At 71.5% G+C, this 55,147-nt stretch carries 57 protein-coding genes, 2 tRNA genes and 1 pseudogene (2 of these 60 cut by a window edge); 29 read left to right on the top strand and 31 right to left on the bottom strand.

Annotated features, from left to right (window positions below; all coding sequences use genetic code 11):
- Positions 1-1,308 carry the 3' portion of an L-arabinose isomerase gene (gene araA / locus BXA11_RS10680; RefSeq protein ID WP_076434370.1) on the top strand. The gene continues 174 nt to the left of window position 1, outside the view, so the window shows 1,308 of its 1,482 coding nt (coding positions 175-1,482); its start codon lies off the left edge, out of view; the stop codon is at positions 1,306-1,308.
- A gap of 107 nt (positions 1,309-1,415) precedes the next feature.
- Here araA and BXA11_RS10685 read toward each other — a convergent pair whose 3' ends face one another.
- Both BXA11_RS10685 and BXA11_RS10690 read right to left on the bottom strand, forming a co-directional pair.
- Positions 1,416-2,555, bottom strand: a complete 1,140-nt coding sequence (locus BXA11_RS10685) for an NAD(P)-binding protein (RefSeq protein WP_076434371.1) — start codon at positions 2,553-2,555, stop codon at positions 1,416-1,418.
- Positions 2,552-3,466 carry an RNA polymerase sigma-70 factor gene (locus tag BXA11_RS10690; RefSeq protein WP_076434372.1) on the bottom strand — a complete coding sequence of 305 codons (915 nt, stop codon included), beginning with the start codon at positions 3,464-3,466 and terminating at the stop codon, positions 2,552-2,554. The genes BXA11_RS10685 and BXA11_RS10690 overlap by 4 nt, the downstream gene beginning before the upstream one ends.
- 93 nt (positions 3,467-3,559) lie before the next feature.
- Between BXA11_RS10690 and BXA11_RS10695 the strand changes: the two genes are divergently transcribed.
- Positions 3,560-3,632 (top strand) — tRNA-Ala (locus BXA11_RS10695).
- A 92-nt stretch (positions 3,633-3,724) separates the two neighbouring features.
- Here BXA11_RS10695 and BXA11_RS10700 read toward each other — a convergent pair.
- Together BXA11_RS10700 and BXA11_RS10705 are read right to left on the bottom strand one after the other, a co-directional pair.
- A complete protein-coding gene (locus tag BXA11_RS10700; RefSeq protein WP_076434373.1) occupies positions 3,725-4,033 on the bottom strand; it encodes an AzlD domain-containing protein in 309 nt (102 codons plus the stop codon).
- The gene (locus tag BXA11_RS10705) at positions 4,024-4,731 is read right to left on the bottom strand and encodes an AzlC family ABC transporter permease (protein ID WP_076434374.1); all 708 of its coding nucleotides are present in this window, start codon (positions 4,729-4,731) and stop codon (positions 4,024-4,026) included. The genes BXA11_RS10700 and BXA11_RS10705 overlap by 10 nt, the downstream gene beginning before the upstream one ends.
- A 67-nt stretch (positions 4,732-4,798) precedes the next feature.
- Between BXA11_RS10705 and BXA11_RS10710 the strand changes: the two genes are divergently transcribed.
- Positions 4,799-5,362: a helix-turn-helix domain-containing protein gene (locus BXA11_RS10710; RefSeq protein ID WP_076434375.1), complete on the top strand. Its 564-nt coding sequence runs from the start codon at positions 4,799-4,801 to the stop codon at positions 5,360-5,362.
- Here BXA11_RS10710 and BXA11_RS10715 read toward each other — a convergent pair.
- Positions 5,359-6,513 (bottom strand): low temperature requirement protein A, encoded by a 1,155-nt coding sequence (locus BXA11_RS10715; RefSeq protein WP_076434545.1) that lies wholly within the window; start codon positions 6,511-6,513, stop codon positions 5,359-5,361. The genes BXA11_RS10710 and BXA11_RS10715 overlap by 4 nt on opposite strands.
- A gap of 319 nt (positions 6,514-6,832) precedes the next feature.
- On the opposite strand from BXA11_RS10715, the gene BXA11_RS10720 reads away from it, so the two are divergent.
- The gene (locus BXA11_RS10720) at positions 6,833-7,498 is read left to right on the top strand and encodes a class I SAM-dependent DNA methyltransferase (protein WP_076434376.1); all 666 of its coding nucleotides are present in this window, start codon (positions 6,833-6,835) and stop codon (positions 7,496-7,498) included.
- Positions 7,499-7,537: 39 nt separating this feature from the next.
- The gene (locus BXA11_RS10725; RefSeq protein ID WP_143734189.1) at positions 7,538-8,977 is read left to right on the top strand and encodes an ATP-binding SpoIIE family protein phosphatase; all 1,440 of its coding nucleotides are present in this window, start codon (positions 7,538-7,540) and stop codon (positions 8,975-8,977) included.
- On the opposite strand, the gene ftrA is transcribed toward BXA11_RS10725, so the two are convergent.
- Positions 8,890-9,942, bottom strand: coding sequence for a transcriptional regulator FtrA (gene ftrA, locus BXA11_RS10730; protein ID WP_083744129.1), 1,053 nt, complete (start codon positions 9,940-9,942; stop codon positions 8,890-8,892). The genes BXA11_RS10725 and ftrA overlap by 88 nt on opposite strands.
- A gap of 72 nt (positions 9,943-10,014) precedes the next feature.
- Between ftrA and BXA11_RS10735 the strand changes: the two genes are divergently transcribed.
- From BXA11_RS10735 to BXA11_RS10745, 3 genes are all read left to right on the top strand, one after another.
- Positions 10,015-10,470, top strand: a complete 456-nt coding sequence (locus BXA11_RS10735; protein WP_076434546.1) for a rhodanese-like domain-containing protein — start codon at positions 10,015-10,017, stop codon at positions 10,468-10,470.
- 71 nt (positions 10,471-10,541) lie between these two features.
- Positions 10,542-10,614, top strand: a tRNA-Ala gene (locus BXA11_RS10740).
- Positions 10,615-10,673: 59 nt separating this feature from the next.
- Positions 10,674-11,162: a nucleotidyltransferase domain-containing protein gene (locus BXA11_RS10745; protein WP_076434378.1), complete on the top strand. Its 489-nt coding sequence runs from the start codon at positions 10,674-10,676 to the stop codon at positions 11,160-11,162.
- On the opposite strand, the gene BXA11_RS10750 is transcribed toward BXA11_RS10745, so the two are convergent.
- On the bottom strand, positions 11,163-11,429 hold the full coding sequence (locus BXA11_RS10750; RefSeq protein WP_076434379.1) for an HAD family hydrolase: 267 nt from the start codon (positions 11,427-11,429) through the stop codon (positions 11,163-11,165).
- Between the two features lie 71 nt (positions 11,430-11,500).
- Positions 11,501-11,983 carry a winged helix-turn-helix transcriptional regulator gene (locus BXA11_RS10755; protein WP_076434380.1) on the bottom strand — a complete coding sequence of 161 codons (483 nt, stop codon included), beginning with the start codon at positions 11,981-11,983 and terminating at the stop codon, positions 11,501-11,503.
- Positions 11,984-12,101: 118 nt separating this feature from the next.
- On the opposite strand from BXA11_RS10755, the gene BXA11_RS10760 reads away from it, so the two are divergent.
- Together BXA11_RS10760 and BXA11_RS10765 are read left to right on the top strand one after the other, a co-directional pair.
- A complete protein-coding gene (locus BXA11_RS10760) occupies positions 12,102-12,806 on the top strand; it encodes an SDR family oxidoreductase (RefSeq protein ID WP_076434381.1) in 705 nt (234 codons plus the stop codon).
- A 45-nt stretch (positions 12,807-12,851) separates the two neighbouring features.
- The gene (locus tag BXA11_RS10765; protein ID WP_076434382.1) at positions 12,852-13,067 is read left to right on the top strand and encodes a DUF6203 family protein; all 216 of its coding nucleotides are present in this window, start codon (positions 12,852-12,854) and stop codon (positions 13,065-13,067) included.
- Positions 13,068-13,129: 62 nt separating this feature from the next.
- Here BXA11_RS10765 and BXA11_RS10770 read toward each other — a convergent pair whose 3' ends face one another.
- Positions 13,130-14,092: a GlxA family transcriptional regulator gene (locus tag BXA11_RS10770; protein ID WP_076434383.1), complete on the bottom strand. Its 963-nt coding sequence runs from the start codon at positions 14,090-14,092 to the stop codon at positions 13,130-13,132.
- A 72-nt stretch (positions 14,093-14,164) separates the two neighbouring features.
- Here BXA11_RS10770 and BXA11_RS10775 point away from each other — a divergent pair, with 72 nt between their 5' ends.
- Genes BXA11_RS10775 through BXA11_RS10785 form a run of 3 tightly spaced genes read left to right on the top strand, consistent with a single transcriptional unit; the run spans position 14,165 to position 17,143 of the window.
- Positions 14,165-15,439, top strand: coding sequence for an MFS transporter (locus BXA11_RS10775; protein ID WP_076434384.1), 1,275 nt, complete (start codon positions 14,165-14,167; stop codon positions 15,437-15,439).
- Positions 15,436-16,098 carry a peptidyl-tRNA hydrolase gene (locus tag BXA11_RS10780; RefSeq protein WP_204053584.1) on the top strand — a complete coding sequence of 221 codons (663 nt, stop codon included), beginning with the start codon at positions 15,436-15,438 and terminating at the stop codon, positions 16,096-16,098. The genes BXA11_RS10775 and BXA11_RS10780 overlap by 4 nt, the downstream gene beginning before the upstream one ends.
- A gap of 46 nt (positions 16,099-16,144) precedes the next feature.
- Positions 16,145-17,143: a hypothetical protein gene (locus tag BXA11_RS10785; RefSeq protein WP_143734190.1), complete on the top strand. Its 999-nt coding sequence runs from the start codon at positions 16,145-16,147 to the stop codon at positions 17,141-17,143.
- On the opposite strand, the gene BXA11_RS10790 is transcribed toward BXA11_RS10785, so the two are convergent.
- Positions 17,140-18,036 carry a CPBP family intramembrane glutamic endopeptidase gene (locus tag BXA11_RS10790; RefSeq protein ID WP_076434387.1) on the bottom strand — a complete coding sequence of 299 codons (897 nt, stop codon included), beginning with the start codon at positions 18,034-18,036 and terminating at the stop codon, positions 17,140-17,142. The genes BXA11_RS10785 and BXA11_RS10790 overlap by 4 nt on opposite strands.
- A 181-nt stretch (positions 18,037-18,217) precedes the next feature.
- Between BXA11_RS10790 and BXA11_RS10795 the strand changes: the two genes are divergently transcribed.
- Together BXA11_RS10795 and BXA11_RS10800 are read left to right on the top strand one after the other, a co-directional pair.
- Positions 18,218-20,191 (top strand): sensor histidine kinase, encoded by a 1,974-nt coding sequence (locus BXA11_RS10795; protein WP_076434388.1) that lies wholly within the window; start codon positions 18,218-18,220, stop codon positions 20,189-20,191.
- 71 nt (positions 20,192-20,262) lie between these two features.
- The gene (locus BXA11_RS10800) at positions 20,263-20,892 is read left to right on the top strand and encodes a response regulator transcription factor (protein ID WP_076434547.1); all 630 of its coding nucleotides are present in this window, start codon (positions 20,263-20,265) and stop codon (positions 20,890-20,892) included.
- A 19-nt stretch (positions 20,893-20,911) separates the two neighbouring features.
- On the opposite strand, the gene BXA11_RS10805 is transcribed toward BXA11_RS10800, so the two are convergent.
- Entirely contained in the window at positions 20,912-22,777 is a 1,866-nt protein-coding gene (locus BXA11_RS10805) for a CASTOR/POLLUX-related putative ion channel (RefSeq protein WP_076434389.1), read from the bottom strand.
- A gap of 62 nt (positions 22,778-22,839) precedes the next feature.
- Between BXA11_RS10805 and BXA11_RS10810 the strand changes: the two genes are divergently transcribed.
- Both BXA11_RS10810 and BXA11_RS10815 read left to right on the top strand, forming a co-directional pair.
- Positions 22,840-23,427 carry a Maf family protein gene (locus BXA11_RS10810; protein ID WP_081903222.1) on the top strand — a complete coding sequence of 196 codons (588 nt, stop codon included), beginning with the start codon at positions 22,840-22,842 and terminating at the stop codon, positions 23,425-23,427.
- 10 nt (positions 23,428-23,437) lie between these two features.
- Entirely contained in the window at positions 23,438-24,262 is an 825-nt protein-coding gene (locus tag BXA11_RS10815) for an EI24 domain-containing protein (protein WP_076434390.1), read from the top strand.
- On the opposite strand, the gene BXA11_RS10820 is transcribed toward BXA11_RS10815, so the two are convergent.
- Entirely contained in the window at positions 24,235-25,827 is a 1,593-nt protein-coding gene (locus tag BXA11_RS10820; RefSeq protein WP_076434391.1) for an ABC-F family ATP-binding cassette domain-containing protein, read from the bottom strand. The genes BXA11_RS10815 and BXA11_RS10820 overlap by 28 nt on opposite strands.
- Positions 25,828-26,045: 218 nt before the next feature.
- Here BXA11_RS10820 and BXA11_RS10825 point away from each other — a divergent pair, with 218 nt between their 5' ends.
- A complete protein-coding gene (locus BXA11_RS10825; protein ID WP_076434392.1) occupies positions 26,046-27,128 on the top strand; it encodes a DUF4192 domain-containing protein in 1,083 nt (360 codons plus the stop codon).
- A 7-nt stretch (positions 27,129-27,135) separates the two neighbouring features.
- On the opposite strand, the gene BXA11_RS10830 is transcribed toward BXA11_RS10825, so the two are convergent.
- The gene (locus BXA11_RS10830) at positions 27,136-27,486 is read right to left on the bottom strand and encodes a hypothetical protein (protein ID WP_030505789.1); all 351 of its coding nucleotides are present in this window, start codon (positions 27,484-27,486) and stop codon (positions 27,136-27,138) included.
- Between the two features lie 158 nt (positions 27,487-27,644).
- Here BXA11_RS10830 and BXA11_RS10835 point away from each other — a divergent pair, with 158 nt between their 5' ends.
- Positions 27,645-28,229 carry a DUF1707 and DUF4870 domain-containing protein gene (locus BXA11_RS10835; RefSeq protein ID WP_081903221.1) on the top strand — a complete coding sequence of 195 codons (585 nt, stop codon included), beginning with the start codon at positions 27,645-27,647 and terminating at the stop codon, positions 28,227-28,229.
- Between the two features lie 19 nt (positions 28,230-28,248).
- Here BXA11_RS10835 and BXA11_RS10840 read toward each other — a convergent pair whose 3' ends face one another.
- From BXA11_RS10840 to BXA11_RS10860, 5 genes are all read right to left on the bottom strand, one after another.
- Entirely contained in the window at positions 28,249-29,775 is a 1,527-nt protein-coding gene (locus BXA11_RS10840) for an ATP-dependent DNA ligase (RefSeq protein ID WP_076434393.1), read from the bottom strand.
- Between the two features lie 63 nt (positions 29,776-29,838).
- Positions 29,839-31,365, bottom strand: a complete 1,527-nt coding sequence (locus BXA11_RS10845) for a glycosyltransferase family 39 protein (protein WP_083744132.1) — start codon at positions 31,363-31,365, stop codon at positions 29,839-29,841.
- Positions 31,366-31,557: 192 nt separating this feature from the next.
- The gene (locus BXA11_RS10850) at positions 31,558-31,932 is read right to left on the bottom strand and encodes an FKBP-type peptidyl-prolyl cis-trans isomerase (protein ID WP_030505785.1); all 375 of its coding nucleotides are present in this window, start codon (positions 31,930-31,932) and stop codon (positions 31,558-31,560) included.
- A gap of 144 nt (positions 31,933-32,076) precedes the next feature.
- Positions 32,077-32,799, bottom strand: a complete 723-nt coding sequence (locus BXA11_RS43885; protein WP_204053583.1) for a general stress protein — start codon at positions 32,797-32,799, stop codon at positions 32,077-32,079.
- Between the two features lie 83 nt (positions 32,800-32,882).
- Entirely contained in the window at positions 32,883-34,322 is a 1,440-nt protein-coding gene (locus BXA11_RS10860) for a GuaB1 family IMP dehydrogenase-related protein (protein ID WP_030505783.1), read from the bottom strand.
- Between the two features lie 104 nt (positions 34,323-34,426).
- Between BXA11_RS10860 and BXA11_RS10865 the strand changes: the two genes are divergently transcribed.
- On the top strand, positions 34,427-34,936 hold the full coding sequence (locus BXA11_RS10865; RefSeq protein WP_076434395.1) for a GyrI-like domain-containing protein: 510 nt from the start codon (positions 34,427-34,429) through the stop codon (positions 34,934-34,936).
- On the opposite strand, the gene BXA11_RS10870 is transcribed toward BXA11_RS10865, so the two are convergent.
- From BXA11_RS10870 to BXA11_RS10890, 5 genes are all read right to left on the bottom strand, one after another.
- Entirely contained in the window at positions 34,918-35,478 is a 561-nt protein-coding gene (locus BXA11_RS10870; protein ID WP_076434396.1) for a hypothetical protein, read from the bottom strand. The two genes, BXA11_RS10865 and BXA11_RS10870, sit on opposite strands and share 19 nt — an antisense overlap.
- Positions 35,475-35,708, bottom strand: a complete 234-nt coding sequence (locus BXA11_RS10875) for a helix-turn-helix transcriptional regulator (protein ID WP_076434397.1) — start codon at positions 35,706-35,708, stop codon at positions 35,475-35,477. The genes BXA11_RS10870 and BXA11_RS10875 overlap by 4 nt, the downstream gene beginning before the upstream one ends.
- A gap of 30 nt (positions 35,709-35,738) precedes the next feature.
- Complete coding sequence (locus BXA11_RS10880) at positions 35,739-36,530, bottom strand: ABC transporter permease (RefSeq protein ID WP_076434398.1); 792 nt, start codon at positions 36,528-36,530, stop codon at positions 35,739-35,741.
- Positions 36,527-37,399 (bottom strand): ABC transporter ATP-binding protein, encoded by an 873-nt coding sequence (locus BXA11_RS10885; protein ID WP_076434399.1) that lies wholly within the window; start codon positions 37,397-37,399, stop codon positions 36,527-36,529. Before BXA11_RS10885 ends, BXA11_RS10880 begins: the two co-directional genes overlap by 4 nt.
- Before the next feature lie 106 nt (positions 37,400-37,505).
- Positions 37,506-37,715, bottom strand: coding sequence for a transposase family protein (locus tag BXA11_RS10890; protein WP_143734191.1), 210 nt, complete (start codon positions 37,713-37,715; stop codon positions 37,506-37,508).
- Between the two features lie 421 nt (positions 37,716-38,136).
- Here BXA11_RS10890 and BXA11_RS44460 point away from each other — a divergent pair.
- Positions 38,137-39,027: pseudogene (locus BXA11_RS44460) on the top strand (IS481 family transposase); the annotation flags it as partial.
- Between the two features lie 1,141 nt (positions 39,028-40,168).
- Here BXA11_RS44460 and BXA11_RS10900 read toward each other — a convergent pair.
- The 3 genes from BXA11_RS10900 to BXA11_RS41250 form a co-directional block, all read right to left on the bottom strand.
- Complete coding sequence (locus BXA11_RS10900) at positions 40,169-40,600, bottom strand: SRPBCC family protein (RefSeq protein ID WP_076434402.1); 432 nt, start codon at positions 40,598-40,600, stop codon at positions 40,169-40,171.
- Positions 40,601-40,631: 31 nt separating this feature from the next.
- Positions 40,632-41,138, bottom strand: a complete 507-nt coding sequence (locus BXA11_RS10905) for a VOC family protein (RefSeq protein WP_159454758.1) — start codon at positions 41,136-41,138, stop codon at positions 40,632-40,634.
- A 64-nt stretch (positions 41,139-41,202) separates the two neighbouring features.
- The gene (locus BXA11_RS41250) at positions 41,203-42,027 is read right to left on the bottom strand and encodes a helix-turn-helix domain-containing protein (RefSeq protein ID WP_159454759.1); all 825 of its coding nucleotides are present in this window, start codon (positions 42,025-42,027) and stop codon (positions 41,203-41,205) included.
- Positions 42,028-42,157: 130 nt separating this feature from the next.
- Between BXA11_RS41250 and BXA11_RS45730 the strand changes: the two genes are divergently transcribed.
- Positions 42,158-42,481, top strand: a complete 324-nt coding sequence (locus BXA11_RS45730) for a transposase family protein (RefSeq protein WP_387072111.1) — start codon at positions 42,158-42,160, stop codon at positions 42,479-42,481.
- A 200-nt stretch (positions 42,482-42,681) separates the two neighbouring features.
- Here BXA11_RS45730 and BXA11_RS10920 read toward each other — a convergent pair whose 3' ends face one another.
- Positions 42,682-43,449, bottom strand: a complete 768-nt coding sequence (locus tag BXA11_RS10920; RefSeq protein WP_076434405.1) for a MerR family transcriptional regulator — start codon at positions 43,447-43,449, stop codon at positions 42,682-42,684.
- Positions 43,450-43,598: 149 nt separating this feature from the next.
- Between BXA11_RS10920 and BXA11_RS45930 the strand changes: the two genes are divergently transcribed.
- Together BXA11_RS45930 and BXA11_RS10925 are read left to right on the top strand one after the other, a co-directional pair.
- Complete coding sequence (locus BXA11_RS45930; RefSeq protein WP_483237917.1) at positions 43,599-43,877, top strand: SPASM domain-containing protein; 279 nt, start codon at positions 43,599-43,601, stop codon at positions 43,875-43,877.
- Between the two features lie 137 nt (positions 43,878-44,014).
- On the top strand, positions 44,015-44,500 hold the full coding sequence (locus BXA11_RS10925) for an AAA family ATPase (protein WP_239104935.1): 486 nt from the start codon (positions 44,015-44,017) through the stop codon (positions 44,498-44,500).
- Between the two features lie 358 nt (positions 44,501-44,858).
- Here the strand turns inward: BXA11_RS10925 and BXA11_RS10930 are convergent, their stop codons facing one another.
- Positions 44,859-45,506: a nitroreductase family protein gene (locus BXA11_RS10930; protein ID WP_076434406.1), complete on the bottom strand. Its 648-nt coding sequence runs from the start codon at positions 45,504-45,506 to the stop codon at positions 44,859-44,861.
- A gap of 178 nt (positions 45,507-45,684) precedes the next feature.
- Positions 45,685-46,803, bottom strand: a complete 1,119-nt coding sequence (locus tag BXA11_RS10935; RefSeq protein ID WP_076434407.1) for a CaiB/BaiF CoA transferase family protein — start codon at positions 46,801-46,803, stop codon at positions 45,685-45,687.
- A 75-nt stretch (positions 46,804-46,878) separates the two neighbouring features.
- On the opposite strand from BXA11_RS10935, the gene BXA11_RS10940 reads away from it, so the two are divergent.
- The 3 genes from BXA11_RS10940 to BXA11_RS10950 all read left to right on the top strand — a co-directional run bounded on the left by BXA11_RS10940 (position 46,879) and on the right by BXA11_RS10950 (position 50,706).
- Entirely contained in the window at positions 46,879-47,868 is a 990-nt protein-coding gene (locus BXA11_RS10940; RefSeq protein ID WP_076434408.1) for a 2-hydroxyacid dehydrogenase, read from the top strand.
- A 185-nt stretch (positions 47,869-48,053) separates the two neighbouring features.
- Positions 48,054-49,424 carry an FAD-binding oxidoreductase gene (locus BXA11_RS10945; RefSeq protein WP_076434409.1) on the top strand — a complete coding sequence of 457 codons (1,371 nt, stop codon included), beginning with the start codon at positions 48,054-48,056 and terminating at the stop codon, positions 49,422-49,424.
- Between the two features lie 25 nt (positions 49,425-49,449).
- Positions 49,450-50,706: a class I SAM-dependent methyltransferase gene (locus BXA11_RS10950; protein WP_030505773.1), complete on the top strand. Its 1,257-nt coding sequence runs from the start codon at positions 49,450-49,452 to the stop codon at positions 50,704-50,706.
- A 6-nt stretch (positions 50,707-50,712) separates the two neighbouring features.
- Here the strand turns inward: BXA11_RS10950 and BXA11_RS10955 are convergent, their stop codons facing one another.
- The gene (locus tag BXA11_RS10955) at positions 50,713-52,239 is read right to left on the bottom strand and encodes a long-chain-fatty-acid--CoA ligase (RefSeq protein ID WP_076434410.1); all 1,527 of its coding nucleotides are present in this window, start codon (positions 52,237-52,239) and stop codon (positions 50,713-50,715) included.
- A 147-nt stretch (positions 52,240-52,386) separates the two neighbouring features.
- Here BXA11_RS10955 and BXA11_RS10960 point away from each other — a divergent pair, with 147 nt between their 5' ends.
- Positions 52,387-53,655: a cytochrome P450 gene (locus tag BXA11_RS10960; RefSeq protein WP_076434411.1), complete on the top strand. Its 1,269-nt coding sequence runs from the start codon at positions 52,387-52,389 to the stop codon at positions 53,653-53,655.
- 9 nt (positions 53,656-53,664) lie between these two features.
- On the opposite strand, the gene BXA11_RS10965 is transcribed toward BXA11_RS10960, so the two are convergent.
- The gene (locus tag BXA11_RS10965) at positions 53,665-54,084 is read right to left on the bottom strand and encodes a hypothetical protein (protein ID WP_204053581.1); all 420 of its coding nucleotides are present in this window, start codon (positions 54,082-54,084) and stop codon (positions 53,665-53,667) included.
- A gap of 98 nt (positions 54,085-54,182) precedes the next feature.
- On the opposite strand from BXA11_RS10965, the gene BXA11_RS10970 reads away from it, so the two are divergent.
- A protein-coding gene (locus BXA11_RS10970; RefSeq protein WP_076434412.1) for a GlxA family transcriptional regulator crosses the window boundary here: on the top strand, positions 54,183-55,147 show its 5' portion. The gene runs 25 nt beyond the window's last position; only the first 965 of its 990 coding nucleotides appear in the window; the start codon lies at positions 54,183-54,185; its stop codon lies off the right edge, out of view.

Below are 55,147 nucleotides of genomic sequence, written 5' to 3' on the forward strand. Positions count from 1 at the left end.
GCCAACGGTGACGACGACTGCATCGGCCTGATCGCGTGGATGCACACGTTCTCCCCGGCCAAGATGTGGATCGCCGGCCTGGACGCGTTGCGCAAGCCGCTGCTGCACCTGCACACGCAGGCCAACGTTGAACTGCCGTGGAGCTCCATCGACATGGACTTCATGAACCTCAACCAGGCCGCCCACGGCGACCGCGAGTTCGGCTACATCCAGACGCGGCTCGGCGTGCCGCGCAAGACCGTCGCGGGTCACGTGAGCGACCCCGCGGTGGCGGCGCGCATCGCCACCTGGGCCCGCGCCGCGGCGGGCCGGGCCGAGGTCGGCTCGCTGCGCCTGGCCCGCTTCGGCGACAACATGCGCGACGTCGCCGTCACCGAGGGCGACAAGGTCGAGGCGCAGCTGCGGTTCGGGGTGTCGGTGAACACCTACGGCGTCAACGAGCTGGCCGAGGCCGTGGACGCCGCCGCGGACGCCGACGTGTCCGCCCTCGTCAAGGAGTACGAGGACCTCTACCGGCTGGCCCCCGAGCTGCGCGCGGGCGGGGAGCGGCACGAGTCGCTGCGTTACGCGGCCCGCATCGAGCTGGGCCTGCGGCACTTCCTGGAGGGCGGCGGCTTCAAGGCATTCACCACGAACTTCGAGGACCTGGGCGGGCTGCGCCAGCTTCCCGGCCTGGCCGTGCAGCGGCTCATGGCGGAGGGCTACGGCTTCGGCGGCGAGGGCGACTGGAAGACCTCGGTGCTGCTGCGCACGCTCAAGGTCATGTCGGCGGGCCTGCCCGGCGGCACCTCGTTCATGGAGGACTACACCTACAACCTCACCCCGGGCGAGGAGCTCATCCTCGGCGCGCACATGCTGGAGGTCTGCCCGACGATCGCGGCAGACACCCCCGCGTGCGAGATCCACCCGCTGAGCATCGGCGGGCGGGAGGACCCGGTGCGGCTGGTGTTCGACGCCGCCCCCGGCCCCGCCGTGGTGGTCGGCCTGTCCGACATGGGCGAGCGGTTCCGGCTGGTGGCCAACGAGATCGACGTGGTCGCGCCGCCCGAGCCGCTGCCCGCCCTGCCGGTCGCCCGCGCCGTGTGGCGGCCCCGGCCCGACCTGCGCACCTCCGCCGAGTCGTGGATCACGGCAGGTGCCCCGCACCACACGGTGCTGTCCTCGGCCATCGGGTCCGAGGAGCTGACCGACTTCGCCGACATGCTCGGCGTCGAGTTGCTCGTCATCGACGAGGCGACCACCTCCCGCCAGTTCACCAAGGAACTGCGGTGGAACCAGGCCTACTACCGGCTCGCGCAAGGATTCTGACAAGCAGGAAGTGGGTGGTGGGCGGCCCGGCCGCCCTCACCCTCGGGCCCTTCTCCTCCGGGAAAGGGCCCGTTTCCGTCGCGTCAGACCGCCCGCCGGTGCGGCGATCAGGAGGCGAGGGCGGCCCGGGCCGCCGCGAGCGCGCTGTTGATCGACACCTCGGAGAGCATGCCGGGCGCCGCCACCTGGTCGCCGGCCAGCCACACGCCGTCGCCGCGCTGGACCGCCGGCCTGTCGCGCCACATCGTGCCGGGCAGGTCGAGCGCGCCGCTGCGCCCGGCGGCCACGGCGTCGCGGCGCCAGGTCGTCCGCCCGCGCCAGTCCGGCAGGGCCAGGTCGGCGATCCGTTCCAGCCGCGCGAGCGCCGCGGCCTTCGGCTCATCGGGGCGCATCGGCATCTGCATCTGGACGAGGCTCTCCCCGGGCGGGGCCAGGGACGGATCGGGCAGCGAGTAACGCTCCAGGAAGCCGCCCTCGTCAAGGTCGCTGACGAGGAACATGTCCCGCGGATCGGCGCGCACGGCGAGGTCGAGCAGGACCGACCGGCCGCTCTCCCAGCGCAGCGAGTCGTCGCCCAGCAGGCCGCGGGCGGCGTCGAGGGAGGTGGCGACGATCACCCGTCCCTCCGGCAGCCGGTCCGCGCGCGATCCGGTCTCGATGCGTACGCCGAGGTCGCGCGCCCGCGCGGCCATCCGGTCGATCACCCGTCCCCAGCCGCCGGCCACATAGCGCGCGGCCGGGTAGCGCGGGGCGAGCACCCGCCGGAGCCGCTCCCAGGCGAAGGCCGCCGACAGCCGGCCGGGGTCCGACTCGTAGGTGACGACTCCCAGGAACCGGGCGGCGGCGCGCGCGGCGCCGGCGCCGAAGCGGCGGGTGGCCCAGGATCCGAAGTCCTCGTCCACCGGCGCCGTAAGACCACGCCGGGCGACCATCCGCAGCAGCCCGGCCGGGGGCCTTCCGGTCAGCCTCCCGTCCCGGCGGAACCGGACCCGGGCCAGGTGTCCCGGCCGTATCGGCGCGTACGGCCGGACGAGTCCCCGCTCGTCCAGCCACCGCCAGGGCAGGCCGTCGGAGTAGAAGACGTGGGTGCCGTCGTTGGCGACGTACGGCGTGGCGGTGGAGCGGGCGCGCCCGCCGAGGGTGCGGTGCGCCTCGTGCAGGACGACGGCGGCGCCGCCCTCGGCGCAGGCGATGGCGGCGGTCAGGCCGGCGAGCCCGCCGCCCACGATGGTGATGTTTTCTCTCATGCACTCCCGGACGAATCGCGGGCCCCGATCCGTGACATCTTGTCCGGGTTGGCGATGAGGTAGATCGTGTCCACCAGTCCATCGGCGATCACCAGCGAGATGACCGTGACGGGACGGCCGTCCAGCCGGGCGACGATCGCGGGGCCGCCGTTGACCTGAGCGATCTCCATGTCCATCTCCCTGTCCGGGGAAGCGCCCATGGAGGCCAGGAAGCGCCGGCGGCCCTCCGCGCTCGCGATCGCGACGAGGAAGCGGGCGACCGGCGCGGCGCCGGCCAGCTCCCGCAGCGGCGCCCGGACCTTGCCGCCGCCGTCGCCGACCATGCGGACGTCCGCGGCGAGCAGCGCGGTCAGGCCCTCGATGTCCCCTTCCGCGCAGGCAGCGACGAAGCGCTCGGTGATCGTGCGCCGCTCGCGCCGATCCACGTCGAAACGCGGCCTACGCTCGCGCACGTGGTCACGGGCGCGTCTGGCGAGTTGCCGTACGGCGGGCTCGCCTCGGCCGAGGATCTCGGCGATCTCGCCGTGGGAGAAGCCGAACGCCTCCCGCAGGACGAACACGGCCCGTTCCAGCGGGGACAGCGTCTCCAGCACGACGAGGAGGGCCAGCTCGACGCTGTCGGCGAGTTCCGCGGACTCCCCGGAGTCCGGCGCGCCGACGACCGGCTCGGGCAGCCAGGGCCCGACGTACGCCTCCCGCCTGGCCCGCACCCGGCGCAGCCGGTCGACGGCGAGGTTGGTGGTGACGCGTACGAGGTAGGCCTTCGGGTTGGCCACCGACGCGGCGTCCACCTCCGCCCAGCGCAGCCACGCCTCCTGGACCACGTCCTCAGCGTCCGCGGCGCTGCCGAGGATGCGGTAGGCCACACCGGCGAGCAGGCTCCGGTGCGTGGTGAAGACTTCAATGGTCATGTCATGCCAGACGTATCATGCCCGCCGCGGTGTGACATCGGCTCGTCCGGTTACCGTCCCCGCGCGGACTCCTATACACTGACTGCGTCGCAAGGGGCTATAGCGCAGCTGGTAGCGCACTTCCATGGCATGGAAGGGGTCTGGGGTTCGAATCCCCATAGCTCCACAACACCTCAAGGGCGGTCGATCGACCGCCCTTTTGTCGTTCGGGCCGCACACGTTCATAGAGCTGTGCTGATGCGATCGGGCGCTTGTCCGTCAGGGCACGCCGAGGAGGCGGAGGACCGCCGTCGTGGCGGCGGCGAGGACGACGATCAGGGGGAACGGCGCCCTCCGCAGCGTGAGGATCCCGGCGACGAGCACCCCGGCGGGCCTGGCCCATCCGGCGAAGCCGTGCCCCTCGGTGAGGGCCGAGGTGGCCACGAGGGCGATGAGCAGCACGGTCGCGGCGACGGACAACAGGTGGCGCAGGCGGCCGGGCAGCCGGAGCCGGTGCCGCAGCACCGGCCCGGCCAGGCGGAACGCGTAGGTGCCTGCGGCCAGCGCGAGGACGGCGATCAGGGGCATGAGACCTCCGAACCGTAGGGGGTCCGCACGGTGAGCACGAGACCGGTCAGGGCGAGCAGCACCGGCAGGCCCGCGGGCAGGAACGGCGTGGCCGCCACCGCGACGGCCGCACCGGACACGCAGGCCCGGCGCAGGGCGGCGGTCCGCACGTTCCGTTCGGTGAGCGAGGGCAGCACGAGGGCGAGCAGCACCGCGGGGAAGGCCGCGTCCAGTCCCAGAGCGGCGGTGTCGCCGATGTCGCGTCCGGCCAGCGCGCCGAGCACGACGGCCGCGTTCCAGCTGATGAAAAGGCCGAGCCCGCAGGCCCAGAACGCCGCGTGACGCCGGCGGGGGTCGGCGTCGCGCAGCACGAAGGCCACGGCCTCGTCTGTCAACAGGTGCGCACCGGTGAGGCGTGTCCACCACCGGTCGCCGAGGGCGTCGCCGACCGCGAAGCCGAACGGCAGCAGGCGCGCGTTCAGCACCAGCCCGGCCGCGACGGCGGCGAGCGGGGCGCCGCCGGACAGCACCACGCCGACCGCGGCGAACTGCGCCCCTCCGGCGAACACCAGCAGGGACATGACGACCGGCACCCACGCGGGCAGGCCGCCGGACACGGCGATCGCGCCGAACGCGGCGCCCACCATGGCGTCGGCGAGGCAAACCAAAGCGATGTCGCGGAGCGTGCCGCGATCGAGTGTTCGCCAGAGCGAATGCATGTCCAGTAGAGTGAACAACGACGATGGTGTTCGTCAAGTCGAACAAGCGGAAGTGTGGAGCGAACACGTGGCTGAGAGGCCGTCCTTCGACCTGATCACGCTCATCGCCGCGTCGATCCGCAGGGAGCGCGAGCGCGCCGGCCTGTCGCTGACCGAGCTGGCCAAGCGCGCGGGCATCGCCAAGTCCACGCTCTCCCAGCTGGAGTCGGGCGCCGGCAACCCGAGCGTGGAGACGCTGTGGGCGCTCGGGGTCGCGCTCGGCGTGCCGTTCAGCCGCCTCGTGGACCCGCCCCGGCCGGCCGTACGGGTGATCCGGGCCGGGGAGGGGCCCGCGACCTACTCCGAGCAGGCCAGTTACGCGGCCACCCTGCTGGCGTCGTGCCCGCCGCACGCGCGGCGCGACCTGTACCGGATCTCGGCCCAGCCGGGCCCGCCGCGCACTTCCGACCCGCACATGGCCGGCACCGTCGAGCACCTGCTGATCGGCACCGGGCGCGCGCTGGCCGGGCCCGCGGAGGAGCCGGTCGAGCTCGGGCCGGGTGACTACATCGCCTATCCCGGCGACGCCCCCCACGTCTTCGAAGCCCTCGAACCCGGCACCACCGCGGTCATCGTCATGGAGCACGTCTAGGCCGCCTGCGGCTCCCCGCTGCGGACGACGGCCGCCCAGACGGCGACGCCCGCCGCGGTCGCGGTGGCGCAGGCCGCGAGCGCCAGAGGCGGCACCAGCGGAGTGAGGGCCCCGAGGGCGGCGAAGACGAGCACCCCCGCGAGATGCGACCTCGGGACGCGCCCCCAGACGACCCGCTTGAACAGCGCGTGCCCGGTGAGGAAGAGCGCGGGGCCGCCCAGCACGGCGATCGCCGTTCCGGGCGCGGTGTGGCCCCCCGGGTGGTGGATCACGAGTTCGTCGGCCACGGCCGACACGACGACGCCGGCGACCATCGGCAGGTGGAGGAAGGTGTAGGCCGAGCGGGCGAGCCGCCCAGGGTCGTCCGCCGCGGCGATCACCCGGCTGCCCGCCTCGGCGCTGCTGCCGAAGTAGGTCCACCACAGGCCGACGCTCGCGCCGAACGCGGTGAGCAGGGCCGCGCCGGCCACGGGCGACGGATGCGCGGCGAAGGTCGCCCCGGTGACCAGGATCGACTCGCCGAACGCGATGATCAGGAAGAGCTGGCAGCGCTCGGCCAGGTGGGCGCCGTCGACCGACCAGTCCGTGGTCGACGACCTGCCGAGGCCCGGCGTGACGAATCCGACCCAGGGCGCCAGCAGGTCGGCCCCCACCGCCGCCGCCCACAGCAGTTCCCTCGACAGGCCGTGCGTGAGACCGCCCGCGATCCAGAACGCCCCCGACAGCACCGCCCAGGCGAGCACGCGCGTCAGGTTGCGCCGCAGTGGGCCCCGTGGCGCGGCGGCCACCGAGCACGCCGTACGGACGACCTGCACGGCCACGTACGCCGCGGCGAACATCAGGCCGTGCTCGCCGAAGGCCCGGGGGAGGGCCGCCGACATGATCAGGCTCGCCAGCATGACGGCGACCAGCACGATCCGCACCGAGGGACGGTCGGGGTCGAACCAGTTCGTGTGCCAGGCGGTGTAGATCCACGCCCACCAGACGGCGAGCAGCAGCAACAGGGTCTGCGCCGCGCCGCGCCACGACAGGTGGGCGAGCAGCAGATGGGAGAGCTGAGTGACCGCGAACACGTACACGAGGTCGAAGAACAGCTCGGTGAACGTGACCCGTTGCTCCCCGCCACGCCGGCGGAGCGTGCCCGTGTGCATCGTCACGGCGGCCCACGCTAGGGATCTTTGTGTCAAAAGGGAAGAAGATGGCTTGATATTGCTGCGGCCACGAGGCGGTCCTCGCCGCTGTAGAGGCGGGCGACGCCGCGCAGCGCGCCTCGCGGACCTCGTCGATCATGCGAGCCTCCCTGGTGCGGCATCTGGCATATCGGTAGGCCGACCACGTGATGTTGACAACGATCTTTGACACAATTGATGGCCGAAATGCCCATTTAGCGGCGCTATGTCTTGACTTGTTCGGGTGTAGTCCTCTATCTAGAAGAAGGCAAAAGACGGCTGATCTCTAACGGCGGCAACTATGACAATCGAATCAGGACCGGACAATCCGCGTCAGGAGTACCGTGCCATCCAGGCCGAGGCGTTCAACCGCATCGGCGGCCGGTATGACGAGGCCTTCCCGCACAAGGAAGGCCAGGTGGCCGCCGGTGAATGGATGATCAAGCAGCTCAAGCCGGGAGCACGCGTCCTCGACGTCGGCTGTGGCACGGGGTCGCCCACGGCGCAGCAGTTCGCCGAGGCGGGCTGCGAGGTGGCCGGCATCGACATCTCCCCGGTCATGCTGGACCTGGCGCGCAAGAACGTGCCGACAGGGACCTTCCTCGAACGCGACGTGCTCGACCTCGACGACTCGCTCGGCGTTTTCGACGCCGTGACGGCCTTCTTCAGTCTGCTCATGCTGCCGCGGGCCGAAATCGAGCAGGCGCTGCGCAAAATCCACGCGGTGCTCGCCCCCGGTGGCCTGTTCTCGCTGAGCATGGTGGAAATCGACCTCGACGACGTGCCGTTCCAGTTTCTCGGCGCTCCCGTGCGGGTGACCGGATATCTGCGCGACGAGTTGCGCGAGGTCATCGAAGCCGCCGGATTCGGCGTGCTGTCGGAGAACCACATTTCGTACGCTCCGGCGACCACGCAGGCGCCGCCGGAAATCCAGCTGTTCGTCAACTGCCGGCGTGACCGATTCTGAGCGGCCACACCCGTGTCGGGAGGCGGGGATCCGTTCTCAGTGCTGAGTCACGTCAGCGGGGTCGTCCGGGCCATGGGCGAGAGCCGGGGCCCGGAGGAGGCGACGAGGGTCCTCTGCGAGGCGGTGGTGCCGGAGCTGGCCGACGCGGCCGCGGTCTACGTGGACGGGGCCGTCCGGCACCGGGTCGATCCCGGCGGGCGGCTGCCGCCGCGCTGGGACGGCGACGGGATCGCTGAGGCGGCCCTGCTCGACGGGCGCCTGCTCGCCGCGCCCCTCAGGGCGTACGGCGAGCCCGTCGGCTGCGCGCTGCTGGCGCGGGACGCACGGCGGCCGCCCTTCGAGGAGGCCCACGTGCTCGCCGTGGGGCAGCTCGCCGTGCCCGCCGCGCTCGCGATCCACCACGGGCGCAAGGACCGGCGGCAGGACGAGACCCTGGAGACCCTCCAGCGCGGCATGCGGCCGGGCGACCCGCCCGCCCTGCCCGGGCTGGAGATCGCCTACCGCTACAAGCCCGCCGCCGAGCGGGTGGGCGGCGACTGGTACGACGTCATCCCACTGCCGGGCAGCAGGGTGGCCCTGGTCGTCGGCGACGTGATGGGACACGGCCTGGCCGCCGCGGCCGTGATGGGCCAGCTCCGCACGGCCGTGCAGACCCTGGCCTCGCTCGACCTGCCGGCCGAGCAGGTGCTCCACTCGCTCGACGAGATGGCCCAGCGGCTGGCCGCGCAGACGCTGACCACGTGCGTCTACTGCGTCTACGACCCGGTGCTGCGCAGGTGCACGATCGCGAGCGCCGGGCACCTGCCGCCCATCCTGCTCGGACCGGACGGCAAGGCGGAGGTGCTGTCGCCGCCCCGGTGCCCGCCGATCGGGCTGGGCCGCACGCCGTTCGAGACGATGGAGATCGCGGCGGAGGACGGCAGCATGCTCGTCCTCTACACCGACGGGCTCGTGGAGGAGCGCGGGCAGGACATCGGGGTCAGCGTTGAGTCGCTGCGCCGCAGGCTCGCGAACGGCACCTCGATCGAGGCGCTGAGCGACGAGGTGCTGTCGTCGGAGACGACCGACGACGTCACCGTGCTGGCCATCCGGTTCCGCGGCATCCCCAGCGAGCACGTCGCCCAGTGGCTCCTGGAGCCCCAGCCGACGGCGCCCGGCCGCGTACGCGGCCTGGTACGCCGGACGCTCGGCCCGTGGGGTCTCACGCCCATGATCCCGGTGGCCGAGCTGCTCGCCGGAGAGCTCGTCACCAACGCCGTGCAGCACACCCAGCGGCCCATCACCCTCAGGCTGCTGCGCACCGACCACCTGCTGTGCGAGGTCAGCGACGACGACCACCGGCTGCCGGTGGTGCGCGAGCCCGGCCCGCTCGACGAGGACGGCAGGGGGCTCTACCTGGTCAACCAGCTCGCCGAGCACTGGGGGACCAGCCGGGTCGCCGGGGGCAAGACCGTCTGGTTCTCGCTGCCCATCCCCTGACGCCGGAACGCCTTCCGGTACGCCGACGGCGACGTACGCATCGAACGGCCGAAATGGTGGCGGAACGTCACCGGGCTCTCGAAGCCGACGGCGGCTGCCACCTCCTCCACAGGAGCCGCCGTCGTCTCCAGGAGCGGCAGGCTGGCGGCGATCCGCTGCGCGATCACCCACCGCAGCGGGCTCGTCCCGGTGCGGCGGCCGAAGTGCCGGATGAAGCCGCGCTCGGACATCCCGGCGACCCGGGCCAGCGCGGCGACCGTGACCGGGCGGGTGAGATCGGTCAGCACCCACTCCATCGCCCGGCCCACCGGATCGCCGGCCTCCACCTCCGCGACCGGCGCCTCGACGAACTGCGCCTGCCCGCCCTCCCGGTGCGGCGGCACCACCAGCCTGCGGGCCACCGCGTTGGCCACGCTCGGCCCGTGGTCACGCCGCACCAGATGGACGAGCAGGTCGAGGCCCGCCGCGCTGCCCGCGCTGGTCAGCACGTCGCCCTCGTCCACGTACAGCACCCCGGGATCCACCCGGACCTCGGGATGACGCCGCTGGAGCAGGGCGGCGTACCGCCAGTGGGTGGTCGCGGCCCGCCCATCGAGCAGCCCGGCGGCGGCGAGGGCGAAGGCGCCCGAGCAGATCGACACGATCCGGGCCCCGCCGTCATGGGCCCGGCGCAGGGCGGCCGTGAGGGCGGGGGAGATCTCCGCTCGCACGTCCGGGACGCCGGGCACGATCACGGTCCGCGCCCCGGCGAAGACGTCGAGCCCGTGCGCCGCCTCGATCGTGAACCCGCCGACCGCTCGCAGCGGGCCGGGTCTTTCCGCGCACACGGCGAGCTCGTACCACGGGACGTCCAGTTCCGGGCGGGGCAGCCCGAAGACCTCGACGACGCAGCCCAGTTCGAAGGGACTCATGCCGTCGAAGGCCAGCACCGACACGGTGCGGCTCCGGTCGGGGCGCGGGAGCATGGCGGGATATTAGCGATAACGGGCGTTCATGCCTCTTCTGGGGTGGCAGGGCGACCGGGCACCCTGGTCGGCATGTCCGTCGTAACGCACACGCCCGCGGCCGAGCCGGCCGCCGCCGTCGCCCATTTCTCCGCCCGCCTTGCTTTCGAGACCGACGTGTCCGACGTACGCGCCGACCTGCTCTCCGGGGACCCGACGATCGTCGTGGTCGACTCCCGCAGCGGGGAGAGCTGGCGGCAGGGCCACATCGAGGGGGCCGTCCATCTGCCCACGGCTGAGATCGCCGCCCGGGCGCCCGCGCTGATCTCCCGTGACGTGACCGTGGTCACCTACTGCTGGGGGCCGGGCTGCAACGGCGCGACCCGCGCGGCGCTGGAGTTCGCCCGGCTGGGTTATCGGGTCAAGGAGATGATCGGCGGGTTCGAGTACTGGGTGCGTGAGGGCTTCCCGGTTCTGGAGCCCTCCGGAGTGCGCACCCGGCCGGCCGATCCGCTCACCGCTCCCGCGGGAGCCGCCTGCGCCTGCTGAGACCTTCTCGGTTACACCCACACCGCGGAAGTCCTATACACTGGCGAGGCATCGCCGACGCGGTGTGGCAAGGGGCTATAGCGCAGCTGGTAGCGCACTTCCATGGCATGGAAGGGGTCTGGGGTTCGAATCCCCATAGCTCCACAATGACCGAACCATCCCGAGAGCCGTCCTCCGTCCGGAGGGCGGCTCTCGGCGTTCTGATGGACGCCGAAACGGTCTGCGGCATCTACGGCCATCTCGCCGAACGTGGAGTGCGGATCTGGATCGACGGCGGCTGGTGCGTCGACGCTCTCCTCGGGAGGCAGACGAGAGAGCACCCGGACCTCGACGTGGCGGTCGACCACGAGGACGAAGCGGAGTTCGCCGCACTCATGCGGGGTCTCGGATACGCGAAGAGGCGCGACGGCGACGACGCCGCGTGGAACTACGTCCTGACCGACGGCCGAGGCCGCAGCGTCGACGTGCACGTCTTCGAATACGACGAATCCGGAAAGAACGTCTACGGGATCGCGTACCCCTACGGCTCGCTCACCGGACAGGGCACGATCAACGGCCGGGCCGTGGACTGCGTCGCCCCGCAGTGGATGTTCACCTTCAAGACGGCGTACACGCCCCAGGACAAGGATCGCGAGGACGTCCACGCGCTGGGGGAGAAGTTCGGCTTCGAGATACCGCCGACCCATCGCTGATCACCGGCTCGTGAGGCGCAGGGTGAGCTCACGGAGGTCCGCGGCGGCCATGGACGGCGCTTCGTCGTGGGTCCATTCGAGGCGGTCGCGATTGATCCAGACGGTGTCCAATCCGGCCCTTTGAGCGGCGACGACGTCCTCGACGGGGTCGTCGCCCACGTGCAGGACGTCGCATGCCTCAAGCCGCATCCGCTCCAGCCTGACGTGGTAGATCTGCGGATCCGGCTTGTGGAAGTCGAAGGACAGAGCCCGATAGGTGCCGGCCATGCTCGCTCCCCTCCCCCGGACGCCGACTCTCCCGGACGCCGACGCGGAGGGCCGATCGACCATCCGGCGGTTCAGGCCGCCCTGCCTCCGTCGTCCGGCCGGTGAGTGGCTGTGCGTACGAGGGTGACCGCGTCCAGCGGGACGGCGCGCCCCTCGGGGTCGGTGAACGACACCTCCAGTCGCGCCCCGGTCCGCCGATCGCGGCGTTCGACCGTCGGTCCCGCGAGCCGGGGCGCGTGGCGGTCCCCCCACTGCTGCAGCGCTCCGAGGATCACGAGCGCGTCGCGGCCCGAGTCGGTCAGGTGGTACTCGTACCGGGTGCGGGCCCCGGTGTCGCGGTAGGGCCGCTTCTCGACGACGCCCGCACCGGCGAGCGTCGCCAGCCGGGTGGTCAGCAGATTCGTGGCGATCCCCAGGCGCTGCTGGATGTCGGCGAAACGGACGACTCCCGCGTGCAGCTCCCGCAGTATCAGCGGCGTCCACCGCTCTCCGAGCAGGGTCACGGTCCGCTCGATGGAGCACGTCATCGAGTCGGGGAGTTCGGTGGTCGTCATCGCACGCCTCGCTCGCTGGTCGCCGGTGGCATCCAGGCTAGCCCGAAGAAGCTGACTTGCAATTTTAAAGTCAGGCCCTCTAGTGTGGACGCGAAGTCGTCGAGGGATGGAGACAGCAATGAAGATCGAGGGATCGGTCGCGCTGGTCACGGGCGCTAACCGGGGGCTGGGACGGTGTTTCGCAGCCGCGCTGCTGGACCGTGGCGCCGCCACGGTGTACGCGGCGGCGCGCAGGCCGGAGACGGTCGACCTGCCGGGCGTGGTGCCGCTCGCCCTGGACATCACCGACCCCGCGTCCGTCCGGGCCGCCGCCGAGCGGGCCCGCGACGTGAACCTGCTGATCAACAACGCCGGAATCTCCACGGGCTCGTCGGCCCTCGCCGGGACGCTCGACGACATCCGCCTGGAGATGGAGACGCACTACTTCGGCACGCTCGCCATGGCTCGTGAGTTCGCCCCGGTCCTGGGCCGCAACGGGGGCGGCGCGATCCTCAACGTGCTGTCGGTGCTGTCGTGGTTCACCGCCCCGCGGGTGGCCGCCTACTCCGCGGCCAAGGCGGCCGCGCTGCAGCTCACCAACAGCCTTCGCCTCGAGCTGAAGGAGCAGGGCACGCTCGTCACGGCGCTGCACGTCGGATACATGGACACCGACATGGCCGCCCACGCCGACGGCCCGAAGGCCGACCCGGCGGAGGTCGCCGCCCAGGCCCTGCGGGGGATCGAGCAGGGGAGTTTCGAGGTGGTCGCCGACGACACGAGCCGCTACGTGCGGGCCAAGCTGTCCGGCGGCGTGACCGACCTGTATCCGCAGCTGGCGTCCTGACCGGCGCGCACATGATCACATCCGTGCCGGGTAGGGGCGGATGTCATGAAGAGGATCCTGCAGCTCGTCTTCACCCGCTGGCTGGCGCGAACGCCGCTCGGGATGGTCCTGCTCGGCCTCGGCTGGCTGTTCATGCGCAAGCGGCGGGCCCGCAGGCAGCAGCAGCCCGCGAGCGCCCCGGCGCATCGCGAGCCCGGACGCCGGTCGGGCGACCCGTACGCCTGGCGCGGCCCCACCACAGGTGACCGCCGCCGGCACTGATCAGCAGTCGGCACTGATCAGTCGGCACTGATCAGTCGGCGCTGATCAACAGTCGGCGCCGATCAGCCGATGACGGCCGGAGTGCGGAACGTCTGGCGGTAGACCAGGGGGGACACCCCGACGGCGGCGTGGAGGTGCTGGCGGAGCGAGACCGCGCTGCCGAACCCGGCCTTCCTGGCGATCGCGTCGACAGGCAGATCGGTGGTCTCCAGCAGGTCCCGGGCGTGCGCGATCCGCTGCCCGGCGAGCCACCTGGCCGGGCTGAGGCCGGTCTCCTCCCGGAACCTGCGGGTGAACGTCCGCACGCTCATGCGGGCGTGCGCGGCCAGGGCGGCCAGGTTGACCGGCTCCTCCAGGTGTTCCAGCATCCACGCCCGGGTGGGCGCGGTGGTGGTCCCGACGGGATCGGGGAGCGGGCGCTCGATGTATTGAGCCTGCCCGCCCTCCCGGAACGGCGGGGTGACGCAGCGGCGGGCGGTGCGGTTGGCCACCTCGCTGCCGTGGTCGCGCCGGATGACGTGCAGGCACAGATCGATGCCCGCCGCCACGCCGGCCGAGGTGAGCACGTCGCCGTCGTCGATGAACAGCACGTCGGGATCGAGCCGTACGCGGGGGAACAGCGCGCCGAAATCCGCGGCGTTGCGCCAGTGGGTGGTCGCCGGACGCCCGTCCAGCAGGCCCGCGGCGGCCAGCACGAAGGCGCCGGTGCAGATCGAGATGAGCCGGGCGCGCCCGGCGACGCCCCACAGCGCCGCGCGCACCTCCTCGTCGAGCGTGCCGTTCTCCAGCGGGGTGCCGCTGTGGATGCCCGGCACCACCACCGTGTCGGCCGTGGCGAGCACGCTCAGGTCGTGGTCGGGAACGACGCTGTAGCCCGCCTGGCTCCGCACCGGACGGCCGCCCGGGCTGCAGGTGACGACCTCGTACAGCGGGCCGGGGTCGTGGGCGGCCCAGAACACCTGCCCGGGGACGCCCAGATCGAGTGTGGCGAAGTCGCCCAAGGCCAGTACGGCGACGCGGTGCATGGCCCGATTCTTTCACATGTTGACCTCCGGGCCACTGTTCGTCCGAGGCGGGCGCAACGGAGGATGCTCGCCATGAAGTCGCTGCATCGTGCGTGGATCGTCGCCGCCGTCGCCTTCGTCGCGATCATCGGGGCGGCCGGGTTCCGCGCCACGCCGGGTGTGCTGATCACCCCGCTGGAGGACGCGTTCGGCTGGTCGCGGGGCACGATCTCGCTCGCGGTCTCGGTGAACCTCATGCTCTACGGGCTGTGCGCGCCGTTCGCGGCGGCGCTCATGGACCGCTTCGGCATGCGCCGCGTCGTCGCCTGCGCCCTGCTGCTGGTGGCGGCCGGGAGCGGCCTGACCGTGTTCATGACCGCGAGCTGGCAGCTCGTCGCGCTGTGGGGCGTCCTGGTCGGGCTCGGCACCGGCTCGATGGCGCTCGTCTTCGCCGCCACGCTGACCGACCGCTGGTTCGTACGGCACCGCGGTCTGGTCACCGGCGTACTGACGGCAGGCGGCGCGACCGGGCAGCTGATCTTCCTGCCGGTGCTCGCGCACCTGACGGAGATGCAGGGGTGGCGGTGGGCCTCGGTCACGGTGGCGGGAGCCGCGCTCGCCGTCGTGCCCCTCGTGTGGTTCCTGCTCAGGGACACCCCCGAGGAGATCGGCCTGACCGCGCTGGGCGCGACCGAGCCGGTCGTGCGCACGCCCGCCGTGCGCACGCCGGACGGGGGCGCCGCCGCGAGGGCCGTCCGCGTGCTGCGGGACGCCGCCCGCACCCGGCACTTCTGGTATCTCGCCGTCGGCTTCGCCATCTGCGGGGCGAGCACGAACGGCCTGGTCGGCACCCACTTCATCCCGGCCGCCCACGACCACGGCATGGCGGAAACCACCGCGGCCTCGCTGCTCGCCGTGATCGGGGTCTTCGACATCGCCGGCACCGTCTTCTCCGGCTGGCTGAGCGACCGGGTGGACCCGCGGCTCCTGCTCGTCGTCTACTACGCGCTGCGCGGGCTGTCGCTGCTGGTCCTGCCGCAGCTGTTCTCCGCCACGGCCGAGCCGAGCATGCTGGTCTTCATCGTCTTCTACGGTCTCGACTGGGTGGCCACCGTGCCGCCGACCGTCGCGCTGTGCCGCAGGATCTTCGGCGCGAACGGAGCGGTGGTGTTCGGCTGGGTCTTCGCCTCCCACCAGGTCGGCGCGGCCGTCGTCGCCACCGCGGCCGGGATCACCCGTGACCATCTGGGGAACTACGACCTGGCGTGGTACGGCGCGGGCGTGCTGTGCCTGCTCGCCGCGCTCATGTCGTCCCGTATCGTCACGCGTGTCCGGGATGGCCGCGAAGCTGCGATCCTTGTCGGGTGACCGAACGCGTTCTTCCCCTGGTCGTACGCATCGAACGGGCCGCGCCGCCGCAGCGCACCGACGCGCTGGAGGCGGCGGCGACGGCCGTGGTGTGCCTGCTGGACAGTGCCGAGAGCGAAGGCCGGTGGCCGCAGGAGGTCGCCGAGTGGCAGGACGGGCGGATCAGGAAGGTGGTCAGGCGGGCTCGCGGAGCCGAGTGGCGGCGGGCGCTCGCCCTGCCCGGCATCACCGTCGCCGTGCGCACGGCCGAGGTGCGGGTGCATCCTCCCGTGCCGCTCGACGACTGGCCGCGCGATCTCGCCCGGCTCCAGGTGTCGGGCACCGAGTTGACCGACGACGCCACCCCGCCGGAGCCGGGTCCGGTGGACGTGGTGCTCTGGATCAACCCCGGGCTGGAGATGACCGCGGGCAAGGCGATGGCCCAGGCGGGCCACGGCGCCCAGTTCGCCTGGTGGGGCGCGGGCGAGGCGGACAGGGCGGCCTGGCGCGAGCGCGGCTTCGCCGTACGGGTCAGGACGGCCGGCCCGGCCCGGTGGGAGGCGCTGGCCGCGAGCGGGCTGCCGGTGGTCAGGGACGCCGGGTTCACCGAGATCGCACCGGGCTCCGCGACGGTCGTGGCGGACGCTCCGTGGCTGCGGGTCGGCGTTCCCGAAGTGTGATGGGGAACGCACCCGAAATATCGGGATATGCCGTACGCTCCCGATCGTGTCACCTGGGGACTATGGGACGAAGGCCGTTCCCTCTTATATAGCGGCCGAGGCCGAGACCACTCCGCTACCGAAGATCACGGTCCCAGTGGCTGCGCCACCGGCGAGCTCGTCCAAGGGGCTCGGAGACCTGCCGATGCGGGTGGTCTACCGTACGATCGCGGTCGCCGCGGGAGTCGCCGTCCTGGGCGCGGGCGCGACCGCCGTGCTGCTGAACCGGGACGACCCCGCGACCGCGGCACCGCGAAACTCCGCGGCCGCCGCCGCTCCCTCGGTCATATCGGCCTCGTCCGCGTCGAGCGCCGCCGCACCGGCCGCGGGCGCGGTGGCCACGCCCGGCCTCAGCCCGCTGTCAAGCACGGGGGCGAGCGCGACGCCCGGCGCGGACGTGGACGCCGTCTCTAGTCCGGCGGCCAGTCCGGACACGGCCGATGTCGCGCTGGCGGCGGCCCTCAAGGACCCCCGCGTGCCCGCGCTGCCGAAGAACGGCCGCCGCCTTCGCACCCTGCCCGGCCGGGCGGCCGCCGCCCACGGCTCGATCAAGGACCGGCGCTCCGGCGTCGCCCTGCCCCGCTTCACCAAGACCTGGGCGCTGGCCACGCCCGCGCCGTTCGCCTCCCGTCAGTTGCTGCCCAAGGTCAAGGGCGCGTCGTACCGCGGGATGCTGGTCTCCTGCCCCGTGCCGATCCCCGAGCAGAAGACGCTGCGCGACACCGCCTTCCTGGCCGCCCGGTGGACGCTGAACCACCACCCCTCGGGCGCGACGATCACCTGGACGGCCTCACAGCCCATCAAGGCGGGCAAGCGGCAGGGCTGGCTGCTCGGCTACACGGTGCACTACACGCTCAAGGGCAAGAAGCGGGTCTCCGCCGCGGCCCTGGCCCTTGTGGACGTGCCGGAGAAGAAGCCCGCCGTCGTGTTCGTCACGATCCCCGACAGCCAGAAGAAGCGCTGGCACGACATCAACAAGGTGATGTCCTCCGTCAAGGCGCTCTAGTAGGAGCGCGGGCGCCGCCACAGGCGGTTGGTCAGGAGCACGGCCACCGCCAGCCCGGCGGTGGTGAGGGCGCCGCCCTCGCCGACCATCCAGGCAGACCTGTCGTGCGCCGACGTCATCGCCTCGGCCACGAAGTACAGCGACGCGTTCATCGTGGCGTGGAGCACCAGGACCGGCCAGATGCTCCGCGTGCGCAGGCGCAGCCACACGAGTGGGAAGGCCAGCGTGACCGTCTGGAGCGTGAACATCAGCAGCGCGTACGGCACCGGCACGCCCTCCTCCACCGCCCCCGGCACGAACAGCATCAGGGGATAGTGGAACGAGGCCCAGGCCAGGCCGAGGATCACCGCTGTCGCGGCCGGGCTCCTGCGCGCGCCGAGCCTCGTGACGAGCACGGAACTCCAGCCGAGCTGCTCGCCGAGCGCCAGGACGACGAACGGCACCACTCCGGGAACGAGGCCGAGCACCACGCCGAGCGCCGGATTCAGCCCGGTGGACGCGGCGAGGTTGCCCGGATCGAAGCGGGCGGCGCCGGTCAGCCAGGCCGTGCCGTACGCGAGGCCGGTGCCGAGGACGGGCACGGCCCACGCGGCGGCGATCGTGCGCCAGGGCACCCGGTGGAAACCCCAGTCCACGGCGCGGACGCCGCCACCGGCCAGGCACACGGCGAGTGCGGCGAGCGCGGGCATGAACGCCTGGCTGTAGACGGCGATCTGGGTGCCGATCGGGGCGTCGCCGATCCGGTTGAGGTCGGCGCCCTGTGAGACGGCGAGGGCCACGACGGGCAGCACGAGGGCGGCCAGGGTGGCGCCGTATACGGCGAGCCGCGGCCCGCGGACGGTGGCGGGAGCGGTGGCCTCGATGGGGATGGCGGTTGGCGTGTTCGTTCGCATGGGCCGATTCCAGCGCCCCGGCGGTCCCGTCCGCCTGAGGGCCGGGTCCTGTTCCGGTCCCGGCGACGGGGCCCGACGGGGTCCCGTTCCCGTCCCGGCGTCCGGACCCGCGGGGGGTCCCGGGTGGGACGGGACCCTGGTCCCATTCCCGTCGAGGCGAGGAATGTCCAATGATGTCCTGATGCGAAGTGGTGCGTGGCCCCAATGGCTCTGGGCGATCCCCGTCCTGTGCGGGGCGGCCGTCGTCGCCGGCGTCGCGCTCACCACGGCCGTGCCCGTGCCCGACAGCACCTATCTGGTGCTCGACACGGTCGTCGGCATGACCTACCCCGCGGTCGGCGTGCTGATCCTGTCGCGATGGCCGCGGCACCCCATCGGGTGGCTGTTCTGCCTGAGCGGCGCAGGGCTGGCACTCCAGGCGCTGTCCGGGGGATACGCCGCGTACGCCCAGTCGTACGGGCTGCCGGGCGCCCTGCTCGCCGCGTGGGTGACGAACTGGGTGTTCTTCACCGGTTTCGGGCCGCTCCTGCTGCTGCCGCTGCTGCTTCCCGACGGACGGCTGCCGTCGCCGCGGTGGCGGCCGGTGCTGGTCGCGGCCGTCGCCGCGATGGCGGTGCTCCAGGTCATGCTCATGCTCCGCGATCGCGTCTGGGTCTGGGGACACGAGGTGCCCAGCTCCTTCGGGTTCGTTCCCACGGTTCCCGTCGCGGAGGCCGCCTTCGGCGTGGTGGTGACCGGGCTGGCCCTGTCGGGGGTCGCGGCGCTGGCCACCCGGGTCACGCGCTCGGACAACAGGCGCCGCCTCCTGCCGGTGTTCGCGGCCGTCGTCGCGGTGGGGCTCTCGGTCGTCGCCGACAATCTGCTGCCGCCCGGCCCGCCGGTGGGGGTGTGGCTGCAGGCCGCGGTACTGCCGCTGTTCCCCGCGGCCACGGCGGTCTCGATCTTCCGCTACCGGTTGTTCGAGATCGAGGTGCTGATCCGGCGCACCGTTGTGTACGCGCTGGTCACGGTCGTGCTGCTGGGGGCATACCTGGTCACCGTGGCCACGATCGGCACGCTCCTGCGAACCGGGAACGGGCTGCTCGAACCGCTCGCCGCCACCGCCGTCGTCGCGGTGGCGTTCGCGCCCGCACGCGACGCCGCGCAGCGGGCCGTCGGCCGTCTGCTGTTCGGCAACCGGGGCGACCCGGCCGCCGCGCTGTCCCTGCTCGGCCAGCGCCTGGAGTCGTCGGCCGACCCGACGCGGCTGCTCGACCGCGCGGCGGAGACCGTGGCGCACACGCTGCGGCTGCCCGCGGTCGCCGTGCTCGCCGCCGACGGCACACCGGTCTGCGCCGAGGGCGGTGTCCCCGTCGACGGTGTACGGCTTGCGCTCGTGGTGGGCGGACGCGTGGAGGGGGAGCTGCGCGCGGCCCCCCGTTCGCCGGGTGAAGCCCTGTCGGCGGCCGACCTGGCCGTGCTCGACGACCTCGCCCGCCAGCTCGCGGTCGCCCTTGCCGCCGTGCGTCTCGCCAGGGAGGTGCAGACGTCGCGCGAGCGGCTGGTCATCGCCAGGGAGGAGGAACGGCGCAGACTCCGCCGTGACCTCCACGACGGTCTCGGGCCCGGCCTGGCCGCCATCGGCGTACGGCTCGACGTGATAGAGGCCACCGCCGCGGGCATGCCGCCGGCCATGCGGTCGTCGCTGTCGGAGGTCAGGCAGCTCGTCCAGGGCCTCGTCGGCGACGTGCGAAGGATCGTCCACGACCTGCGCCCGCCGGCGCTGGACGAGCTCGGGCTGGCCGGCGCCCTGGAGGACCTGGCTCTGGACACGGAGGAGGCGGTGGAGGCGGGCCCGGTCGTCACGGTCCGGGTGCCGGAGCCGCTGCCCGAGTTGCCCGCCGCCGTCGAGGTGGCGGCCTACCGCATCGCGCAGGAGGCCCTGGCCAACGCCCTGCGTCACGCGCGGGCACGGACCATCGAGATCGTCGTCAGGATCGAGCGGGACGGACTGGTCCTGCGCGTCCGCGACGACGGCAGGGGACTGCCCGACCCGCTCGTCGAGGGCGTGGGATCGGGCAGCATGAGAGAGCGCGCCGCGGAACTCGGCGGTGTGTTGCGCAGGACGTCCGCCTCCGGGGCGGGCACGACGGTGGAGGCGGTGCTGCCGCTGTGATCGACCCCAAGGCCGATTCCCAGACCGACCACACGGCCGGCCCGAAGGCCGATTCCGAGGCCGCCGCGCCGGTGCGCGTCCTGCTGGTGGACGACCACCCGCTGCTGCGGCACGGCCTGCGGGCGCTGCTCGAACAGGTCGGCGGCGCCCAGGTGGTGGGCGAGGCGGGAGACGGCGACGAGGCCGTCGCCCTCGCGTTGTCGCTGCGGCCCGACGTGGTCGTGATGGACCTGGTGATGCCGGGCACCTCGGGGATAGAGGCCACCCGCCGGCTGATCGACCGCGATCCCGCTCTCGGCGTGCTCGTGCTGACGATGAGCGAGGACGACGCGTCGGTGTTCGCCGCACTGCGGGCGGGCGCGCGCGGCTACGTCCTCAAGGGCACGGGCGGGGCGGAGTTCATCGCCGCCGTCCGGGCCGTCGCCCGGGGCGAGGCCGTGTACGGCCCCGCGGTGGCCCGGCGCATCCGCAGGTTCCTGGCGCCGAGCCCGGACGTCACGCCGTTCCCCGAGCTGACCGCCAGGGAGCGGGAGATCCTCGACCTGCTCGCGTCCGGCAGGTCGAACGCGGAGATCGCCCGCGCCCTGTTTCTCAGCCAGAAGACCGTGAAGAACCACCTGACGTCCGTCTTCGCCAAGCTCCAGGTGGCCGACCGGGCGCAGGCGGTGGTGCGCGCCCGCCGCGCCGGTCTCGGCGAGTGAGCGGTGGGGACGGCCGGGCTCAGTGTTCGGCGAGGACGATCACGGAGTCACCGGGCGTGAACGTCACCGCCCGGGACCGGTCCGGGTTGAGCACGACGCCGTAGTGGGGCGGCTCCCCGGACTTCGCCGCCGCGCGGTAACCGATCGCGGTCTCACCCCGCCGCAGGGCCGACTCCACGATCGTGCGGAAGGCGACGGGCCCGCCTGTGGTCACGTAGTCCTCCACGGGCCGGGGATAGACCTCCGAGCCCGCGGAGTCGAAGAGATAGGTGAAGACCTCGGCGAGGTGCGGGTTCTCGGCGAGCTGCGCGAGCAGCAGGCCGATGACGGTGTCGCTGATCACGATGTCGTCGGCCTCGGTGACTTCGGCGAGCGTCCGGTTGTTCTCGTCGTGCATCTCGCTCACGATCGAGTACTTCTCCCCGAGGGTCGCCTGCATGTCGCGCAGCTGCAGCAGCGTCATCAGCGTCCGGTTGTCGGCGTGGCCGGGGTCGTAGCGGTCGTCGGAGAGCACGATGACGTGCTGGTAGACGCCGACGCCGAGGGACTCGAGGGCGTACCTGTCGGTGGCGTCGCACTCCTTGACGTTCACCGTCAGGTTGCGCAGGCCCTCCAGACCGGCGCCCGCGCCGGGGTGGTCGCCGGCGACGTCGAGCACCGATCCGGGGGTCACGTAGCCGTCCAGGTAGCGGATGATCCTCGCGGCCCGGCCGTTCCAGCCGAGCATCAGGGTCCGCTCGGGGGCGGGCGCCGGGGCCGTGGCGGGGACGATGTGCCGTTCGTCCGCGGGAGCCGTTCCGTTCGCCAGGCGGATGAGCGAGTCGTCCTGGGCGAGCACCACGATCTCGTCGGACGTCCCGATCGTCGTGTCCGCCGGCGGGTTGAGCACCACACCGCCGGGCGTGCGCAGGCCGAGGACGGTCGCGGTCGCGTACGCGTCGAGGGCCCGGCCGTACGACCTGCCGGCCAGGGAGGGATCGCGGCGCAGGTAGATCTCACCGCCGTCGAAGTTCAGCAGGTCCATGCAGACGACGGACACGCCGGACTGCCGGGACGACTGCACGATCAGCCGCGCGGCGATGTCGTCGCTGTCGACCAGGTGGACGCCGGGCCCTCCGGCCAGACGGGCGGCGGCCATGTTGCGCGAGGCGGCGATGGCGGCGACCACCGGAGGATGCTCGCCCGCCCGCTTGGCCAGCGCGAGCAGGGTCTTGATGACGTGCGCGTCCGGGTCCTCCTTCTCGGGGGACAGCACGACGATGGTCCGCGCGGTGCTCAGGCTCAACAGGTCGAGGTCGCCCGGCTCGGTGGGCCGGCCGGTGCGGCACACCAGGCGCGTCTTGCCCGTGTCGCCCACCCGGGCCCTGATGGCGTCCTCCATGGCCGGCTTGTCCCTGTCGGCCAGGATCGCGATGACCGAACCGTGCTGGCTGGCGTGCGCCTTGGTGAGCTCGGAGACGATCGTGTAGAGCTGCTCGGACCAGCCGAGGATGACGGTGTGGCCGCTCTCGATGACGCGGGAGCGGCCCTTGCGCAGCTCATCGATCTTGCCGCGCAGCCCGGCGGAGAGCACGCCCACGAGGATGCTGACGATGAAGATGCCGCCGAGGGACGCGCCCAGCATGATCGCGAGAAAGGGCGCGGTGCCGGCGTCTCCGGCGATCTTGCCTGGGCTGAGGGCGTGCATGAGCGACAGCCACAGCACCCCGGGCCAGCCGTCGTGCCGGAGCGCCTCGTCGGGGGTGAGCCACATCGTCAGCGCGCTGACCACCACGATGAGCACCAGCGACACCAGGGCCAGCCAGCCGATGAGGGCGGCCGTGCCCCTGGCCATGGTGTTGTCGAACCAGTAACGCGCACGCTCTTTGACCGTGGCTTTCGACACCGGCCCCCCTCGTAAGTGATCAGTAAACGTCAGACATAGTAGAAGCGGCTAGGCTGACTCGCGTGACGGAACTGGTGCTCGCCTCGGCCTCGCCCGCCCGCCTCGGTGTGCTGCGGGCGGCCGGGCTCGATCCCAAGGTCGTCGTCAGCGGCGTCGACGAGGACGCGATCACGGCCGCCACCCCCGAGGAGCTGTGCCTGGAGCTGGCCGTGGCCAAGGCGGACGCCGTCTCGCGTACGCTCGCCGAGGGCATCGTGATCGGCTGCGACTCGGTGCTCGAACTCGACGGCGTCGCGTACGGCAAGCCGGGGACGCCGGAGAACGCGCTGCGCCGCTGGCAGACGATGCGCGGCAGGACCGGCCGGCTGCTGACCGGGCACTGCGTGGTGGACGTGGCCCGGGGCCGGAGGGTGTCGGAGGTGGCGGCGACCGTGGTGCGGTTCGGCACGCCGTCCGACGAGGAGATCGAGGCGTACGTCGCCAGCGGGGAGCCGCTGCGCGTGGCCGGGGCGTTCACGCTCGACGGCCTGGGCGGCTGGTTCGTGGAGGGCATCGAGGGCGATCACGGCAACGTGCTCGGTATCTCGCTTCCCCTGCTTCGCCGCCTTTTCGCCGATGTGGGCGTGCCTGTGACGACCTTGTGGCGCTAGCCTGCCCGCCATGAGTGGCATCGGGCGGCCCGCCGGACGGCGCGGCGTCGGCGGTTTCGCCGAGGGAGTCGGTTTCAGCCTGCGGGGTCTCGCCTGGGTCGCCCGGCATCCCCTCTGGTGGTTGTTCGGCCTGATCCCGGCCTTGATCGCGCTCGCGCTCTACGTCGCGGCGCTGGGGTGGCTGGGCACGCACGCCACCGACGTGGCGGCGTGGGCGACCCCGTTCGCCGACGACTGGGGCTGGCGCGACGTGTTCCGCACGCTGGTCGGCTTGATGATCTTCGTGGCGGGTCTGGCGCTCGCCGTGCTGACGTTCACCGCCGTCACGTTGGTGATCGGCGACCCCTTCTACGAGAAGCTCTCGGAGAAGGTCGAGGAGGACCTGGGCGGGCTCCCCGACGGCGGCGACCTGCCTTTCTGGGCTTCCCTGTTCCGGTCGATCCGCGACAGCCTCGTCACCCTCTGGTGGGTCCTGCTGTTCTCCGTGCCGCTGTTCGTGCTGGGCTTCGTGCCGGTCGTCGGGCAGACCGTGGTGCCCGTGGTGGGGGCGTTGGTCTCCGGGTTCTTCCTCACGGTCGAACTGACCGCCTTGGCGATGGAACGCCGAGGGCTGCGGCGCAAGGAGCGTTTCGCGCTACTGCGATCGAACATGTCCGCCTCGCTGGGGTTCGGCGTGCCGCTCTTCGCCGCGTTCATGGTGCCGTTCCTGAGCGTGCTCCTGATGCCCGGCGCGGTCGCCGGCGCCGCCATGCTCGTCCGCATGCGGCTGGCGCCGGCGACCGTTCCGGGACAGTGGGCACCGGACGGTCAGGCCAGGGACACAAGACCGGCGTAGTCGGAGTTCCACATGTCCTCGACCCCGTCGGGCAGCAGCAGGACGCGGTCGGGGCGCAGGGCCTCCACGGCCTTGTCGTCGTGGGTGACCATGACGACGGCGCCCTGATAGGAGGCGAGCGCCGCCAGCACCTCGTCCCGTGACGCCGGGTCGAGGTTGTTGGTGGGCTCGTCGAGCAGCAGCACGTTGGCCTGCGAGCTGACGAGGGTGGCGAGCGCCAGCCGGGTCTTCTCGCCGCCCGACAGCACGCCCGCGGGCTTGCCCGCGTCGTCGCCGCCGAACAGGAACGAGCCGAGGATCCGGCGCACCTCGCCGTCCCCCAGGTGCGGCGCGGCGGCGGCGAGGTTCTGGGCGACGGTGCGCGCCGGGTCGAGCGTGTCGTGCTCCTGCGCGAAGTAGCCCAGCCGCAGACCGGGACCGTGCACCACGCGGCCCGAGTCGGGGCGTTCCCGCCCGGCCAGGATCCGCAGCAGCGTGGTCTTGCCCGCGCCGTTGAGACCGAGCACGACGAGCCGGCTGCCCCGGTCCACGGCCAGGTCCACCCCGGTCAGCACCCGCAGGTCGCCGTACGCCTTGGTCAGGCTGATCGCGCCGAGCGGGGTGCGGCCGCAGGGGGCGGGCTCGGGCAGCCGGATGCGGGCGACCTTCTCGGCCCGGCGGACCGGCTCCACCGCGGCCAGCATGCGGTCGGCCCGGCGCGCCATCTCCCTGGCGCGTACGGCGGTCGCCTTGCCGGCGCGCATCCTGTCGGCCTGGGCGTGCAGCGCGGCGGCCTTGCGTTCGGCGACGGCCCGCTGCCGGGCGCGTCCGCGTTCGGCGGCGTCGCGGTCGGCCAGATAGGTGCGCCAGCCGGTGTTGTGCACCTCCAGCGCGGCCCGGTCGGCGTCCAGGCGCCAGATCCGGTTCACGGTGTCGTCGAGCAGCGCGGTGTCGTGGCTGATCAGGACAAGCCCGCCGGTGCGGCCCGCGAGGAACGACCGCAGCCAGGCCACGGAGTCGGCGTCCAGGTGGTTGGTGGGCTCGTCGAGCAGCAGCGTGCCCTGCCCGGCGAACAGGATGCGGGCGAGTTCGACCCGGCGCCGCTGCCCGCCGGACAGGGTGCCGACCGGCTGGGTCATGACCCGGTCGGGCAGGCCGAGCCCGGCGGCGATGCGGGCGGCCTCGGCCTGCGCGGCGTATCCGCCGCGCGCCTCGAACTCCGCCTCGGCACGGACGTACCGCCGCATCGCCCGCTCCTGCTCGGCGGGATCGCCCATGGCCGCCTCGGCGGCGCGCAGCGCGCGCTCGGCCTCGTCGAGGCCGCGGGCCGACAGGATGCGGGCGGTGACGGGAAGGGACGGATCGGCCGCCGCGGGATCCTGCGGGAGATAGCCGACCTCGCCGGTCCGGATGATGGTGCCCGCGGCCGGCTGTAGTTCGCCGGCCAGGGTCTTCAGCAGGGTGGTCTTGCCCGCGCCGTTGCGGCCGACCAGGCCGACGCGGTCGCCGGGGGCGACGTGGGCGGTGACGTCCGACAGCAGGAGACGGGCGCCGACGCGCACGTCGACACCGCGAAGGGTGATCATTTGATGACGCTCCGGAGAAGCTCAAGGACACACGGGTGGCGTGAAAGCGGGTGTCCGAGCTAAGAGATCCGGGGCGTAGCCATGGCGCCGAGTGTAGGTCGCGCATCCGGCCCGGCGCCAACGGTTTTGCGGCCGCCGGTTGTCCACAGGAGGACCGTTGTCCCCAGAACGCGCTTCGGCCGTCGTGGGTGCGCGGCCGTCCGGCGAGGCTTGCGGCCATGACGATCCCGAAGCTCGTGCTCTCCTCGCCGGCGGACATCCTCGCCGCCGTGCCCTACCTCGTCGGGTTCCACCCCGCCGACAGCCTCGTCGTGACCGGTGTCGCCGGCCCGGAGGTGCGGCTGACGACGCGCTGGGACCTGCCGGTCGCCGCAGGGGACCTCGACCGGCTGGTCGCGCTGCTGCGCCGCGAATCGGTGACGGCGGCCTTCGTCGTCGGATACGGCGCCGGCGCCCTGGTGACCCCCGCCGTCGACACGGCGACCCGGCTGCTGCACGCCGGGGGCATCCGGGTGGCCGAGAGCCTCCGGGCCGAAGGCGGGCGCTACTGGTTCTACTCCTGCGGCAGCGCGAGCTGCTGTCCCGCGGAGGGCACGCCGTACGACACGCAGCGCAGCCAGGTCGCGGCCGAGGCCGTGCTGCACGGGCTGGTCGCCCTGCCCGACCGGGGCAGCCTGCGGCGCTCGGTCCAACGGTGCGGCGGAGCGGCGATGCGGCAGGTCACCGCCCGGGTCGCGGCCGAGCTGCGGGCGATGCCCGAGCCCGGGGCGCCGCTCGCGGACGAACTGGCCGCGCGGTTCGTGACGGAGGGGCTGGCGCGGGTGCGCAGCGCCATCGGCCTCTACGACTCGGGGGGCAGGCTGGACGACGAGGGCGCCGCCCGGCTCGGGCTCGACCTCGCCGTGGTGAGGGTGCGTGACGAGGCGTGGGCGTTGATCGACGACCGTGACGCGCACGTCGCGCTGTGGCGCGACCTCACCCGCCGGATAGAGCCGGGCCACGTCGCGCCGGCGGCCTCACTGCTGGCCGCCGCCGCCTGGCATCGGGGGGAGTGCGCGCTCGCGGGGATGGCGCTGGAGCGGGCGCTCGCCGCCGACCCCGGCTACTCGATGGCGCTCCTTCTCCGGCAGGCACTGACGCACATGATGTCCCCCGCCATGCTCCGCGACCGCATGCCGACACCGGAGGAGCTCGACGACGAGATGGGCCCTCCCCGGGCGATCTGGCTCGCGCCGCTGCGCGCGCTGCTGGCCCGGGATCTGCCCGGTCCGGCCTCCGTATCGGCTCTGCGACGACCCTGAGCGGCCGTCAGACCGCCTCGCCGTCCTGAGCCTGCCGCCGGCGCTCGTTGTACGCGCGCATCCGGGCGGGGTAACCGGTGAGCTGCACGTCGTACACCGGAAGGGCGAGATCCCTGGCGACCTTGGCGATCACCGCGGGCGCTCCGACGCGGCGACGGGTCCACTCCCCGTCGTGGGCCACGGCCACCGCGGTGGTGTCGGTCGCGAAGGTCTCGGGTTCGACGTAGAACTCGACTCCACGCCGGGTCTTGGCGAACTCGATGAGGGCCTCGACGTCGGCGTCGGTCGCCTCGCGGTCGAACTTGGCCACGCGGGCGCCCCGGCGTCGCCGGAGCCCGTAGCGATCGCGCCATCTCATAGTGCTTGTATACATCGCCGCGGATCACGATGGCGTTAAGGGAACGGTCTCGGGGCGATGTCGGGGATGTCCCTGATGCCGCCGGACGCGTACACGGCACAAGATGGAGGCAGACTCGAAGAGAGCCGAGCAGTCGATCGACGGAAGGCGATGCCGTGATGCCCGCGACAGCGACACCACCGTGGCCGGGCCGCGCCCCGATGCCGCACCCTCAGTTGCGCGTCACCAACCAGGACCGCGAACAGGTGGTCGAGCATGTCAAAGCGGCCTACGCCGAGGGCCGGCTCGACAAGCACGAGATGGACGAGCGGCTGCACCTCGCCATGACGGCGCGCACGCACGCCGATCTCGTGCCCATCATGAACGACCTGTACGGCACGCGCCCGGCGTACGTCCCCCGGCCGCCCTCGTATCACGCCGCCGCGGTCCCTGACGGGGGAGACCGGGTCGGGGCCGCGGCCTCGCACCTGTTCGGCCTGCTGGGGTTGTTCATCATCGGCCCGCTGCTGATGATGGTGACCGCGGGGCGGACGTCCCCCTACATCAGGAAGCACGCGGTGGAGTCGCTCAACTTCCACCTCACCGTGCTGGGCGCGACGGTGCTGCTGCCGTTCACCGTCGTGGGCGTCGTCCTGCTGCCGGTCATCTGGGTCGTCGGGCTGGTCCTGTGCGTGGTCGGCGGGGTGTCGGCGCTCGCCGCCACCGAGTTCCGCTACCCGCTGACCGTCCGCCTGATCAAGTAACTCGTGGCGCGGCCCCCGGTCAGGGCATGAGCGCGCGGACCGCGGCCACGGTGTCGGCCTCCTCCGGCCGCTTGTCGGGCCGGTAACGCAACACCCGGGCGAACCGAAGCGCCATGCCGCCGGGGTAGCGGCTCGACCGCTGCACCCCGTCGAAGGCGATCTCCACGACCAGCGCGGGCTTGAGCGTGACGACGTAGTCGTCCGCCGGTCCCTCCGCCAGCCGCAGGAACTGCTCGGTCTGCCAGGTCAGCAGTTCGTCGGTGAGGCCCTTGAACGTCTTGCCGAGCATCACGAACCCGCCGCTCTCCGGGTCGTAGGCGCCGAGGTGCAGGTTGGACAGCCAGCCCTGGCGCCGTCCGTTGCCCCACTCGGCGGCCAGCACGACCAGGTCGAGGGTGTGCCGCGGCTTCACCTTGATCCAGCCGGCCCCTCGCCGGCCCGCGGCGTACGGCGTGCTCAGCGACTTCACCACGACGCCCTCATGGCCCCGCCGCACGGCGTCGCCGAAGAACGCCTCGGCCTCCTCGGCGTCCGCGGTGACGAGCCGAGGGGTGATCAGCCCGGCCGGGACCGCGGCCTCCAGCGCGGCGTGCCGCTCCTCGTCCGGCAGGTCGAGCAGATCGGCGCCGCCCACGCGCAGGGCGTCGAAGAAGAAGACGGTCAGCGGCACCGTCGCGCGCAGCGACGCGACGTCGGTCCTGCTGGCCACCCGGCCCGAGGTGACCTGGAACGGCTCGGGCCGGCCGTCCGGGCGCAGTGCGATGACCTCGCCGTCGAGCACGAGATCGGTCCCAGGGAGGCCGAGCACGGCCTCGACCAGCTCGGGGACCTGCGCGGTGATGTCGTCGAGGGTGCGGGTGAAGACGGCGACCCGGTCGCCCGACCGGTGGGCCTGGACCCGCACGCCGTCGAGCTTCCACTCGACGGCGGCAGGGGCGCCGGCCTTCTCCAGAGCGGCGGTCACGCTGGCCGCGCTCTGCGCGAGCATCGGCGCCACCGCCCGCCCGACCTCCAGGTGGAACGCCTTCAGCTCCGCGACGCCGCCGCGCAGGGCCGCCGCGCCGACGGCGGGCAGCGAGCCGCGCAGGGTCAGGGCCCGGCGCACCTCGGCCGCGGGCACGTTCGCGGCCATGGCGATCGCCTCGATCATCACCCCGTTGAGCGCCCCCTGGCGCAGCTCGGCCGTCAGCAGCCGGTGCAGAAACGACTGTTCCTGCCGGGTGAGGGCGCCGAACAACTCGCCGAGCAGCTCGCGGCGCGCGGACTGCGAACCGGTGCCCGACTGCGACTTGATGCGTTCGAGCAGCGCGTCGACCTGCGTCAGGGTCGCCGTGGCGATCTGACGCGGCTCGGGGAGATCCGACAGACTCCGCCAGCCCACCCCGATCTGGCGCTGCGGCAGCTCACCCGACAGGTAGGCGATGGCGGTCTCGGCCTCGTCCGGTCCCACCCTGCCGAGGAGCTCGGCGAGGTGCCTGATCTTGGCGAGCCGAGCCGAGTCCGCGGCGACGGCCGCGGACGTCCTGGCAAGGTCGATCAGCAACACACCGTAATCCTGCCTCACCACTGCGGCAGATGCCCAGGCCGGGGTCGGACACGCGTCGTGGCGCTAGCTGTAGTGGCGCACGCGCGGCCACAGCTCGCGCCAGGGCTGGACGGGGTCGTGGCAGACCGTGATCGGTACGCCCTGCTCCTCGCCCGGCATCCCGCTCAGCCTTCCCCCCGGGACGCAGCGGGCGAAGACGGTGGCGAGTCCGGCGAGCGGATAGCCGACGGACACGACCACCCGCGTCCCCTCCGGCGGCGGTCCCCACCACCACAGCTCGTTGTGGCCGCTGTAGACCGCGGGCAGCCCGAACTCGCCCGCCCAGCGGTGCAGCGCGCCTGCCTCGCCGTAGTTCGCCGCGAGCAGCACCGCACCGGCGCGCTCGGCGGCGGGCAGGCCGTTCACGACCCGGGCCGTCTGCGCCGCCACATCGCGCATGCCCACCGACTCAGCGGCCACCTCGTTCATGGCGGCGACCGGCGTCCCGCCGAGCGACGCCGCGGGGACGACCGGCAGCGCCACGACCACCGCCACCACGGCGTTGACCGCCAGCGCCGCGATCAACACTCGTCTCCACCGCCATCCGGCCGCCGTGACGCAGCCGGCCGCGAACAGGTAGAGCAGGAACCCGCCGGTGTAGTCGGGCCGGCCCCCCGAGTAGAGGACCAGCGCGCAGGCCACGGGGTAGGCGATGGCGAGGGAACGGACCCGTCGGTTCCGCCACAGCCGCAGCCAGCCGGCCACGCAGATCACCGCCTGCACGGGCCCGAGCAGCACGATCTGCAGGGGGACGAAGGCCGCCCGGTTGTCCGCGCCCTCGTCGGCCCGCAGCGCGTCGGCCATCTGGAACTGCGGCCAGTCGTGCGTCACCTGGTAGATCAGGTTGGGCGAGGCGATCACCAGAGCCAGGAGGGCGCCGGCCCACAGCCGTCTGTCCCGCAGCACCTCGCGCGGGCCCGCGACGAGGATGCCCAGGCCGACGGTGCCCAGCAACACCACGATCAGATCGCGGTTGTACGCCGCGATCCCGGACAGCGCTCCCAGCCAGAGCCAGTAGCGCCCGTCTCCCCTGAGTAGCACCCGGAGCAGGCACAGCGTGACCGCGCCCCACAGCACGAGGTCGGGGGTGAGGGTCAGCAGCGAGTGCCCGGCCAGCAGAGTCAGCACGGAGGTGGCCGTCCCGGCCGCGGCGAGGATCTGGGCCGCGCGGCCGCCACCCAGCTCCCGGGCGGCCAGCGCGACGAGCACGACCAGAGCCCCGGCGCACAGAGCGGGGACGATCCGCAGCGCGACGACCGTGTCTCCGAAGATGGTCGTGGACAGCCGGGCGATCATCGGCGTCAGCGGCGGGGTGTCGAAATATCCGAGCCGCGGCCGCTCGCCCAGCATGCGGAAGTACAGCTCGTCGCGGTGGTAGCCGTACCACGGGCTCACCGCGAGCAGCACGGCCACGGTCACGGCGGCGATCGCGGCAACGGCCCGGGGTGTCGCGGTGAGCGGAGCGTCCGCACGAACGCCCCTGCCGGGGGACGCCCCCTCGGCGTCGTCCTGTGCCGGCGTGCCGCCGGTCACCTTGCCGTCCGCGGTCACGCCGGCCTCCCGGAAGCCGGCGCTCGCAAGGGGCCGCCCCGCGGGCGGCCGTGACGGGAGGAACCCCGATCGAGGGGGTTCATGACGAGGCGGTTCGGGGGGGTATCTGCCACCCGGCCATCATCCTCGAACCGCTCCCGCTCTCCTACCCCTGAATTCGGAGGCGCCGCGTCGCCTCAGCGGGTGTCCAGGTCAGCCGACGCCGAGCAGGTCGACGACGAAGATGAGCGTCTCACCGGGCTTGATGAGGGCGCCCGCGCCGCGGTTTCCGTACCCGAGGTGCGCGGGGATGGTCAGGCGCCGCCGTCCGCCGACCTTCATGCCGGCCACGCCGCGGTCCCAGCCGGCGATGACCCGGCCGCCGCCGAGCGGGAACTGGAACGGCTGGCCGCGGTTCCAGGAGGCGTCGAACTCCTCACCCGTGGAGAACGCCACCCCAACGTAGTGGACGGTCACGTTCTGCCCCGGCTTGGCCTCCGGCCCGTCCCCCTCGACGAGATCGACGATCTCCAGGTCTGCGGGCGGAGCGCCCTCGGGAAAGTCGATCTCCGGCTTCTCCAGTGCCACGTGGGCCTCCTGTTCTGTCTGTGTCCACAGCGCTTCCAGTGCCGGACGTTCCGGCAGGCTGACGACTCTACCGGGGACGGCCGACACGAGAACGCCTTCCCCACGCGGGTGGGGAAGGCGTCGGAACTCCGCCGATGGCGAAGGTCACGGGCGACGGCCCCTCGTCAGGCCCGCCCGGTCGTCGTCGCGCGTCGCCTCGGCACGGGCCTCCTCCGCACGCGCCGCTTCAGCACGCGCTTCCTCGGCACGGGTCTCCTCGGCACGGGTCTCCACCCGATCCTCCGCCGCCGGGTAGGCGGGGGCCTGCGGAGCGGTGTCGCCCGCGGCCGGTGACGTCGTGACGGGCCCGGCCGACGGCGGACGCTGGACGACGACGGTGTCGGCCGGCTGCACACCGCCCTCCAGCAGCGCCTGGGCCTGGTCGAGCATGGGAGAGGCCACCAGCACGTCGTAGCGGCCCGCGACGATCGAGCTCCTGGAGGAGAAGTCACGCGTCCCGCCGGTGAAGGCGTGGCTGGTGAAGCCGAAGGCGGCGCCGGCGATGGCGCCCCAGAGGATCGACCACAGCACCAGCCCGAAGAACGAGGTCGTGGCCGAGGTGAACAGCCCGAGGAACAGGCCGACGATGAGTCCGAACACCGCACCGGTGATCAGGCCGGACAGCGCCGCCTTGCCGTTGGTGAGCCGTCCGGTGACGGTCTCCTCCAGGCGCAGGTCGCTGCCGACGATCGCGGTGTTCTCCACCGGGAACCCGGCGTCGGACAGGGTGTCCACGGCGCGCTGCGCCGCGGCGTAGTTGTCGTAACTGACCAGCAGCCGTCTGTCGGCCGCGGGACTGACCGGCCCTCCGGCCGGGGAGTACTGCATGATCGCCTCCGCGGGGTAGTGCGGTCGGTACACGAACGCACTACCCCCGGAGAGCCCGATATTCCTCTACGGAATAGGAGGAGTCACCAACTTTGGTGCAGCGGCATGCCCTCGCTGTAGCCGGAGGCGCTCTGCACGCCGACCACCGCCCGCTCGTGGAACTCCTCGATCGTCGCGGCGCCCGCGTACGTGCAGGAGGAACGCAGGCCGGCCACGATGGCGTCGATCTGGTCCTCCACGCTGGGCCGCGCCGGGTCGAGGTACATCCGCGAGGTCGAGATGCCCTCCTCGAACAGCGCCTTGCGGGCCCGCTCGAACGGCGAGTCCTCGGCGGTGCGCAGCCGTACGGCACGGGCCGAGGCCATGCCGAAGTTCTCCTTGTACTTGCGCCCGTCGGGGGCGGTGCGGGTGTCGCCGGGCGACTCGTACGTGCCGGCGAACCACGAGCCGATCATGACGTTGGACGCTCCCGCGGCGAGCGCCAGCGCGACGTCGCGGGGGTGGCGCACGCCGCCGTCGGCCCACACGTGCCGGCCCAGGCGGCGGGCCTCGGCCGCGCACTCCAGCACGGCGGAGAACTGCGGCCGCCCCACGCCGGTCATCATCCGGGTCGTGCACATGGCGCCCGGGCCCACGCCGACCTTCACGATGTCGGCGCCGGCCTCGACGAGGTCGCGTACGCCCTCCGCGGTGACGACGTTGCCCGCCGCTACCGGCACCGAGGGCTCGAGCGCCCGCACGGCCCGCAGCGCCGAGATCATCTTCTCCTGGTGGCCGTGCGCCGTGTCGACCACGAGCACGTCGACGCCGGCGTCGAGCAGCTCCTTGGACTTGGCGGCCACGTCGCCGTTCACCCCGACCGCCGCGGCGACGCGCAGCCGGCCGCGCGCGTCCACGGCGGGCTGGTAGAGGGTGGAGCGCAGGGCCCCGGTGCGGGTGAGGATGCCGACCAGGCGGCCGTCCTCGTCCACCACGGGCGCCAGCCGGTGGCGGCCCTCGTGCAGCGCGTCGAACGCGGACTGCGGATCGACGCCCAGTGGCAGCGTCTGCGGCGAGGCGGTCATCACCTGGGCGAGCTGGGTGAACATGTCGACGCCGTGGCAGTCGGCCTCGGTCACCACGCCGACCGGGCGGTTGTCCCAGTCGACGACGATGACCGCGCCGTGCGCCCGCTTGGGCAGCAGGGTGAGCGCCTCGCCCACGGTGTCGTGGGGGGTGAGGGTGATGGCCGTGTCGTGGACGAGGTCGCGGCTCTTCACCCATTCGATGACGTCGGCCACCACGTCGATCGGGATGTCCTGGGGGATGACGGCGATGCCGCCGCGCCGGGCGACGGTCTCGGCCATGCGGCGGCCCGCGACCGCCGTCATGTTGGCGACGACGATGGGGATCGTGGTGCCGGTTCCGTCGCCGGCGGACAGATCCACTCCGAGGCGCGACCCGACCGAGGAGCGGGACGGCACCATGAAGACATCGCTGTACGTGAGATCGTAGGGCGGCGTCACATCATTGAGGAATCGCACGTTTGTCCAGCCTACGTTGTGAGCGGGTCATATCCGGCATTCCCGGCCGACGTCGGAGCAGACCCGGACACGGGATACATTGACCTCGCCTGAGAGGAGAGCACGTGATCATCGTTGACCGTCCGGAGGCGCTCGTCGTCGGCTATGCCGTACGGACGACCAACGCGGCGGAGGCGGACCCGGCCCGCGCCCAGTTGCCGGGCCTGTGGGCCCGTGCCGGAGCGCCCGGAGCCTTCGCGCACGTGCCCGGCCGGATCGACGAGAACCTGTACGCCGTGCTCACCGACTACGAGAGCGACCACAACGGCGCCTACACCCAGGTCGTCGGCGTGGCCGTTCGCACGGCGGCGCGACTGCCCGAGGGCATGGTCGCCGTGCGGGTGCCGGGCGTGCCGGCGCTGCTGTTCGAGGCGAGGGGACCGATGCCGGGGGCGCTCGTCGACGTGTGGCAGCAGGTGTGGAGCCACACGGAGTCGGGGGGCGCCCCGGTCCGCGCCTTCACCACCGACGTGGAGATCCACCACCCCGACGGCGTCGACCTCTTCGTGGCCACGCTGCCGTCGTTCGGCGAGCCCTCCGGTCCCCCGGCGCAGGTTCAGGCGGCGCCGGCCTGATCGTCGTCCCGGTCGTCGTCGTCCGGTGGCGGGTCGGGCAGCCGCCACCCGGCGACCAGCAACGGCAGCACGAGATGCGTCAGCCACATCGCGATGAGGCCGAGGGCGATGGCGGCACCCGGCACCCGGGCAGCGGGGCCGTCTCCCCACATCGAGGCGAGGACCAGGGCCAGGACGAGCGTGAGGATCAGCCGCATCAGCGTGTTGGCCACCGTGTAGGCGCGCAGCCGTTCCGCGACCTGCCGCTCGTCCAGGCGGCGTTCCGGCAGCGACGCCAGTCCGCGCGTGGCGGCGTTCAGCGTCGTCACGGAGGGCAGGTAGCACACGAGCGAGACGGCCAGCAGCACGAAGTTGACCGTCACGGCCGTGTCGCTCGGCGCGATGTACCAGGACACGATCGCGTCGGCCCATATCACCAGCAGGCCGGTCGCGCCCGTGGCGACCAGCAGGCGGCGCCGGGCGCGGGTGCGGTACAGCGGCACGAACATCGCGTGTTCCATGCTCCGGGCGGTGTGCGCGTGCCATCTTTCGCCCCAGTTCACGATGTGCTCCCCAGCTTGGGAAAGGGCTTGAGCGAGAAGACGACCTCCACCGGCACCTCGAAGAACTCGGCGATCCGCAGGGCCAGGTGGAGGCTGGGGCTGTACTCGCCGCGCTCCAGGTAGCCCACCGTCTGGTAGTGCACCCCGAGCGCGGCGGCCAGATCCCGGCGCGAGACGCCGCGGTCGGCCCTCAGCACCGCGATGCGGTTGAACACCGGTTCCTCGGCCACGTCTCACCTCCGTCGGGCCCACGAGCCCGCTCACCGTCCGCGGACCCGGCGCAGCAGCCAGGGGGCTAGAACCATACCGCCGACGGCCCACGCGCCCAGAACGGCCGCCGCCCGGCCGAGCGGCCAGCTGTGCCCGAGCTCGGCGGCGAGGACGGAGTCGGGCAGGAACACCGCCCGCAGTCCGACGCCCTGCCAGTAGAGCGGGAAGACCTGGGCGATGCCGCGCACCAGGCCGGGCATCATCTCCACGGGGAACATCACCCCGGAGACCAGCATCAGGAGCATCGCCGGCAGGCCGAGCATGGCCGCGGCCGCCTTCGGCCCGGACACCAGGCTTCCGATGGCCGCGCCCAGGGGCACGACGGCCAGCGTCCCGAGCGCCAGGACCCAGGCGAGCGTCAGCCACCGCCCGAGGGCCGGCGGCGCGGCCACCCCGCCGAGCGGCACGGCCACCAGCAGGACGAGTGCGGCGTTCAGCGCGATCGTGAGCAGCGCCGTGACGGCACGCCCGGTGAGGTAGACCCGGATGCCTCCCGGCAGCGTCCGGGCCCGCATCAGCGTGCCCTCCTCGCGATCTGCGGCGATCAGCATGGGCAGGCCCGTCAGCCCGGTCGAGAACACCGCGAACGCCAGGAACCCCGGCGTCATGAACGCCGCCATGGACACGGGCGTGCCGGGCACGTTGTTGCCACCGATGAACAGGATGAGCACCACGTAGGTGCCGACGGTCCCGATGAGCGCGTTCAGCAACTCCTTGCGGTCGCTCCAGAGGTTGAGCTGCTCGGTCCAGCCCCGCCGCAGCCCCAGAATCGTCGCGTTCATCGCGTCCCTCCCACAACCGCCGTCTCGCGCGTTCCGCGCGTCTCCTCGATGAGATCCAGGTAGCTCTCCTCCAGAGTCGGCCGCCTGATCTCCAGCCCGGGGACCGGGCCGCCGTACCGCTGGTGCAGGTCCCAGGCCACGCCGGAGGGGTCGGCGGTCTCCAGTTCGCCGTCCTCCCAGCGCACCAGCGACGGGACCTGCACGGCGCGCGCCAGCTCGGCCGGGCTGCCGCAGGTGACCACCCGACCGGCCACGAGCACGGCGATCCGCTCGGACAGCCGCTCCGCCTCGGCCAGGTCGTGCGTGGTGAGCAGCACGGTCAGGCCCTCCTCGCCGGCCAGCCGCTCGATGAGCAGGTGGAACTCGCGCCGGGCCTCGGGGTCGAATCCGGTCGTGGGCTCGTCGAGGAAGAGCACCTCGGGGCGGCCGACGATGCCGAGCGCGACGTCCAGCCGGCGGCGCTGGCCCCCGGACAGCACCCCCGCCCGGTTGCGCGCCGCCTCGGTCAGGCCGAGCGCGGCGAGCAGTTCGTCGACGTCGTGGGGATCGTCGTAGTGCGCCGCGACGTGCGCCACCAGGTCGCGCACCCGCCACCGGGGGTGGTCGCGCCACGACTGCATCACCACGCCGAGCCGCGCCCGCCAGGCGTCCCCGGCGCGTGCCGGGTTCTCGCCGAGCACCTCGACCTCGCCGGACCAGCCGGTGCGGAACCCTTCGAGGATCTCCACCAGCGTGGTCTTGCCGGCGCCGTTGGGCCCCAGCAGCGTGAACACCTCGCCTCTGCGCAGGTCGAGGTCGACGCCGTTCAGGACCTGAACGGGCCCGTACGCCATGCGGAGTCCGCGTACGCGGACGGCGACGTCATGCATGCGCCCTCCAATGAAGTAGCCGTGCTCTCGAATGTAGTAGTTGTACTACATCTGATTCAAGGTGTGCTTCATCGAAGGGCTCGTTGCCGCACCGAAACCGCCGTACTCACAGGTGGAGCACGGTCTCCTGGTCGCCGACCGCCGTGTCGCACACCCGCCGCTCGTAGCTGCTGTGCACGCGTTGGGAGACCATCCCGCACCGCGGGCAGGCCGCCTGCGTGGTGCGGGTTCTGGCCCGGATCCGTACCGACGTCCCCCACTGGTACACCTGGTCGATCCGCAGGCCGGACAAGTGGGGGAAGAGAACCGCGAGCAACGCCGAGATCGTCACCCAGCATGATCAGCAACAGCGGCAGGTCGAGCGCCGGAAGATCACGAAATTAGTGCCAGAGCCAGTTCTTCACGCGTCGCCGAGACGCCATCTGGTAGTCCTGGCACGTCCTGGCTTTGTCAGGGCTGCCCCCACCCTCCCCGGCACCACCCGGATCAGGCTGCCCTCAGCTTTCCCTCCCCTGCTGCGACAGGACAGGAGAGAAGGTCTCGCACCTCCTCACGAACCGGTGCGCCGCACGGCGCACCCTTGAAACCGTAGAGAAAAGTCTCATCCGGTCCGTGTCCTGTCCTTGTCCTACCTCGGCTGATGCTTGACACGGCGACCTCGGTTGATGCTTTACACCACGTCGGCTGACCTGGCTTTTATGTGATCGACGGCGATCGTGTAGGGGGCCGGGTTGGCCCTGGTGGAGTTGTCCGTTGTCGAGCAGCGGTATCGGGCGGTGCTGGCGGTCTTGGCCGGTGCGACGGTGACCGAGGTCGCGTGCGAGGTCGGGGTAGCGCGGCAGACGTTGTCGGGGTGGGTGTCGCGGTATCGGGAGTCGGGCCTGGGCGGGTTGGTGGATCGCTCGCGGCGCCCGCATTCGTCGCCGTCGCAGATGCCGGCGCAGGTGGAGGTGCTGGTGTGTGAGCTGCGGCGGCAGCATCCGCGGTGGGGTCCGGTCCGGCTGGCGTATGAGGTCGCCCGGCGGGGTGTGGTTCCGATGCCGTCGCGGATGGGGGTGTATCGGGCGCTGGTGCGTCATGGCCTGATCCAGCCCAGGGCGGGCCGCCGTAAGCAGGTCTTCCGTCGCTGGGAGCGGGACGCGCCGATGGAGCTGTGGCAGATGGACATCGTCGGTGGGGTGTTCTTGGCCGATGGCCGCGAGGTCAAGGTCGTGACCGGCGTCGATGATCACTCGCGCTATTGCTTGATCGCCAAGGCGGTGCTGCGGGCCACCGGGCGGGCGGTCTGCCTGGCCTTCGTCGAGGCGCTGGGCAGGTTCGGGGCGCCGGGTGAAGTGCTCACCGACAACGGCAAGCAGTTCACCGCGCGGTTCGGGCACGGCGGTGAGGTGCTGTTCGACCGCATCTGCCGCGACAACGGCATCACCCACCGGCTCACCCAGCCGCGCTCGCCGACGACCACGGGGAAGGTGGAGCGGTTTCATCAGAGCCTGCGCCGGGAGTTACTCGACGACGCCGGCCCGTTTGAGGACCTGGCTGCGGTGCAGGCTGCCTTGGATGCCTGGGTGGCCGACTACAACACCGTCCGGCCGCATCAGAGCCTGGACATGGCCTGCCCGGCCGAGCGGATCATCCCCATCCCGGAGGCTGAGCGGGAACTGCTGCCGCTGCGGGTGCCGCCCATCCTGACCGGGGCACCGCAGCCTTCCACTGCCGCCGCTGAGCCCCTGACTGAGGTCGCCGACCTCAGGCACCAGGAGCCGCCCGGTGAGGTCGGCAGCGACCAGGACGCGGTCGGGCAGGCGGATCCGGCCCCGGTGTCTGCTGTGTGGCAGGGCGGGCCGATCGAGTTCGAGCGGGTGGTGCCGCCCAGCGGCAACCTCGGCGTGGCGGGTAAGCAGTTCTGGCTCGGGACCTCCCGCGCCGGGCAGGTGCTCACCTTCTGGGCCGATACGGATGTGATCCATCTGCTGGCCGGTGGGGTGAGGCTCAAGAGCCTGCGCTCGCATCTGTCGACTGCGGACCTGGCCGCCTTGTTCGCCCGCGGCGGCCGTGCCGCCGGGCCGTCCCCGCTGCCGCAGGCCGAGACCGATGCCGCGCTGGAGGTGGAGCGGACGGTGACCAAGTACGGCATGGTAAGCCTCGGCGGGCGCTACCTGCTGGCCGCCGAGATCCTGGCCGGGCGACGAGTCACGATCCGGATCGAGGAGACCACGCTGATGTTCCTCGACCCCGATACTCGCGAGCTGCTGCGGACCCGGCCCAACCCGCTGATTTGGCCCAAGTGCCTGCTGCTGCGCGGTGCCCGTCCCGCCGGCCCGCCTCCTGTGCTGGCCCGGTCGCCGGTCACGGTGGAGCGCCGGGCCAACTCCTTCGGCGTCATCATGGTGTGCCGCCAGACCGTCTGTCTGGGCCGTCAGCACGCCGGCGAGGTCGTCACCGTGCACGTCAGCGACACGACCTTCACGATCGACCTGGACGAGGGGCAGCGCACGACGCGGCGGACGACGGACATCCCGATCCGGAACCACAAAGCTCACCGACCCCGCAAGGTCGACCATGTTTCCTAGATCACCTGTCGCCCATGTCCTGGGACAGAAACGTCAGGCATCTCATGGGACTAGACACGAGCAGCCACACGAGTAGCCAACGACCGATCATGCATCTGATCTGGGCTTTTCTGCTCCGTGTCGTCGGTAGCTGTCCGGGTTGATCCTTGAGAAGGTGTCTTCGAGCCCCCAGATGATCTTGATTTGCTTGGGTTGACTGTCAGTCGTGGGTATCCTCCGGCAGCGCCTTGCGCAGGTATTCCATGTCAGTGCCGAGGGCGTTCCGGCTCGTCAGTCGCAGCAGCAGAGCGAGCAGCGGGTTGCGTAGATCCAAGTCGATCCGGTGCAGGATTCGGGTCCCGTCCGGTACCTGGTCGAGCCGGAAGCTGAGTTCGGCCCGCCGGAACAGGCGGGACTCCAGCAGTACGAAGGCTAATCCTCGCTCAGAGTCGTACTGGGTGATGCGGAACCGCTGGCGCTTGCCCGACGGCGCGATGGTCATCGCCTCGTATCCCACGCCGACCGGCGCGGTCGAAAGCGGGACCACCTCCGCGATGCTGCGGTCCCAACGAGGCGCGGTCAGTGGATCGCTGAGGAAGCGCCACACCTGCCGGATGCCCTGCGGGACGACGATGGACGAGTTGAGCTGCATCAGATGGCTGCCTCTCTTAGGTGCCGCTTGTTCAGCCGCCGTCCTGGCTGAGTTCAATGGGTTCTCCGGCGGCGAGCCACGCCTGGAAGCGGTCGTTGATCTGGTCGAAGGAGAGGGCCTCGGTCCGGGAGGTGGTCAGCCATCGGTGGCCGAAGGGACACTGCACGAGGCCGTGCCGGCTGCCGCTGAAATCCTCCTGTACCGGGGCGAGGGACAGGGCTCCGGCCGCGACGGCCCTGGCGTGGGCGGCGTCGGCGTCCTCGCAGGCGAGGATGATCGAGAAGGCGGTGCCACCGTAGTGGTGGGGTGAGTGGAGCCCGACCTCGGGCATCTCGTCGGCCACGACGACCGGGGAGCCATAAATGAGAATCGCCGCGTGCATGACCCGTCCGTCGGGGGCGTCCAGCCGGGCCAGGGGCTGGGCACCGAAGGCTGCCTGGTAGAAGTCCAGAGCCGCGGGAGCGTCGTGGACGGCGATGAGCGGTGTCCCGCTGCGGTAATGCGGGGAGACGGTGTCCGCCGCCATGTCAGCTGTCATGGGCTGGAAGCTACCGGCGGGGAATGGCATCGGATTGAACGAATGCGACCTCCACGTGGAGCCATCAGACCCGGGCGGATCGCAGCGATGCCGTCAGCTCACGCGGAGTGCGCTGAGTGAGGGCCCGCAGTTCGCGGCTGAAGTGCGCCTGGTCGCTGTACCCGGCCCGGACGGCAATCTCGGCGAGGCCACGGCTACGGTCGGCGAGCAGTCCGAGGGCGCGCTCGAACCGGAAGATCCGAGCGACGGTCTTGGGTGGCAGCCCCACCTGCTGGCCGAACCTGCGTTCCAGGTGGCGGCGGCTCCAGCCGATCTGTTCGGCCAGGACGGCGATCGGCGTGGCGCCGGCGCCGGACTTCAGCCGCTGCCACGCCCACCGTACGGCGGGATCAGGCGCCGGGCCGGCCGCGACGCGGGCGGTGAGGGCGGCGTTGAGGATGTCGAACCGCCGCCTCCAATCGGGCGCGGCGGCCAACCGCTCGGTCAGGTGGGCGGCGTTCGTACCGAGCAGCGCCGCCATGTCCACGAGTTCGTTGCTGATCGCATTCATGGGCAGCCCAAGCAGCGAGTAGGCCCGTAGCGGGCTCAGCCGGACCTCTACCCCGTACTGGAGCCCGCTGTGCCCGGTGACCGCCACCCGGTCATGCAGGGCCGCGACCAAGCAGGCGCTGGACCCGCCCTCCCCGCCACGAGGAGGGCGAGGCAGTTGGATCGGATTCCCGAATGTGATCAACATGACCACATCGCTGGAGGGGAGCTCACGGCGCCATAGCGTGGTGGTCAGCCGCTCCCGATAGCCGGTGTAGCCGCCCACAGTGGCCACTCCCTTGGCCCTGATCACCTCGTACTCGGCCGGACCCGGCCCTGGGACGATGCCTGGGACACCCACAGCGATCTCCTTCTCGTCTCGACTGCCATTCTTCATGCCAGACGTAGTCGCGCCTTGCAGGTGCTCATAGGCCGCCATCGCCGACCTCGGCTTCGTCGGCCTGGACGACGAACCGGCTAACCTCGCGATCATCACCGGCCGCAAGGCCGCCCGCAACAAACCCCTCACCCCTGCGCAGAAGCAGGTCAACCAGCTGATCAGCGTCGAACGCGCACCCGTCGAGCACGGCTTCGCCGACCTGAAGGGCTGGCGCATCCTCACCAAGCTCCGTCTGGACGCCGCCCAGGCCACCAAGCTGCTGCGCGCCCTGCTCGTGCTGACCACCCACGAGATCAACCGCTGGCGGATGATCTTGGGCCATGATTACGGCCTCAAGCCAGGGAGAGCATCCCCAACCGAACTCACACAAGGCCTTCTACCTGGGACTTCAGGATGGAACAAGCCCAATGAGTGAGGCGGCACCGCGCTGACACTGCCCTCCTGGCCGACCAGGTGCAGGTGATCTTGACCGAGTACCACGAGTTATCTGTCGATGCCGGCGCTGGCAGGCGCTCTACCGGCCGGTCGCGCCTATGGCGACGGTCAGGACGAGCTTCGCCGGCGAACGGCGGACTGAGACGATCCGAAGGAGCTGCCAAGAGCGCGATTGCAGGTTCAGCTCAGCCGGGCGTGCGCGTAGGCGGTCATGGCATCGCACATGTACTCGGCCAGGCCTTCGGCGACCCGCTCGTAGTTCGCCCGGAACTGCTCCTCCTGCGCCTGCATCCGGGCCAGGTGTAGATACTGCGCCGCGGTCGGCGTCCAGGACTCACTCAGGTGCCGATAGTGGACGTCGAGCTCGGCGAAGACCTGCGGGGCGTCGACGGGGGTGCCGGCGAGCATGTGCTCGGCCATCCGTATCATCCCTGCCGTCGCCTCCCGCTGCATCTGCTCCAGCTCCTGTGGAGTGCGGCTGGCCAGGAGCTCCTTCTGCCCGCTCTGCTGCCACTGCTCCGGCCACCGCTCGCGGGCGTCGGCCGCGTACCGTGCACCGTCGAATCCCTCGAACAGGTTCTCCGGTCTGCTGATCTTGGACATGGTCGTCTTCCCTTCGTTCTGCTGAAGTTCGGCGATGGTGCGCTCCACCATGCGGGCAACCTCGTCCAGCCGGTCACGCTCCGCCAGCACGCGCTGGTGGTGCTCACGCAGCGCTGCGATGGGGTCGGTGTGCCGCTCGACGATCTCCTTGATCTCGGCCAGGCCGAGGCCCAGCTCACGCAGCACCAGAACCTGCTGCAAGCGCAGCAACTGGTTCTCCTCGTAGTAGCGGTAGCCGTTCCCGCCGACCCGTGCAGGCAGCAGCAGACCGATCTCGTCGTAGTGGCGCAGCGTCCGAGACGTCACTCCCGACATCTGGGCCACCTGCGCGATCGACCATGCCATGACCGGCTCACCCGTCCTTGTCCATCGCCGAGCCGGTGCTTCCCGGCTCATTCACGACCGTAGAAGTTGACGTAACGAGAAGGTCAAGAGTGATCAGGGCCGGAGTGATCGGTGTTCTGGATGGGCAACGCACGCAGCAGAGCATCGCCGTGCTTGAACGCATCGGTGTTCCCGAGATCGGGTACGGCGATCTACGCGAAGTCGGACGAGGCATCCGGGAGAACAGCCCCAGCGCCGCGCAACTCTGCGGCAACTGCGGAGATCGCAAGGTCGCCATATCGCCCACGGGCGATGTTTGGCCCTGTGTCTTCTCCCGATGGCTGCCCGCCGGCAACGTTCGGGAGACCCCTCGTGGATATCCTCATGCGCAGGACGTTCGCGCAGATCACAGGCGAACTGCAAGCGGAGTTCGCGGTATGCATGGCTAAGCCATGCCGACTGGACCCATGCGGCCCGGACTGTAGCCCGTCAGGTAAACCCGCGCTGAGCGAACCGGCGACTATCCAAACCTTGTGCATCCGGTACGCGCTCACGCTGCCCAACTTCTCCAGCCCGCCCGGAGGCGATGAACGTGCTTCTCACCCGACTGCGCACTCGCCAACCCCCGGAAGGCTGGTCAGCCGCACTACCAGCCGTCTCCTACATTGCCGAACACGGGCTCACCTTGACCGCTCCCGTCACGTTCCTCATCGGGGAAAACGGGTCCGGCAAGTCTACGATCATGGAAGCCATCGCCGACGTCTGCGGCATCAACTCAGCCGGAGGCAAAGCCGGAACACGATACGCCAGCACCGGTCCGGCGACACCACTTGGAGAGATCACCGACGCCGAACTCACCACCGCCGGTCTGCGCCTCCTTCACGGCCCTCGCACCAAACGGCGAGCGTTCTTCTTCCGAGCCGAAACCCTCTTCAACCTCGGCCAGAACGTATCCGGGCGACTCGGATTCTGGGAGGAGGACCTGACCGAGCAATCCCACGGCGAAGGCTTCCTCACCGTCTTGGAACGCATGGTGTCCGGCGCTGGGCTCTACCTCATGGACGAGCCCTAGGCCGCCCTGTCATTCCACTCCTGCCTAACCCTGCTTGGCCTCTTCAACCGCGTCGCGCGTCAAGGCGGCCAGATCATCTGTGCGACACACTCACCCATCCTCGCGAGCCTGCCCGGTGCCCAGATCCTTGAGCTAGGCCAACACGGCATCCGCGCATGCGAGTGGGAGAAGCTCCAGTTGGTTGACCACTGGCGTCGCTTCCTGGCAAAGCCCGACTTCTACCTACGGTACGCACTCGACACGGACTAACCGCAGAAGTCGCCTCCGGCGGGGGGCTCCTGCTCTGGGATGGAGGAGCCGCGCACGGTACTACATCTGAGACAAGAGCCGCTGCATCGGAGGGCGGACGGGAGATCGCTCAGGGCGTCCAGAGGGGCTCGGGGATCTCGAATCCGACCGGCTCGCCCCACTGGTTGCGGAACGACACCTCGTGGACGGGCCGGCGCGGGGCCACGCCCCACCGGCCGGTCGGATAGCCGAAGGTCACGGTGCAGGCCACCTGCCAGCCCTTGCCCTCGGGAACGCCGAGGATCCGTAGGGTCTCCTCGCGGTGGAACAACCCCAGCACGGTGGTCAGCGCGCTGCCCACCCCGAACGCGCGGGCGGCGAGCTGGGCGCTCCAGACCGAGGGGTAGATGGAGCCGCCGCTGGAGTCGTTGCGGGTGAAGGCGAACAGCATCAGGGGATAGGACTCGAAGTGGTCCGCCAGGTGCTGGGCCGACCGCATGACGTTGAGCGTGCGGGTGTCGCCGGTCGCCTCGGCCCGCTCGCGCATCGGCTTGTAGTGCGTCTCGAACAGGACGCCGAGCGCCTTCCGGTAGAGCGGCCCGAGCTGCTTCTTCACCTCGGGGTCGTCCACCAGCAGGAACCGCCAGCCCTGGGTGTTGCCCGGGCTGGGGGCGCGGACGGCGGCGTCCAGGATGCGTTCCTGCACCTCCATCGGGATCGGGTCGGGCTTGACCCGCCGCATGGCGCGGGTCGTGTAGAGGGCCTCGAAAAGGTCCATGTGCGGGAAACTCCTCGATCGTCACGGGGAACGGGAAGCAGGGGGACAGGGAGCAGGGGGGCGGAGCAGGGGACAGCCGGCGCCGTGAGGGGGCGGGGGCGGGCCGGAACGGCCGGGGGAGCCGGTCAGGCCGGTCGGGCCGGAACAGTCGAGGGAGCGGGATAGGGGCGGGAGCCGGTCAGGCGAGCACGCCGGCGGCGCGCAGGGCCTTCGCCTCGTCGCCGGGCAGGCCCCAGGCGCTCAGGTCGTGCAGCCGGGTGGCCGGGGACAGGTCGCCGCGCGGCACGCCGGCCAGCCGGGGCGCGGGCGCGGCCTGCGGCAGCCCCTCGACCTCCACGAACGTGCCGCGCGCCTGGTTGTGCGGATGCCGGACGGCCTCGCGCGGATCGAGCACCGGGGACACGCAGGCGTCGGACCCTTCGAAGACCGCCTCCCACTCGGCCCGCGTACGCGACCGGAAGGCCCCGGTCAGCCGCTCCCTGATGGCCGGCCAGTTCGCCGGGTCGTCGCGGCCGGGCATGTCGTCGATGCCCATCCTGGCGAGCATCTCCGCCCAGAACTGCGGCTCCAGGGCGCCCACGGCCAGGTAGCCGCCGTCGGCCGTCTCGTAGGTGTCGTACATGGGGGCGCCGGTGTCGAGGACGTTGGTGCCGCGCGGGCCCCAGTGGCCGGAGTGCACCCCGCCGTAGAACATCGAGAACAGCAGCGCCGCGCCGTCGACCATCGCGGCGTCGACCACCCGGCCGCGTCCGGTGCGCTCGCGCTCCAGCAGCGCCAGCAGCACGCCGTATGCCAGCATGAGGCCGCCGCCGGCGAAGTCGCCGAGGATGTTGATCGGCGGGGTGGGCTTGCCGCCCGCGCGGCCCAGCATCGACAGCACCCCGGCGATCGCGATGTAGTCGATGTCGTGCCCGGCGGTGGAGGCGAGCGGGCCGTCCTGTCCCCAGCCGGTCATGCGGCCGTAGACCAGTCGCCCGTTCACCGCGTGGAGGTCGGCGGGCCCGATGCCGAGCCGTTCGGCGACGCCGGGCCGGAACACCTCGATCACCACGTCGGCCCGCCCGGCCAGCCGCTTGAAGGCGGCGACGCCCTCCGGCGACTTCAGATCGAGGCCGATCGTGCGCTTGCCGCGGTCCATCACGTCGCGGCGCGGGACGTCGCTCACGGCCTTCACCCGGTCGACGCGCAGCACCTCGGCGCCGTGGTCGGCCAGCATCATCCCGGCGAACGGCCCGGGCGCGAGACCGGCCAGCTCCAGCACCCGGATCCCCGCCAGCGGCCCCCGCGACTCCTCCATCCGAACCCTCCTCAGAGCGGCATCACTTCACGCGCTTAGTAGAACATGTTTCTGTAGACATGCGAGACTGCGCCGGTGACGTGGAATGTTCTCGCGCTGCCCCCGCTCCCCGAGGACGCGGTGCGCGGCCTGCTCGCCGACCTCGACGGCCGCGCCGAGGTGCGCGTACCCGCCCGCCACGACCGCGCGGCGCTGCTGGACGCGCTGCCCGAGGCCGAGATCGTCGTCGGCGACTGGAGCGGGGCCCTGGCCCTCGACTCGGAGGCCGTGCGGCTGGCGCCGCGCCTGGCGTTCGTGCAGCAGCCGTCGGTCGGCGTGGACGGGCACGACCTGGAGGCGCTGGCCCGCGCCGGGGTGCCCCTCGCCAACACCGCGGGGGTGAACGCCGCCGCGGTGGCCGAATGGTGCCTGGCCGCCGCGCTGTCGCTGCTGCGCCACCTCGCCGACGGTGACAGGGCCATGCGGGCGGGGGAGTGGCCGCAGTTCGCCTACCAGCGCCGCGAGCTGGCCGGATGCGTCGTGGGAGTGATCGGCTTCGGGCCGGTCGGCGCGGCCTGCGCTCGGCTGTTCCGCGCGCTCGGCTGCCGGGTCTCCTACTGGTCGCGCACGCCCAGGCACGAGGCGTACGGCGCGGCCTACCTGGACCTCGACGCGCTGGTGGCGGGCAGCGACGTGCTCGTCCTGGCCGTGGCGCTCGCGCCGGAGACCCGCGGGCTGATCGACGCGGAGAGGATCGCCCGCATGCCCAAGGGGTCGGTGCTGGTCAACGCGGCCAGGGGCGGGGTGGTCGACCGGGCGGCGCTGCTGGCCGCGCTGGAGTCCGGTCACCTCGCCGGCGCGGCGCTGGACGTGTACGACAGCGAGCCCCCGGCGCCGGACGACCCGCTGCGCTCCTGCCCGCAGGTCCTGCTGTCGCCGCACGCCGCGGGGGTGACGCCCGAGGCGACGACCCGGCTGATCCGGTGTGTGCTTGACAACATCACCGCCGCGACGGACGGCCGTCCGGTCGTCAACGTGGTCAACGGCGCCGATCCGCTCGTTCGCCGACGTTCGCCCAGGTTATGACGGTTTACCCTGTTACGGCAGGGGCGGCGGAGGCGATGAAAAAGGGCAGGATACGATCTACGCCGACGGGGCGCCGCGGGAATTCCAGATAGTTTTCGCGGGCGTAACGTGTCTACTCTGGTCTGCGTTCCCCTCCGGGGATAGCGTGCCAAGAGCCGATCTCTACGATCCATGGGGGTGGTGTCATGCCAGAGCGCACGGCCAGTATGACCGCCCATAGCAAGGCCGTCGAGCAGATCAGGGACTCCTACGCGGCCATACCCGAGGACTCCGCGCCCCGGCTGGCCAAGGCCACGACGAACCTGTTCCGCTTCCGCGCGCCGGCCAAGACGGCCACGCTGTCCGCCCGCGATCTGGACCAGGTCATCCACGTGGACCCGGTGTCCATGACGGCCGAGGTCCAGGGCATGACGACGTACGAGAACCTGGTGGACGCAACGCTGCCGCACGGGCTCATGCCGTACGTGGTGCCGCAGCTCAAGACGATCACGCTGGGCGGCGCGGTCACGGGCCTCGGCATCGAGTCGACGAGCTTCAAGGACGGCCTGCCGCACGAGTCGGTCGAGGAACTGGAGATCCTCACCGGCGACGGGCGGATCGTGGTGGCCCGGGCCGACAACGAGTACGCGGACCTGTTCCACGCGTTCCCCAACTCCTACGGCACGCTCGGCTACGCGCTGCGGATCCGCATCAAGCTGGCCAGGGTGAAGCCGTACGTCAAGCTGACGCACATCCGCTTCAGCGACGCCGACAAGTGCATGCTCGCCATGCAGGAGATCTGCGAGAGCCGCGAGCACGACGGCGAGCAGATCGACTTCGTCGACGGCACGTTCTTCGGCCCCGGCGAGCTGTACATCACGGTGGGCTCGTTCTCCGACCGGGCGCCCTACACGTCCGACTACACCGGCATGCGGATCTACTACCAGTCGATCCGCAGCCGTGTCCGCGACTGGCTGACCGTGCGCGACTACCTGTGGCGCTGGGACACCGACTGGTTCTGGTGCTCGCGCGCCTTCGGCGTGCAGCAGCCGCTGGTCCGCTCGCTGCTGCCGCGCCGCTACCTGCGGTCGGACGTCTATCGCAAGCTCGTCGGCCTCGACCAGAGGTACGGCGTGACCGCCCGGATCGACCGCTGGCGGAACAACCCCGTGCACGAGTCGGTCATCCAGGACGTCGAGGTGCCGATCGAGCGCGGCGCCGAGTTCCTGGAGGTCTTCCACGACAAGGTCGGCATGACCCCGGTGTGGATGTGCCCGCTCAAGGCGACCGGCGAGTGGGCGCTCTACCCGCTGGAGCCCGGCCGCCTGTACGTGAACTTCGGTTTCTGGGGCATGGTTCCGCTGCCGCGCGGCCAGTACGACGGGTACTACAACCGGTTGATCGAGCGGGCGGTGCATTCGCTCGACGGCCACAAGTCGCTGTACTCCACCTCTTTCTACGAGCGGGAGGAGTTCTGGCGGCTCTACAACGGAGACGCCTACTGGCCGGTCAAAAGCGCCTATGACCCGGGCGGCCGGCTGCTGGACCTCTATGACAAATGCGTCAGAGGCCGGTAGGCGTCGTTACGTCGGGAGAGGTGCAATGACTCTTGCGAAGATCTTCGAGAAGATCGTGGGTCCTGACGCGGGCGTCGAGTTCGTCGCCTACGACGGCAGCAAGGCCGGATCCTCGGGGGCGGACCTCCGCATCGAGGTGAAGTCGCCGGCGGCGGTGGCCTACCTCGCGCAGGCGCCGGGAGAGCTCGGCCTCGCCCGCGCGTACATCTCCGGGCACATCGACGTGCACGGGGACATGTACACCCTGCTCGATCGGATGTGGTCGCTGACCCTGAACGACCTGCCGCTCAGCGAGAAGGTCGCCGCGATCCGCTCGCTCGGGATCAAGCCGCTGCTGATGCGCGTGCCGCCGCCGCCACAGGAGGCGCGGCAGAGCACGCTGGCGAGACTGGGTAGCCGGCACGCCAAGCAGCGCGACGCCGAGGTGATCCACCACCACTACGACGTCTCCAACCGCTTCTACGAGTGGGTGCTCGGCCCCTCCATGGCGTACACGTGCGCGGTCTTCCCGCGGCAGGACGCGACGCTTGAGGAGGCGCAGTACACGAAGTTCGACCTGGTCGCCAAGAAGCTCGACCTCAAGCCCGGCATGCGGCTGCTGGACGTCGGCTGCGGCTGGGGCGGCATGGTCATGCACGCGGCCAAGGAGTACGGCGTGAAGGGCCTGGGCGTCACGCTGTCGCGCCAGCAGGCCGAGTGGGCGCAGAAGGCCATCGCGGAGGCCGGGCTGTCGGAGCTCGCCGAGGTCCGCTACACGGACTATCGCGACGTCGCGGAAACCGGTTTCGACCGGGTCAGCTCGATCGGCCTCACCGAGCACATCGGCAAGGACAACCTGCCGTCGTACTTCTCCTTCCTGTACGGCAAGCTCAAGCCGGGCGGGCGCCTGCTCAACCACTGCATCACCCGCCCGACCAGCACCGAGAAGACCCTGAACAAGGGCGGTTTCATCAACCGCTACGTCTTCCCCGACGGCGAGCTGGAGTCGGTGGGCCACCTGATCCGCCAGATGGAGGACACCGGTTTCGAGGTCCGCCACGAGGAGAACCTGCGCGAGCACTACGCGCTGACGCTGCGCGAGTGGTGCAAGAACCTCGACGCCAACTGGGACGAGGCGGTCGAGGAGGTCGGCCAGGGCACCGCCCGGGTCTGGCGGCTCTACATGGCCGGCTGCGTCGTCGGGTTCGAGCGCAACAAGGTGCAGCTGCACCAGGTGCTCGGGGTCCGGCTCGACGAGGGACAGTCGCACGTTTCGCTGCGCCCGTCCCTCGACTGGCCGTAGAAACCGTTACCGCAGCTCGCGCTTGAGGATCTTGCCGGTGGCGGTCATCGGCAGGGACTCGCGGAACTCCACGATCCGCGGGTACTTGTAGGCCGCCATCGTCTCCCGGCACCACGCCACCAGTTCCTCCTCGGTGGTCGTGGCGCCGGGCTTGCGGATGACGTACGCCTTGACCTCCTCGCCGTGGGAGTCGTGGGGCACCCCGACGACCGCGGCGAGCGAGACGGCCGGATGGGTCATGAGGACCTCTTCGATCTCCCGGGGATAGACGTTGAAGCCGCCTCGGATGATCATGTCCTTGGCCCGGTCGACGATGAAGTAGTAGCCGTCCTCGTCGCGCCGGGCCACGTCGCCGGTGCGGAACCAGCCGTCCTTCATGACCTGGGCCGTCGCCTCGGGCCGGTTGTAGTAGCCCTTCATGATGTTGTGGCCGCGGACGGCGATCTCGCCGATGTCGTCGGCCGTGTTCCACTCGGCGTCGACCAGCTTCATCTCCACGCCCCAGATCGGCGTGCCGATCGAGCCGGCCTTCGCGGGCCTGCCCGGCTGGTTGAACGAGGCCACGGGCGCGGTCTCCGACAGGCCGTACCCCTCCAGGATGTCCACGCCGAACGTCGCGCCGAAGTCCTTGAGCACCTCGACCGGCAGCGCCGAGCCGCCGGAGGCCGCCGTCACCAGGGAGGACGGCACCTCGGCCGCCCCGGCGTGCACCGCGGTGAGCATGGCCCAGTACATGGTCGGCACGCCCGCGAACAGCGTCACCTTCTCCCGCTTCATCAGCGTGAGGGCCTCGGCCGGCTCGAAGCGCGGCATCAGCACGAGCGTGCCGCTGCGCCGGAACCCGGCGTTCATCAGCACCGTCTGCCCGAAGGAGTGGAACAGCGGCAGCGCGACGAGATAGGTGTCGTCCCCCTGCCGGGGGAACATCTCGTCGCTGACGAGGGCGTTCATGACCATGTTCTGGTGGGTGAGCTCGGCGCCCTTCGGCTGGCCGGTGGTGCCGCTCGTGTAGAGGATCACCGCCGTGTCGTCGGCGGAGGTCTGCACGGTCTCGAAGTCGCCGGACACCCCGTCGAGGGCCGCCCACAGCGTCTCTCCGAGCTCGGACTCGGTGGCGAACGGCGTGGCCGGCAGCACGAAGAAGTGCTCGGCGCGCTCGGCGCCGGCGAAGCCGGCCCGGCCCCGCTCGCCCAGCGGCAGCTCCGGCGAGCCCTCGAAGCAGAAGAAGGCCTTGGCGTCGGAGTCGTCCAGGTGATAGGTGATCTCCCTGGCCTGCAGCAGCACGTTCAGCGGGACGACGGTCGCACCCGTCTTGAGGATCCCGTAGTAGACGAACGGGAAGTACGGGACGTTGGGGCAGGCCAGCGCCACCTTGTCGCCTCTGCCGATGCCGCGCGAGACCAGCAGGTTGGCCACCTGGTTGGCGACGGTGTTCACGAGCGAGTACGGCAGGCGCATGTCGCCGAAGACGACCGCGGTGGCGTCGGGCTTCTCCCGTGCGCTGTCTTCCAGCACGACGGCCAGGTTGAGCATCGCCGCTCCCTCTTCTATCGGACCCTCGGTCCATACCAACCGGTAGGTACCTCAGCGTAACGGCTCGGGGAGTGGAATTTGAGGGTCCGGTTACAAGGGCGTTCTCGACCCTTGACGATGCTGTGCCCCCGCACAAGAGTGGGCGTTATGGACACGGCTGCCGACCTGTCCCACATCCCGTTCTGGGGGCTGCCCCAGGCCGAGCGGCACGAGGCGTTCCGCCGCCTGCGCGCGCTCGACCACCCCGCCTTCTTCCGCGAGAACAAGATCCCCTTCATCGGTCACGGCGCCGGTTACTACGCGCTGGTGCGGCACGCCGACGTGACCGGGGCCAGCCGCGACCCCGCCGTCTTCAGCAGCGAGCCGACGGCCAACAGCGTCCCGGACATGCCGCGCTGGCTCGCGGTCTACTTCGGCTCCATGATCAATATGGACGATCCCCGGCACGCCCGGCTGCGGCGGATCGTCTCGCGGGCGTTCACCCCGCGCATCCTGGCCAAGATGGAGGAGGACCTGGGCCGGGCCGCCCGGGAGATCGTCGGCGAGGCCGTGCGGGAGGGGCCGGGCGACTTCGTCACTCAGATCGCCGCCCGATTACCCGTACGGGTGATCTGCGACATGATGGGCATCCCGGCCGAGCACCACGACCGGGTGCTGCGCCGTACGAACACGATTCTGGCCAACGCCGACTCCGAATATTCGGGCGTCGCCGTGGACCCGTCCCGGCCGGACGGCTCCTTCGGCCGCTGGACCACGGCCCGGGGCCTGGCGGCGCTGCTGCGGGCCGGGCACGACCTGAACGCGCTGGCCCGCCGCCTGGCCGGGGAGCGCCGCCGCCGGCCCACCGACGACCTGACCAGCATGCTCGTGCACGGCGAGGAACACCTGACCGCCCAGGAGCTCGGCTCGTTTTTCATCCTGCTGGTCGTCGCGGGCAGCGAGACGACCCGCAACGCCGTCGCCCACGGGCTCAAACTGCTCACCGACCACCCCGGCCAGCGCGCGCTGCTTCTGGAGGACTTCGACGGGCGCATCGCGGGCGCCGTGGAGGAGATCGTCCGCTACTCCAGCCCCGTCATCCAGTTCCGGCGCACCGTGACACGGGACCACACGATGAACGGCCACGACTACCGTGCGGGCGACAAGGTCCTGCTGTTCTACAACTCGGCGAACCGGGACGAGACGGTCTTCCGCGATCCCGACGTCTTCGACATCACCCGCAGTCCCAACCCCCACGTCGGCTTCGGCGGCCACGGCCCCCACTACTGCCTGGGCGCCCACCTCGCCCGCCGGGAGATCACCGTGATGTTCCGCGAGCTGTTCGGCCGCATGCCCGCCATCCGATCCGTGGGCGAGCCGTCCTATCTGCTGTCCAACTTCATCAACGGCGTCAAGCACATGAGCTACCGCTTCTGAACGCCGGCGTCAGTGCGCGTACTCGTCGCGGCGCCGGAACATGGCCGCCAGCATCAGCGGGAACATCGCGACGTGGGCCGCGACCATCAGGGCCATGCCGTCGATCAGGCCCAGCCACAGGAGCGGGAACAACGGCACGACCGGGACGAACATCGCCCCGCACATCTCCAGGACCGGAGCCCAGGCGTGACCGCGTACCCGCATCCAGACGGCCATGCCGGCCGACATGTCGAACGCCATCAGCAGATAGGCGAGCTCGGGATCACGGGCGTACGAGGGGTCGATCCCCAGAGCGGACCACAGCAGGCCGAGCGCGAACATCCCCGCGAACATCGCGACGATCATCTCGATGTAGTGCAGGGCGAAACGACCCCATCGCCGTGTGGCGGTGCGGCGACCGGTGTGCCTTACAGGCGTGGTGTCAGTCATGGCCCAACTGTCCGGGCGGCCCGCGACCGCGCCAAGGAGCGAGACGGGGACGGGTCCGAAATCTTGGGGTCTCCGTCCGTCCGGCCTACAGTTGTCTCATGATCCAGCGGCGCGTGGTGGTCGTCGGATATCACGCGGCGGAGCTCGTGGACATCGCGTGTGTGACGTCAAGCCTGATCATGGCGAACGCGTACGGCGCGTCCCCGTGCTACGACGTGTGCCTGGCCACCCCCTCGGGTCTGCCCGTCACCTGCGGCAGCGGGTTGACGCTGCAGGGGCAGGAGGCGCTCGAACGCGTCACGGGGCCGCTGGACACGCTTGTCGTCTCCGGGGGGATCGGGCACGAGGAGGCGGCGGCCAACCGGGTCATCGTCGGGCACGTCCGGCGGCTGGCGCGGGAGAGCCGCCGCGTCGCGTCGGTGTGCACGGGCGCGGCGGTGCTGGCCGCCGCCGGCCTGCTCGACGGGCGGCGTGCCACCACGCACTGGCAGTTCGCGCACGCGCTCGCCGCACGCCACCCGGAGATCGACGTCGACTCCCGCCCGATCTTCATCCGCGACGGCAATGTCACCACCGCCGCCGGCGTCACCAGCGCGCTGGACGTCACGCTCGCTTTCATCGAGGAGGACCACGGCCCGGCCCTCGCCAGGCAGGTGGCCCGCAACCTGGTGACCTACCTGCAACGACCCGGCAACCAGGCGCAGATGAGCATGTTCACCGAGGGCCCGCCGCCCGGCGACGGCCTGGTCAAGCGCGTCGTCGACCATGTCACCGGCCGTCCCGACGCCGACCTGTCCACCGCCGCCCTGGCGGCCGGCGCGGGTGTGAGCGAGCGCCACCTGACGCGGCTGTTCCTCAAGCACACGGGCCAGACGCCGGGCCGGTTCGTGCGCCGGGCCCGCGCCGAGGCCGCCGCCCATCTGCTCGCCTCCACGTCGCTGCCGATGACCGCGATCGCGGTCCGCTGCGGCTTCGGGACCGCCGAGGCCCTCCGCCTGGCCTTCGTCGACCTGTACGGCGTCCCGCCCTCGCGCTACCGCTCGACGCAGGCGACCGCGTTGCC

The organism is Microbispora rosea (genome assembly GCF_900156315.1).
GTDB lineage: Bacteria > Actinomycetota > Actinomycetes > Streptosporangiales > Streptosporangiaceae > Microbispora > Microbispora rosea.

Coding starts and splice junctions, on each gene's coding strand:
- BXA11_RS10685 (WP_076434371.1), bottom strand. CDS start 2,555: ATGAGAGAAAACATCACCATCGTGGGCGGCGGGCTCGCCGGCCTGACC.
- BXA11_RS10690 (WP_076434372.1), bottom strand. CDS start 3,466: ATGACCATTGAAGTCTTCACCACGCACCGGAGCCTGCTCGCCGGTGTG.
- BXA11_RS10700 (WP_076434373.1), bottom strand. CDS start 4,033: ATGCCCCTGATCGCCGTCCTCGCGCTGGCCGCAGGCACCTACGCGTTC.
- BXA11_RS10705 (WP_076434374.1), bottom strand. CDS start 4,731: ATGCATTCGCTCTGGCGAACACTCGATCGCGGCACGCTCCGCGACATC.
- BXA11_RS10715 (WP_076434545.1), bottom strand. CDS start 6,513: ATGCACACGGGCACGCTCCGCCGGCGTGGCGGGGAGCAACGGGTCACG.
- BXA11_RS10720 (WP_076434376.1), top strand. CDS start 6,833: ATGACAATCGAATCAGGACCGGACAATCCGCGTCAGGAGTACCGTGCC.
- ftrA (WP_083744129.1), bottom strand. CDS start 9,942: ATGCTCCCGCGCCCCGACCGGAGCCGCACCGTGTCGGTGCTGGCCTTC.
- BXA11_RS10735 (WP_076434546.1), top strand. CDS start 10,015: ATGTCCGTCGTAACGCACACGCCCGCGGCCGAGCCGGCCGCCGCCGTC.
- BXA11_RS10745 (WP_076434378.1), top strand. CDS start 10,674: ATGGACGCCGAAACGGTCTGCGGCATCTACGGCCATCTCGCCGAACGT.
- BXA11_RS10750 (WP_076434379.1), bottom strand. CDS start 11,429: ATGGCCGGCACCTATCGGGCTCTGTCCTTCGACTTCCACAAGCCGGAT.
- BXA11_RS10755 (WP_076434380.1), bottom strand. CDS start 11,983: ATGACGACCACCGAACTCCCCGACTCGATGACGTGCTCCATCGAGCGG.
- BXA11_RS10760 (WP_076434381.1), top strand. CDS start 12,102: ATGAAGATCGAGGGATCGGTCGCGCTGGTCACGGGCGCTAACCGGGGG.
- BXA11_RS10765 (WP_076434382.1), top strand. CDS start 12,852: ATGAAGAGGATCCTGCAGCTCGTCTTCACCCGCTGGCTGGCGCGAACG.
- BXA11_RS10770 (WP_076434383.1), bottom strand. CDS start 14,092: ATGCACCGCGTCGCCGTACTGGCCTTGGGCGACTTCGCCACACTCGAT.
- BXA11_RS10775 (WP_076434384.1), top strand. CDS start 14,165: ATGAAGTCGCTGCATCGTGCGTGGATCGTCGCCGCCGTCGCCTTCGTC.
- BXA11_RS10790 (WP_076434387.1), bottom strand. CDS start 18,036: ATGCGAACGAACACGCCAACCGCCATCCCCATCGAGGCCACCGCTCCC.
- BXA11_RS10795 (WP_076434388.1), top strand. CDS start 18,218: ATGCGAAGTGGTGCGTGGCCCCAATGGCTCTGGGCGATCCCCGTCCTG.
- BXA11_RS10815 (WP_076434390.1), top strand. CDS start 23,438: ATGAGTGGCATCGGGCGGCCCGCCGGACGGCGCGGCGTCGGCGGTTTC.
- BXA11_RS10820 (WP_076434391.1), bottom strand. CDS start 25,827: ATGATCACCCTTCGCGGTGTCGACGTGCGCGTCGGCGCCCGTCTCCTG.
- BXA11_RS10825 (WP_076434392.1), top strand. CDS start 26,046: ATGACGATCCCGAAGCTCGTGCTCTCCTCGCCGGCGGACATCCTCGCC.
- BXA11_RS10830 (WP_030505789.1), bottom strand. CDS start 27,486: ATGAGATGGCGCGATCGCTACGGGCTCCGGCGACGCCGGGGCGCCCGC.
- BXA11_RS10835 (WP_081903221.1), top strand. CDS start 27,645: ATGCCCGCGACAGCGACACCACCGTGGCCGGGCCGCGCCCCGATGCCG.
- BXA11_RS43885 (WP_204053583.1), bottom strand. CDS start 32,799: ATGCAGTACTCCCCGGCCGGAGGGCCGGTCAGTCCCGCGGCCGACAGA.
- BXA11_RS10880 (WP_076434398.1), bottom strand. CDS start 36,530: ATGAACGCGACGATTCTGGGGCTGCGGCGGGGCTGGACCGAGCAGCTC.
- BXA11_RS10885 (WP_076434399.1), bottom strand. CDS start 37,399: ATGCATGACGTCGCCGTCCGCGTACGCGGACTCCGCATGGCGTACGGG.
- BXA11_RS10900 (WP_076434402.1), bottom strand. CDS start 40,600: ATGCAGCTCAACTCGTCCATCGTCGTCCCGCAGGGCATCCGGCAGGTG.
- BXA11_RS10905 (WP_159454758.1), bottom strand. CDS start 41,138: ATGACAGCTGACATGGCGGCGGACACCGTCTCCCCGCATTACCGCAGC.
- BXA11_RS10920 (WP_076434405.1), bottom strand. CDS start 43,449: ATGGCATGGTCGATCGCGCAGGTGGCCCAGATGTCGGGAGTGACGTCT.
- BXA11_RS10925 (WP_239104935.1), top strand. CDS start 44,015: ATGAACGTGCTTCTCACCCGACTGCGCACTCGCCAACCCCCGGAAGGC.
- BXA11_RS10930 (WP_076434406.1), bottom strand. CDS start 45,506: ATGGACCTTTTCGAGGCCCTCTACACGACCCGCGCCATGCGGCGGGTC.
- BXA11_RS10935 (WP_076434407.1), bottom strand. CDS start 46,803: ATGGAGGAGTCGCGGGGGCCGCTGGCGGGGATCCGGGTGCTGGAGCTG.
- BXA11_RS10945 (WP_076434409.1), top strand. CDS start 48,054: ATGCCAGAGCGCACGGCCAGTATGACCGCCCATAGCAAGGCCGTCGAG.
- BXA11_RS10950 (WP_030505773.1), top strand. CDS start 49,450: ATGACTCTTGCGAAGATCTTCGAGAAGATCGTGGGTCCTGACGCGGGC.
- BXA11_RS10955 (WP_076434410.1), bottom strand. CDS start 52,239: ATGCTCAACCTGGCCGTCGTGCTGGAAGACAGCGCACGGGAGAAGCCC.
- BXA11_RS10960 (WP_076434411.1), top strand. CDS start 52,387: ATGGACACGGCTGCCGACCTGTCCCACATCCCGTTCTGGGGGCTGCCC.
- BXA11_RS10965 (WP_204053581.1), bottom strand. CDS start 54,084: ATGACTGACACCACGCCTGTAAGGCACACCGGTCGCCGCACCGCCACA.